Origin of the sequence: Bosea vestrisii, from assembly GCF_030144325.1 — a bacterium.
GTDB lineage: Bacteria > Pseudomonadota > Alphaproteobacteria > Rhizobiales > Beijerinckiaceae > Allobosea > Allobosea vestrisii_A.
The window spans coordinates 4,548,584-4,604,684 of sequence record NZ_CP126307.1 but is presented as its reverse complement, the minus strand read 5'-3'; the positions used below and the strand labels follow the sequence as shown (position 1 = coordinate 4,604,684).

Genomic DNA, 56,101 nt, shown 5'->3' with positions numbered 1-56,101 from the left:
CGCCATGGCGAGCGCCTTCTTGCCGGTCTTCTTGGCCATGATGATCTCGACCAGCAGCATCTTCTCGACCGGCGAGAAGAAGTGGATGCCGATGAAGTTCTTCGGACGCTCGCTGTGCTCGGCGAGGCCGGTGATCGGCAGCGTCGAGGTGTTGGAGCCGAAGATCGTCTTGGGGCCGACCACGGCCTCGACCTTGGCGATGACCTCGGCCTTGACCTTGGGGTCCTCGAACACAGCCTCGACGATCAGGTCGCAGCCCTTGAGATCGGCATAGTCGGCCGAGGCCTTGATGCGGCCGAGCAATGCGTCGCGATCGGCGGTCTTGGCGCGGCCCTTGGTGATCTGGTCGGTAATCAGCTTGTGCGAATAGGCCTTGCCCTTCTCGGCCGCCTCGAGATCGCGATCGACGAGGACGACCTCGATGCCGGCATTGGCGGTGACATAGGCGATGCCGGCGCCCATGAAGCCGGCGCCGATGACGCCGACCTTCTTCAGCTTCGAAACTGGAATATCGGCCGGGCGGCGGGCGCCCTTGTTCAACTCCTGCATCGAGACGAAGAGCGAGCGGATCATCGAGGCCGCCTCCTTCGTCCGCAGGATCTTGGCGAAGTAGCGGCTCTCGACCTTGAGGGCGAGATCGATCGGCAGCTGCAGGCCCTCATAAACCGCGCTCAGAATGGCGCGGGCGGCCGGGTAGTTGTCGTTGGTCTCGCGGCGATAGATCGCGCTGGCCGGCGGCCAGATCTGCATGCCGGCCGGCGAATGCACCTTGTTGGACGGCAGCTTGAACTTCGGATCGTCCCAGAGCGCTTTGGCCTGCGGATTGGCTTTCAGCCATTCCTTGGCGGCGGCGACGATCTGGTCACGCGGCACGACGGCGTGGACGAGGCCGGAATTGCGGGCCGGCAGCGCCTTGATCTGCTCGCCCTTAAACATCATCTGCAGTGCGTCGCCGGTCTGCATCAGGCGCGAGACGCGCTGGGTGCCGCCGGCGCCCGGGAACAGCCCGACCTTGATCTCGGGCAGGCCGACGCGGGTCGAGGCATCGTCCGAGACGACACGCAGCTGGCAGGAGAGCGCGAGCTCGAAGGCGCCGCCGAGGCAGACGCCATGGATCGCCGCCGCGAACGGCTTCCCGCAGGTTTCGAGCTTGCGATAGAGTTGGCTGAGCTTGCGGCTCTCGTCGAAGAAGCGCTGCATCGCGACCTGCTCGCCCTGCTCCTTGGCGAGCTTGACGTAGAGGTCGCGCAGGCCCTGCAGCATGGTGAGGTCGGCGCCGCCGGAGAACGCTTCCTTGCCGGAGACGATGACGCAGCCCTTGATGGCTTCGTCGCCCGCAACCTTGTCGACGACCTGGTCGAGTTCCGCCATCACCTGCGGGGTGATGACGTTCATCGAGCGCTCGGGCATGTCCCAGGTCAGGGTGGCGATGCCGTCGGCGTCGGTCTCGAAGCGGAAATTGACGAGGTTCATGGACGATCCCTCCGGGGAGCCTCCGTGCCGGAGGCGTTGTCAGGTAAGGCGCTTCCCCTCCCCCTTGTGGGGAGGGGAGAGGGGTGGGGGCGTCCCGCTTGGTGATCGCTCACCCGGTCGTTCGCCCCCATCCCCGGCCCTTCCCCACAAGGGGAAGGGAGGGAGGTTCAAACCCGCTCGATGATGGTGGCGACGCCCATGCCGACGGCGACGCAGAGGGTCACCAGCGCGACCTGCTTGTCGGTGCGCTCGAGCTCGTCGAGCACGGTGCCCAGGATCATCGCGCCGGTGGCGCCGAGCGGATGGCCCATGGCGATGGCGCCGCCATTGACGTTGAGCACGGCGTCGTCGATGTCGAAGGCCTGCTGGTAGCGCAGCACGACCGAGGAGAAGGCCTCGTTCAGCTCGAACAAATCGATGTCCTTGACGCTCATCCCGGCCTTTTTCAGCACCAGCTCGGTGACGTCGACCGGGCCGGTCAGCATCAGCGCGAGATCGGAGCCGGTGGTGGCGAAGGCGCGGATGCGGGCGCGGGGCTTCAGGCCCGCGGCCTTGCCGGCCTTCTTCGAGCCGACGAGCACAGCCGCAGCGCCGTCGACGATGCCGGAGGAATTGCCGGCATGGTGGACGTGGTTGACGAACTCGACATCGGGATGTGCCGCCGTCGCGACCGCATCGAAGCCGCCCATCTCGCCCATCTGGACGAAGGAGGCCTTGAGCGAGGCCAGCGCCTGCATGTCGGTGTTCGGGCGGATGGTCTCGTCGCGGTCGAGCAGGATCAAGCCGTTGACGTCGGTGACCGGGATCACCGAGTTCTTGAAGTGGCCGGCCTGCCAGGCGGCCGCGGCGCGCTTGTGCGAGCGCACGGCATAGGCGTCGACATCGTCGCGCGAGAAGCCGTATTTCGTCGCGATCAGGTCGGCCGAGACGCCCTGCGGCATGAAATAGGTGTCGATCGCGACTGACGGATCGACCGCGATGCCGAAGCCCGAGGCGCCCATGCCGATGCGGGACATGCTCTCGACGCCGCCGCCGATCGCCATCTCCTTCTGGCCGGACATGACCTGCGCTGCCGCGAGGTTGACCGCGTCGAGACCCGAAGCGCAGAAGCGGTTGATCTGCACGCCCGGCACTTCCTTGCCGTAGCCGGCCTTGAGCGCGACGGTGCGGGCGATGTCGGCACCAGCCTCGCCGACAGGATCGACGCAGCCGAAGACGACATCCTCGACCAGCTTGGTGTCGAGGCTGTTGCGCTCCTTGATGGCGCGCAGGGTCTGCGTGCCCAATTCGATCGCGGTGACTTCGTGGAGCGAACCGTCCGCCTTACCCTTGCCGCGCGGCGTCCGGACGTGATCGTAGATGAAGGCTTCAGCCATCAAGGCCTCCCGGGCTGGCCGCGATTGCGGCTCGTTTCGGTCCCCGCCGTCATGGTCGGGCTTGACCCGACCATTTCACGATGAGGCAATTCTGCAAGATGCCCGGGCCTGGGCCCGGGCATGACATTCACGTTCAGAACTGCTCGGCGTTCAGCGCCATGGTCGAATCCGCTCCCGTGGTGATCCGCGCCAGATGGGCGGCGGTCTCGGGCAGCGAACGCTCCATGAAGAAGCGGGCGGTGACGAGCTTGGCGTTCATGCGCTCGGCCTGGCCATTGGCGCCGGCCTTGAGCTTGTCCTGCGCGACCTTGGCCATCTTCGCCCACATGTAGCCGAGCGAGACCAGGCCGAGCAGGTGCATGTAGTCATGCGCGCCGGCGCCGGCATTGTCCGGTTTGGCGAGCGCGTTCTGCATGAACCACATCGTCGCCTGCTGGAGATGGCCGAGCGAGGCGGCGAGCGAAACCAGGAGCGGCTTCAGCGCCTCGTCGGCCTCGTTCTCCTTCACGAAGGCGCCGACCTCGTTGAAGAAGGCCATGATGGCGCGCCCGCCGTCGCGGCCGAGCTTGCGGCCGACCAGGTCCATGGCCTGCACGCCGTTGGCGCCCTCGTAGATCATGGCGATGCGGGCATCGCGGACGAACTGCTCCATGCCCCATTCGGCGATATAGCCATGGCCGCCATACATCTGCTGGGCTTTCACCGCGTTGTCGAAGCCGACATCGGTGAGGACGCCCTTGAGCACCGGCGTCATCAGGCCGAGCTGATCGTCGGCGGCCTGGCGCTCGGCGGCGTCGGTCGAGCGGTGGGCGACATCCGACTTGATCGCGTTCCAGAGCACGAAGGCACGCGCCGCCTCGTTGAAGGCCTTGATCGACATCAGCGTGCGGCGCACGTCAGGATGAACGATGATCGGGTCGGCGGCCTTGTCGGGGTTCTTGGCGCCGGTCAACGCGCGACCCTGCAGGCGGTCCTTGGCGTAGACGACGGCGTTCTGATAGGCGACCTCGGACTGGGCCAAGCCCTGGATCGCGACGCCGAGGCGGGCCTCGTTCATCATCACGAACATGGCGTTGAGGCCCTTGTTCTCGGTCCCGACCAGCCAGCCCCTGGCCCCGTCATAGTTCATGACGCAGGTCGAGTTGCCGTGGATGCCCATCTTGTGCTCGATCGAGCCGCAGGAGACATGGTTGTTCGCGCCGACCGAGCCGTCGGCGCCGACCTCGTTGCGCGGCACGACGAAGAGCGAGATGCCCTTGACGCCGGCAGGCGCGCCCTCGATGCGGGCGAGCACGAGGTGGACGATATTCTCGGTGATGTCCTGCTCGCCGGCCGAGATGAAGATCTTGGTGCCGGTGATCGCATAGGTGCCGTCGCCATTCGGGACGGCCTTGGTCTTGATCAGGCCGAGATCGGTGCCGCAATGCGGCTCGGTCAGGTTCATCGTGCCCGACCAGGTGCCTTCGGCCATCTTCGGCAGATAGGTGCGCTTCACCTCGTCCGAGCCGTGGACATAGAGCGCGGCCATCGCGCCCATGGTCAGGCCGGGATACATCGAGAAGGCCATGTTCGCCGACGAGGAGAACTCGTTCATGATGGCGCCGAGCGTATAAGGCAGGCCCTGGCCGCCATATTCGGGGTCCATGGCGAGCCCGACCCAGCCACCGGCAGCATAGGCCTCATAGGCCTGTTTGAAGCCCTTCGGCGTGGTTACAGAGCCGTCGTCGTTGCGCTTGCAGCCTTCCTTGTCGCCGGAATGGTTGAGCGGCTGCAGCACTTCCTCGCAGAGCTTGGCGCCCTCGCCGAGCACCGCCTCGACCAGATCGGGCGTCGCCTCGGCAAAGCCCGGCAGGTTGTTGTAGCGCTCGAACTGGAAGACGTCGTTGAGCAGGAACAGCGTGTCTTCGACGGGTGCCTTGTAAACCGGCATCGCATCCCTCCCTGGCGTTTTGACAACGATCTTGGACGAAGCTTGCCGGCTCGATATGACAGCGGCGCCTCGGAATAGTTCATATATAAACTATCCGGCCGCGACTTGCCAAGGGGCCGCGCTCATTTTTTCGTCCGGACAGCGCTGCCCAAGGAGATTGGCGCGCGCGGCGACAGGGGTGCAAACGAAAAATGCCCCGAACCGGCGAGGTTCAGGGCATCATGATCTCAGCGGGATGGGTCGGCGGGCGACCTGGCCGTGTCAGGCGTCGAGGCGCGCGAGAGTCGTCTCGAGCTCGGCGATGGCGGCCTCGATCTCGACGCGCTGGCTGCGCAGCAATTCGAGCTGCTCGGCGATCTGGCTGCGGCTGAGCTGCAGGCCACCGACCGAGGCGGACGGCTCCTTGCCCTTGATGTCCTTGCCTTCCTCATTGGCGAGCATGGCGCGGATCTCGACCAGGGTGAAGCCGAGCTGCTTGCCCTTCAGAATGAGCGTGAGGCGGGCGCGGTCGCGGCCGGAATAGATCCGGGTCAGGCCCGAGCGGGCCGGCGCGAGCAGGCCGCGCGATTCATAGAAGCGCAATGTGCGCAGGGTCACGCCGAACTCGCGGGCGAGGTCGCTAATGGTGAAACCACCGGCGTCGGTGTCGTTCGTCGTCTGAGAGGCGGAGCGGCCGTCGTGACTCGGTGTGGCCGCCAGAGCTGAGCCTTGGCGCGGCATTTCTGATCCTTGGAGGTTGTGAGGCGAAGCGGCCTGACCCATCGGAAGGCGCTCCTGCGTTGCCGGCAATGTAGGGGCAGCGGCTCCCTTACGTCACGTTATTCGTCTCCGGTTGGGGGTAAGTTACGGTTATGCCCCGTCTATATCCAGCCCCGGACGGGCTGTCCCGGCACATGTTTGGACAAAATTAACGTCCGTCCCCCCGATCTTAACGCTCTGTTTACCGTGAGTGCGAAAAGTCGGTGCCGCGATCTCCAGAGTTTTCCGCATCAACTTGATGTTCATGAATGCCGAGATCGCAGGGGCGCCGCCGTATGAGGGGGCAGCGCGCCTGCTTGTTAAAGACCGGCCCTCGAGGCGAAGGTGACATGGCGACCAGCCTGCCCTGGAGCGTCAAAGGCGTCGACCCGCGCACGCGCGATGCGGCGAAGGCTGCCGCGCGCCGGGCCGGGATGACGCTCGGCGAATGGCTCGACAACAAGATCCGCGAAGAGGCTGGTGAACCCGAATCCGTCGCAAACGAGACGGAAGATCAGGACATCGTCATGTTGTCGGAGCGCCTCGCACGCCTCTCCCAGGGCGGGATGCAGACGGCCGCCGCGCCGCAGGCAGTTGCGGCAAGGCCAGATATCGCGCGCGATCGCATGGACGCGTTCATTACCCAGGCCGCGATGGCGGAGCGTCTGACACGCGACAGCAATGCCAGGACGGCAAGCGCCCTCGACTCGATCGCCAAGTGGATGGAGCGCACCGAGAGCCGCTTGTCGCAAGGCGAGCGCGCCACGGTGGAGCGGCAGGAACGCACCACCTCCGTGATCGCCGATTCGATCAAGACGATGAGCGAGCGCCTCGTCGAGATGGAGCGCCGGGCCGAGGAGACGAGCCGCCGGCCGGTCGCGCAGCCCGTGCGTTCCGTACTGAGCCGCGACGGCCTGGCGGCCGCCGTTTCCGATATCCGTTCACGCCAGCGTTCCCTCGATGGCGAAGCGCGCGCTTCCGCCTTCGAGCGCCCTGCCCCAGCGCCATCGCTGGCAAGCCTGCGCGACGACCTGCGCCAGTTCAGTGATCGGATCGCCCCGGCAGCGCAGCCCGCGCCGCGCGCCGAGGAGCCTCGCAGCAGCTACCGGCCGCTGGAGCGCGCGATCGCCGAGCTCGGCGGCCGGCTCGATCGCTTCGACGGACGTGAACGGCTCGATCCGCTCCTCAAGCCTTTGGCGCGGATCGAATCCGAAATCGGCCGGCTGGCCGAGGCGCGCTCCAACGAGAGCTACAACCGCTTCGAGCTGGAGATCGCCCATCTCGCCGCCAAGGTCGATGCGCTCGCCACGCGCGGTAGCGACCACCAGACGGTGGCGCCGATCCTGCGCGAGATCGCCGAACTTCGCGACGTCGTCTCGGCGACCGACGGGCGGCGGCTCGACGATCTCTCGCTGCAGCTCAGCGCTCTGACCTCGGACGTCGGCCGCCTGCGCGACGACACCCGCGACCTGCACGGCCTGTCGCTGGCGATCGAGGATGTCCGCGAAACCTTGCACGCCGACCGCCTGCGCGAGCGGGCCGGCGACAGCGGGCCGCTACTGGCCTTGTCGCGCCAGGTCGAAGCGCTCGCCCAGAAGGTCGAATCCCTGCCGTCGATGCAGACCTCCGTCATCGATGGCCAGGTCGATCAGCTGATTGCCCGCCTCGGCGAGCTCGACGCCAGCGGACGCCCGGTCTCCAATAAACTGGCCGAGCGCATCGAAGCCCTGGTGATCAAGCTCGAACACCTCGCCGACAGGCCCCCGAGCCGGCTCGATGATCGGATCGAGGCACTGACCAGCCGCGTCGAGCAACTCGCGGCCTCGAGCACCCTCGCCCATATGGTCGACGATGGCGGAACCCCGCTGGCGCGGGTCGACATGCGGCCGGTCGAGGAGATGCTGCGCGGCCTTGCGACCAAGATCGACGAGGCTGGCCGGCCGGGCGCCGGTTCGGATTCCTTCGACGCGCTGGAACAGCAGATCGCGGGCCTGACGCGGCGGCTCGACGAGCAGGCGGCGACACGTACGGCCGAAAACGGCATCGAGCGGACGCTGCAGGATCTCGTCGTTCATCTGCAGAGCATGCGCGAGGACACAGCCGTCACCGCCGAGCGCGCTGCACGCGCCGCCATGGCCGATCTGGCGCCGTCACGCGGCGCGAGCCTGTCCGAGCTCAGCGACCTCATGACTGGCCTGCGCGAGACCAATGTCTCGGCCGGACGCGAGACGCAGGATGCCATCGGTGCCGTGCACCGGACGCTGGAAACCATTATCGGGCGCCTCGGCGACCTTGAAGCCGAGCTCGGCGTCGATCGCGGGCGGCGCGGCAGTGCGCCGGCACCGAGGGCTCAGGTCCCCACTGAGGCCGAAGACGCCAGGGCCCCCCGCCCTCACCGCTCCGATGATGGCCGAGCGCTTCGCCGCCGAGCCGCGGCTACCGCGCACGAGCGGGCTCGACCTGCCGCTGGAGCCGGGCTCCGGCCGGCCGCGCCCCGATGCGCCCGCACCGCAGGGCAATGATCCGCAGGCCGTGCGCCAGAGCCTGATCGCCGCGGCACGGCGCTCGGCCAAGGCCGCCAGCGAGGCGGCCTCCGCCAATCCGGCCGCCATGGCCGAGGCGACCAAGCCCGGCAAGCCTGCCTCCGGCGGGCGCCTCAAGGACATCATGGAGAAGCGCCGGCGGCCGCTGCTGCTCAGCTTCGCCGCGCTTATCCTGGCGGTCGGCGCCGCGGGAACCTACCTGTCCCAGCAGGGCGCCAAGAAGCAGGTGGCGAACGAGAGCATCCAGACTGCCCCGTCCAAGGTCGCGCCCGCCGAGACGCCGGCGATCCAGCCGACGCCGCAGTCCGCCCCGATCGAGCCGGCGGCTCCGCCGGTGAAGGACCAAAATTCCGCCCTGCCGCCGCTGCAGCTCGGCACGACACCGGCACAGGCAGCCGCGTTGGCGCCTGTCCCGACCTTGCCGGCAGCGAGCCCAGAGACGCCGGCGGCCACGGTGCCTTCCCTGGTCGCCGCACTGCCCCTGCAGAGCCCGTCCGAGGCGACCGAGACCGTCACCGGCATCGGCGATCTGCCGGCAGCGCTCGGCAGCGCCGGCCTGCGCAAGGCGGCGCTTGCGGGCGATGCGCGCGCCGTCTACCAGCTCGCCGCCCAGGCGGCAGACGCACCGGCCAATCGTGACCCGAAACTGGCGCTGCGCCTGTTCGAACGCGCCGCCGTCGCCGGCCTCACGCCCGCCCAGTTCCGGCTCGGCAACATGTTCGAGAAGGGCATAGGCACCAATCGCGACCCGGCTCTCGCCAAGGTCTGGTATGGCCGCGCCGCCGAACGCGGCAACGCCAAGGCGATGCACAATCTCGCAGTGCTCTACGCCGAGGGCGCCGGCGGCAAGCCGGACTACGCCACGGCGACCGAATGGTTCCGCCGCGCCGCCGAGCACGGCGTGCGCGACAGCCAGTACAACCTCGCCATCCTGCTCGGCCGCGGTCTCGGCGCGCCGGCCGATCTCGGCCAGTCCTATCGTTGGTTCGCGATCGCCGCCGCCCAGGGCGACGAAGACGCCGGACGCAAGCGCGACGAGGTGGCCGGTCGGCTCTCCGCGAGCGATCTTGCCGCGGCCAAGGCGGCGACAGAGAGCTGGAAGCCGAAGCCGCTGGAGGCGAACGCCAACGAGGTGACGCCACCGGCAAAGGGCTGGGACGAGCAGCCGGTCGCCGCCAAGAAGCCGGCGAAGCCCGGCCGCGGCTGAACCCGCGGGCGCAGACCACCCGGCCTGCGCCCGAGAGCCGCTCAGAACTGAACAAATTGAAAAGGTTTCGGCTGTAGCGTCACGATCTCGACGCTACAACGCGCTTTCGTTCGACCGGCACCGGCCGAACGACAGGAATTCGCGCCGGCTCAGTGAGCCGGGCACGTTCTCGTCGCAAAAGTGGTGTCCACTTCTGCGGACCATGCCTTGGCGCAGGAGCGTCGCTGGCGGACGGGGTTTGGAAGAGTGCAGATCTATCTCCCGATCGCGGAACTGCCGATCAGCGTTTTCCTCGTCCTTGGCCTGAGCGGCGCGGTCGGCTTCATCTCGGGTCTGTTCGGCGTCGGCGGCGGCTTCCTGTTGACGCCATTGCTGATCTTCCTCGACATCCCGCCAGCGGTCGCTGTCGCGACCGTGGCGGCACAGGTCGCCGGCTCATCGATGACCGGCGTCTTAACCTACTGGCGGCGCAATGCGCTCGACTTCAAGCTCGGCGGCATCCTGGTCGCGGGCGGCCTGTTCGGCACGATCATGGGCGTGCTGTTCTTCAACTCGATGCGGCGCCTCGGCCAGCTCGAGCTGGTCATCACTTTGTCCTATGTCACGCTCTTCACCCTGATCGGCGGGCTGATGCTGTTCGACGCGGTGCGCGCTGCGATGCGCGACCGGGCCGGCAAGCCTGCCCGTCTGCGGCGCGAGGCCGGCTCGCATCCGCCCTGGATGGGCCTGCCGCTGCGGATGCGTTTCCCGCGCTCGCAGCTCTACGCCAGCGCGATCCCGATCGCGGGCCTCGCCGTCATCATCGGTTTCATCGGCGCCGTGCTCGGCGTCGGCGGCGGCTTCATGCTGGTCCCGGCGCTGATCTACTTCTTCCGGATTCCGCCGGCGGTGGTGGTCGGCACCTCGCTGTTCCAGATCCTGGTCACCATGTCCGGCGCGACGGTGCTGCACGCGGTCACCAACCAGTCGGTCGACATCATCCTCGCCATGCTACTGCTGGTCGGCGGCGTCATCGGCGCGCAGTTCGGCGGCCGGGCAGCGCGCAACCTCAATGTCTCGTCGTTCCGCCTGCTGCTGGCGCTGCTGATCCTCTCGGTCGGCCTGCGCTTTGGGGTCGAGCTCTTCCTGCCGCCGAACGAGCCCTACTCCGTGGTCGTGCCGGAAGGAGCGCAGCGATGAGACGCGCGGCGCTCGCACTGGCCGCAACCTGCCTTGCGGCGCTCGCTACCGTTCCGGCGAAGGCCGAGACGCTGATCGCGGCACTGTCGACCCACCGGATCGCGATCGCCTCCAATTTCACTGGAGACCAGCTCGCGGTGTTCGGCCTGGTCGAGCGCGACGGGCGCTCGGTGGCACGCGCCGACCCCTTCGACATCGTCGTCACGGTACGCGGCCCGCAGCGCATGCTGATCGTGCGTGAGAAGGAGCGTGTCGGTCCAATCTGGATCAACCGCAACCAGCGGCGCTTCCCGGACCGCTCGATCTATCTCTCCGTCGCAACCAACCGGCCGATCAAAGAGATCCTGTCGGAGGACGCGGCACGGCGCGACCGGATCGGTCTCGCCAACGCGCAGCGCTCGCAAACCGGCTTCGATTTCGACTTCGATATCGGCCGCTATCGTGACGCGCTGATCCGAACGCTCGAAGGCAAGCGGCTTTACTTGCTCGATGAGCGCGGCGTCACCTTCCTGTCGCCGGCCCTGTTCAGCTCGCAGATCAAGATCCCTGCGACAGCGCCGACCGGTCCTTATGAGGTCGAGGTGCTGCTCTATGCCGGCGGTTCGGTGCTGGCGCGCCAGACCACCAATTTCGAAGTGGTGAAGACCGGCGCGGAACAGAGCATGGCCTCGGCCGCGCATGAGCGGCCGTTTCTCTATGGCCTGGCGACCGCTGTCCTCGCGCTGCTATTCGGCTGGCTTGCGACCGTGATCTTCCGGCGCGATTGACGCTTCAGCCGGTCAACATCTCATAGGCGAGGAAGGGCGCGATCGTACCCTCAGTAACGCCCGTCAACTCATCGGCGAGCTCGACCAGCCCGTCGGTTTCGGTCAGCGAGGTCAGCACGCCGGCCCCGTCCCGCGGGTGCTTCTGCGCCACCGCGATGCCGTCGGCGCCCGGCACAAGCATGACCCGGACATATTCACGCCGCCCCGCCTTCTTCTTGTAGGGAAAGCCAAGCCTGACCGGCAGGCCGTGCAGCCGCACTGGCGTCGTACCCGACAGGAGTGCGATCACAGTGCGGGCGACGAAGGCGAAGGTGACGAAAACCGCGACCGGATTGCCCGGCAGGCCGATGAAGGGGGTCCCGGCGACGAGCCCCATCGCCACGGGTCGGCCGGGCTTGATCGCGACCCGCCAGAAGGCGAGCTCGCCGGCACGCTCCACCGCCGCCTTGACGTGATCCTCCTCGCCGGTCGAGACGCCGCCCGAGGTCAGGATCAGGTCGCAGCTTTCCGCCGCCTGACACAGTCGCGCGGCGAGGCTCTCCGGCTCGTCCCTGAGAATGCCGAGGTCGACGACCTCCGCCCCGGCGCGAGACACCATTGCACGCAACAGGCTGCGATTGGCATCGTAGATGCCGGCTGGCGGCAGGGCCGTGCCCGGCTCGTTGAGCTCGTCGCCGGTCGAGAAGATCGCAACACGGACACGGCGACGCACCGCGACCTCGGTCAGGCCAAGCGCAGCGAGCAGCGCCAGGTCCTGCGGGCGCAAGCGCCGCCCGGCGGCGAGCGCAAGACTGCCGCACCCGATATCCTCGCCAGCGGGGCGCGCATTGGCACCGCGCTTCAGCCCGGCCGGGAGAACGACCGCACTGTCCTCCAGCGCGACATCCTCCTGCATGAAAACGGTTTCGGCGCCGGCGGGCAGCGGCGCGCCGGTGAAGACCCGCACCGCTGTCCCCGCCGTCACGACGCCGGCAGCATCTGCGCCAGCAGCAACGCGACCGGCCAGCGGCAGCCTCGTCTCGCCGCCTGCCGTCAGGTCGGCGAAGCGGACCGCATAGCCGTCGACCGCCGAGTTGGCGAAGGGCGGCAGATCGACAGGCGCAGTCACATCCTGCGCCAGCACGCGCCCGTCGGCCGCCGCGAGCGGGACTGTCTCGGTGCCGGCCACCGCAGTGATGTGCTCAGCAGCAAGCTCGGCCGCCTGCTCGATGGTCAGCATCGGCCCGAAGGCGTCGGCATCCGCGCTGAGCTGCGCCATCGTCAAAGACCCTCTTTTGCCCGCGCCAGCACAGCATCGAGCGGCTGCGCCTGCGCGAAGAGACAATCGGCGATGGCGGGGACGTCGTCGAGCCCGATCACCGGCCGGCCGGCATCCGGAAAAGCGGTGTCGCTGGCGATCGCGAGGATGCTGGGGTCGCCCGGGTGCAGCGGCGGCTTACCGTTGGCTGCACGATAAACCTCGAGCTTGGCGTGCGGATCGCGCTTGAAGCCCTCGACGATGACGAGATCGACCGGAGAGAGCCGCGCCAGCAGCTCCGGCAGCGCAAGCTCGGGCTCGTCGCGCAATTCGTGCAGCAGCGCCCAGCGTTTGGCCGACGAGATCAGCACCTCGGAGGCGCCGGCCTGCCGATGAGCCCAGGAATCCTTGCCGGGCATGTCGAGGTCGAAGGCATGATGGGCATGCTTGATCGTCGAGACCATGACGCCCCGGCGGTTGAATTCCGGGATCAGCCTGATGAGAAGGGTCGTCTTGCCGGCCCCGCTCCAGCCCGCCAGTCCGATCACACGCATCGACAAGGACATCCTCAAAAGACAAAGCCGGGCGCAAGAAGCACCCGGCTGTCATCGTGCAAATGGGTTCAGCCGGTCAAGCGCGGCGAAAGTTCACTCGGCCGGCTGCAGCTTGCCGGGGTGGACGTGGCCCTTGCGCATCTCGTCGGCAACCCAGAGCGAATGGTGCTCCTTGGCCCAGTTCAGATCGACCTCGCCGGAGCCCATCGCATCGAAGGCGCCCTCCATGCCGATCGTGCCGATATAGATGTGGGCAAGGATTGCCGCCATCATCAGCACGCCGACGATACCGTGAACCACGTTCCAGAATTGCAGGTTGAGCACACCGCCAGCAGTCGCCGGGAAGAGCAGGTAAACACCCGAGACCCCGAGCGCCGCGCCGCCGAGCACCACCGTCCAGAACACGATCTTCTGGCCGCCATTGAAGCGCTTCGCTGGCGGGTGGGCGTTGCCGACGATGCCGCCGCCGGCCGCGAACCAGCGGACATCGATCATCGAAGGGATATTGTCCTTGATCCAGATCAGGAACATCAGGGCGATGCCGAGCATGAACGGCCAGGCGAGATAGTTGTGCGCCCATTTCGCGACGATCGAGATGTTGGTGAAGGCCTCCGGCCCGATCAGCGGGAGCAACAACGACTTGCCGAAGGTGACGTTGAGCCCGGACAGCGCCAGCACGATGAAGCAGGCGGCGGTCAGCCAATGGACGAAGCGCTCGAAGCCGTTGAAGCGCGTCAGCGTCTGTCCGGATGGGCCGCCCTCGATCCGGATGCGGCCGCGGAAGAGATAGAAGGCGACGAGCAGGATCAGCATGCCGAGTACGGCGACCGCGCCGATCTTGGTCATGGTGTTCTGATGGAAGACGCGCCATTCGCGCCCGGCCGGACGCTCAAGCGTCGCCGCCTTGGTGTCCGGGATCGTAATACGACCTTGCAGCTCGGCTGAGGGATTGCCCTTCAGCGCGTCGAGGAACTGCTTCTCCTTGACCGAGTCGGCGGTCGGATTGACCTGCTGGGCTGCGCCGGGCTGGGCAAGGCCGACCGCGACGGCCAGCAGCAGCGCCGTGACGAGGAAGCGGAGATGAGCGCGGAGCGACATTGCGGCATCCTTTGCGAAGGCGGTATCGGACCCGGGAGAGAACGCACCCGACCCTTTTCAGGCCGTGATGCGCCCCCCTCCCCCAGCTCAGATCGTGATGGTTTCCCGGTAGGCCGTCTGCCAGCCCCAGGCACCCGAGCCGTAGCCGCGCTTGACCACACGCTCCTTGTAGATCTGTGCGATCACCTCGCCGTCGCCGGCGAGCAGCGACTTGGTCGAGCACATCTCGGCGCAGAGCGGCAGCTTGCCCTCGGCGAGGCGGTTCGAGCCATATTTCTGGAACTCGGCCGGCGAGAGGTCGACCTCCGGGCCGCCCGAGCAATAGGTGCACTTGTCCATTTTGCCGCGCGAGCCGAAGTTGCTGACCTTCGGATATTGCGGCGCGCCGAACGGGCAGGCGTAGAAGCAGTAGCCGCAGCCGATGCAGAGGTCCTTGTTGTGCAGCACCACGGCATCCGCCGTGGTGTAGAAGCAGTCGACGGGGCAGACCGCGGCGCAGGGCGCGTCGGTGCAGTGCATGCACGCCATCGAGACCGAGCGTTCGCCGGGCTTGCCGTCATTGATGGTGACGACACGCCGGCGGTTGATGCCCCAGGGCACGTCGTTCTCGTTCTTGCAGGCGGTGACGCAGGCGTTGCACTCGATGCAGCGGTCGGCGTCGCAGAGGAATTTCATCCGGGCCATGGTTCAGTTCCTCCTCACGCCGCCGCGATCTGGCAGAGCGTGGCCTTGCCTTCGTGCATGGCGGTCACGGGGTCGTAGCCATAGGTGGTGATGGTGTTGACGGACTCGCCGACCACGATCGGGTCCAAACCCTTCGGGTAATTGCCGCGCTGATCGACGCCCTGGAAGACGCCGCCGAAATGGAAGGGCATGAAGGCGGCGCCCTTGCCGACGCGGTCGGTGACCAGCGCCTTGACCCTGGCCTTGGAGTTGTTCTCAGGCCCGGTCACCCAGACGAGGGCGCCATCCCTGATGCCGCGCTCGGCCGCGTCCGCCGGGTTGATCTCGACGAACATGTCCTGCTGCAGTTCGGCCAGCCACTTGTTCGAACGGGTCTCCTCGCCGCCGCCCTCGTACTCGACGAGGCGGCCGGAGGTCAGCACGATCGGGAAGGACTTGGCGATGCCCTTCTCGACCGCCGCCTTCTGCACCGAGGTGTGCAGGTTCGGGATGCGCAGCGTCCGCTCGTCCGGCCTTGCCGGCCACTTCGCCACGAGGTCGACGCGCGGCGAGTAGATCGGCTCGCGATGGACCGGCACCGGATCGGGCAGGTTCCAGGCATTGGCCCTCGCCTTGCCGTTGCCATAGGGCACGCAGCCATGCTCCATCGCGACGCGCTGGATGCCGCCCGACAGGTCGGTCGACCAGGAGACGTTGTCGATCGTGTTGCCGCCGATCCAGGAGATCGTCGCGAGTTCCGCCGGCGTCAGGTCCTTGTCCCAGCCGAGCTTCTTCAGCACGCCCATGGTGAACTCGGGATAGCCGTCCTTGATATCCGAGTTGAGCGAGTAGGAGCCGCCCTCGGCGAGCAGCGTGTCCTCGACCTTGCTGCCATCGGGCAGCGTGCGCTCGCGGGTCAGGCCGAAGCGCGGGCGGAAGGTGCCGCCGCCATCCTTGGCGGCGAGCGAGGTGTTGTAGAGGATATGGGTGCCGGGATGCTTGTATTCGGGCGTGCCCCAGCACGGCCAGGGCAGGCCGTAGAAATCGTTCTCGACCGGGGAGCCCTTGGCGCCGCGCAGCGTCACGATGTCGAACTTGTCCTGGTTCGCCATGTGCAGCTTGAGACGCTCGGGCGACTGGCCGGTATAGCCGGTCGACCAGCCGCCGCGGTTGATCTCCCTGAGGATCGATTCAGCCGTCGGCTCCAGCCCGATCTTGCCCTGGACCATCTCGTAGGGTCGGAACATCTCGGTGGCGAAGCCGAGCTTCTGCGAGAGCTTGTAGATGACCGCGTAGTCGCTGGCGGATTCGAAGATCGGCTCGACAACCTTCTCGCCCCATTGCACCGAGCGGTTGGAACAGGTCCGTGAGCCCGAGGTCTCGAACTGGGTGCAGACCGGCAGGATATAGGTGCCGTTCTTGCGCCCGCCGAGCGAGACGAAATTGGTCGGGTGCGGATCGCAGACGACAAGCAGCTCGAGCTTCTCGAGACCCTTCACCGCATCGGGCATGCGCGGAATGGTGTTGCCGCCATGGCCCATGACGAACATGGCCTTGAGGTTGTCTTTCTGATCGACCTGCTCGGCCGGCAGGTTCGCAGCGTCGAACCAGCGGGTCGAGGTATGGCCCGAGGTCTCCATGTTCTGCTTGCGGTTCCGGGCGGCGCGACCGCCCTTGGCCGGAACCTCGTCGAAGCGCGAGACGAAATAGTCGTAGTCGACGCCCCAGACGCGGGCCCAATGGCGCCAGGCGCCTTCGACCAGGCCGTAATAGCAAGGCAGGTTCGAGATATCCAAACCGAAGTCGGTCGCGCCCTGGACGTTGCAGTGGCCGCGGAAGATGTTGGCGCCGGTGCCGCGCGCGCCGACATTGCCGGTCGCCAGCAGGAGCGTGCAGATGGCGCGGACATTGGCCGTGCCGACCGAGTGCTGCGTCACGCCCATGCACCAGACGAAGGTCGCCGGCTTCACCGTGGCGAAGGTCTCAGCGACGCGCTTCATCTGCTCGCCGGGAACCCCGGTGATGTCCTCGACCGTCTTGGGATCGTATTTCTCGACCTCCTTGCGGACGTCGTCCATGCCGTGGACGCGCGCGGCGATGAAGGCCTTGTCCTCCCAGCCGTTCTTGAAGATGTGCCACATCAGGCCCCAGATCACCGCGATGTCGGTGCCGGAGCGGAAGCGGACATAGTCGGTGGCGTGCGCCGCGGTGCGGGTCAGGCGCGGATCGAAGACGATGACGTTGGCGCGCTGCTGCTCCTTGCCGGTCAGGATGTGCTGCATCGAGACCGGATGCGCCTCAGCCGCGTTCGAGCCCATGAACAGCACGGTCTTCGAATTGCGGATGTCGTTATAGGAATTGGTCATGGCGCCGTAGCCCCAGACGTTCGCGACGCCCGCGACCGTGGTCGAGTGGCAGATGCGCGCCTGATGGTCGACATTGTTGGTGCCCCAGAAGGCCGCGAACTTGCGGAACAGATAGGAGCCTTCGTTGGAGAACTTGGCGGAGCCGAGCAGGTAGACGGAATCGGCGCCGGACTTGGCCCGGATCTCCATCATCTTGTCGCCGATCTCGTTGACCGCCTGGTCCCAGGACAGGCGCTGCCACTGCCCGTCGACCAGCTTCATCGGGTACTTGATGCGGCGGTCGCCATGGACGAGCTCGCGCACCGAGGCGCCCTTGGCGCAATGGCTGCCGCGGTTGATCGGGCTCTCCCAGGCTGGCTCCTGGCCCACCCAGACGCCGTTATTGACCTCGGCGCGGACGGTGCAGCCCACCGAGCAATGCGTGCAGATGTTCTTGACGATCTTGGTGCCGGTAGCCGGGCCGAAATCGGCGGCCTCGGCCTTGCGGACGGCGCCGATCTGCAGGGCGCCTGCGGCCGCGACGCCACCGGCGACCAGGCCGGAGCGGCGCAGGAAGGAGCGGCGATCCATCACGCCGGAGGCGAGACCCCCGAGGGCGCTCTGCAGGCGACCGCGCTGGACGTCGGCGGATTTGCGCTTGATCAGCATGACGCCGGCCTCCTCAGTAGCGGTTGACGCGGTAGAAGTCTTTGACGTGCTCGCTCTCGCGATAGCGCGCCTTGGTCTCGTCCTTGCCGGGATCGACGGCGGCGGCAGGCGTGACCACGACAGGGGCGACGGCTGCGGTCGCGCCGGCGCCGAGCGCCTTGAAGAAGTTGCGGCGGTCGAGCCCCGCATCCTTGTTCTTTTGCGACATCGTCGTCTCCTCCGTGCCGTAAGTCATGCGGGCAGGCTCGCGGCCTGCGTCTCGATCGAAAGATAGAGGCTGCCGACCCGGCCGACGGCGCGGTAGAAGCGCGCCGCCTCGGCGGTTTCGAGATCGGCGAAGAAGCGGTCGGCCCAGGGCCGGATATGCCGGGCGAAGAAGGAGGCCTCGTCGACCCCCTCGCCCATGACGTCGCCGCGGATCAGCCTGGCCTGGATGTCCATCAGCACGGCGATATGGTCCTCGGGCTCGCCGACGCGCTCGGCACGAGCGAGGCCGAGCTTGCCCATGTCCTCGCGCACCAGTGCGAGCGGACGCTCGTGCAGGAAGCCGGTGAGATAATAGGAGGCATAGGGCAGAAGCTCGCCGCGGCCGACGCCGATAAAGAGCTGGAAGTACTCGTCGCGTACCTGGTCGGGGCTCGCCTCGGCTGCGGCCTCCGCCAGCGCCAGATGGGCCATGCCGAGCGGCGAGGCGTCGCCGCGCAGGCCCTGCACCGCGGCCAGCGTCTCAGCCGTCGGCGCGCGCCAGAGCAGGGCACCGATCAACTCGAACTCGTCGGCGCGCGCCGCATCGATCTCGTCGATCGCAGGCGCCGTCGCCTCAACGACGATCGGCTCATGCGGGTAGAGATCGGGGCGAAGCTCGCTACGCGCGATACCGGTCAAAGCCTCGACGGAGAGCACGCGGTCGGCCGGGACGCGTTTCCAGCTCGAGATCGCCGGCTGCGAGACGCCGACCGCCCGCGCCAGCGCTCTTACGCCGCCGGCCGCTCCGATCGCCCGCTCCAGAGCCTGGTCCCGCATAAACGAAGGCGTCTCCAATCCCGCACCGGCACGTTCGGACGTGCTGGTACACGCGGTGATAATGAGACCTTATCGCGCTAGATTGCAATTGTTCTCAACTGAAACTCAGAGCGGTGTCGCACCGCCGCCGCGTCGCCTTGCCCGCTGTTGCGGCGGCTGAATTTCAGGTGTTTTTTGCGCTGCAGCAGAACCATCGCCCGGAGGAACACTCGATTCAGCAGCTTTTTCAGCGAATTTTCGAGAAACACCCTCGTCGCTCAGCCGCACTGGCTGGGCGGTATCAGCGGCTATTGCAGGAACCTGCTGCGCCGCAGCAGAATCAGACCCGCTCTCGTCATTAGACGAAGGTTGAACAACTGCGACGTCATTACGCACCGCCTCGTCCTGCTCGGTGGTGGGCTCAGGCGGTTTGCCGAAGATATTGGCCAGCATCTCCTCGACATTGTCCGACTCGCTGAGCGGGCCATAGCCCGGCGCGCCGCCCGGCGTGTTCCAGTCGAGCGCGTAGTCGCGCGCCGGGTCGAGATAGCCTGATATCGCCGGATCGGTCTCCCAGGCGCGGCGCAGCGCCTTGAGTTTCCATTCCTCCGGCACGTTCTGCTTCAGCCAATGAGCGAGGTCGAAATCCTTGTCGATCAGGTCGAGCGAGGGCGGCTCGACCATCTCGGGCTCGGCTTGGGCGGGGGAGCCACTGTGCGTAGCCCCTCCCCCTTGTGGGGAGGGGGTTGGGGGTGGGGGCGTGGGGCCGAGTTCGTCGATAGGGGGCTTGCCGTGGCCGCTCTGCCATTCCGGCAAACCGAGAGCCCTGCCCGCCGCCCCCCCACCCCTGCCCCTGCCCCTGCCCCTCCCCACGGGGGAGGGGTTGGCGCGTCACCGTCAAGCGATCGCTCAGGCTGCTGCGCCTCTTTCTTGCGGCGGGCCCAACGCCCGAGGAAGCCCTCCTCGCGATCTTCGTCGTCCGGGCGCGACATCAATCCTCTCCGCGATCGAGGCCCGGGCGCGGCCGCAAGCCGCCCTTGCGCGGATCGTGCTCCGTGCGCTTGCGCTTGATGAATTCGCGCTCGACATGATGCGCCTCGAAGAAGGCGAGCACGGCCTCGGCAATCGCAGCCGGCATCGGCACGGCCTCGACGATGTCGCCGACATTCTCCAGGAAGACCTCGCCCTCGGATGGATCGGCGGTGACGCCGACCAGCTCCAGCGCCGGCTCGATTCCGGTCGGACGGACAGCAACCCAGAGCCTGGCCTGGCCCGTCGCGAAATTCTCGCGGAAATGGGCGGTGTCGACCGAGTGCAACGTCAGCACGGTCGCGCCAAGATAGAACTGCTCACGCTTGTCATCGCCCGCAAGCCTGCTCCAGGGCGCGAGCGGCGGCGCCTCGGGGAGGACCGCGATCGGCGTCCAGGCGTGGTCGGCCCAAGGCGAGTCGAGCTTGCGCCGCTCGACCACGACACCAACCTCGTGATGCTGCTGCATGGCCTCGTCCTCAGTTCGCCATCTCGTGGACCGCGAGCGGCAGGCCGGTCACCAGGTTCTGCGGCTTCATCCGGACGATCCGGTCGCCGTCCATCGCCAGCATCAGATAGATAGGCGCTCCCTTGGCCGCCGGCAGCACCGGCACCTCCGGCGGCAGCGTCAGACGATAGAGCGCGATCAGGCGCGAGGCCTTGTCCTCGTCGAGGGTCTCGCCCTTCCAGAGCACATTGCCGATCGCCGTCGCCTGCGCATCGAGGCCGACGAACCAGCGCCAGTTGGCGTCACGGACGTTCTCGACGGCTTCGATCTCGACCGAAAAGCCATGGACCTGCGCGATCCAGTGCGCGATCGCCTTGCCGAGCGCGGCGCGGCCAGAGGGCTTGCCGCCGAGATCGAGCACCATGTCGAAGGCGTCGGAGCGCTGCCAGTAGCGGTCGGCCTCGGCCTGTTTGAGGATATCGAGCGAGGTCACGGCCGGGCCGCCCAGCATGGCGAGCAGGGGCGAGGCGTGCCGGTCGGTCTCGTGACCCTCGATCATCTCGGCGTCGGCGAGCAGGATCGTGTTCTCGTGCAGGGTGGCGCGCTGCGGCCGGAACAGGCATTCGGCGGCGCGCACCACGAAAGGGTCGCTCTCCGCGTCGAGCGCAGCGCGCAGGATGACGTGGACGAGTTGGTCGAGGAACACGGGCGGAATGCCGGAGACGCCGCCGCGAATGATCCCGGCATAGGCGGCCTGCAAGGTCGGCGCCGCCAGCAGCCGTTCGCGCCAGCCGAGCAGGAAGCGCCAGTTCTCGCGGGCATCGGCATCGGCGATGGCGGCGATCTCGCGATCGATGACCTCGGCCTGCGGCTCCGCCATCAACTTCGCATGCAACGCCCGCTCGGCCGCGCAGGCCTCTTCCGGCGGCAGCACTTCCGGCCGCGCCAGATAGGCTTTCAGGAAATCGTCGGTGACGACGAGGCCGCCGCCCTCCTCGCGGTCGAGCAGGAGATGGCCGGAGCTCGCCCAGAAATGGGTCATCGCGGCGCGTCCTTCATCAGCTGCATAAGGTCGACCTGCTCCTGCGGTTCGTCTTCGCCATCGGTCTCGACGAACTCGAAGGCGCGGAAGGCATCCTTCGGCGTGTCGCCACGCGGCATCAGGGTCCGGAAGCGTTCGCGGATCTCGCCATCCTCCAGCGTCCGGTGCAAGGCGAGCAGGGTCTGCGTGGGATGATCGCAGAGCGAGGCGGCAAACGCGATCTCTTCCTCGGCGGCAGCGCGCGCGGCAGCGAGATCGGGCGCCCCGAGTTTTTCGACGAGTTGTCCCGCAAGCTGCGCCACTGCTTGCTCACACTCCTCCGCCGTCACCTCGATGACGACGGCGAGCGTGCTCCAGCCGAAGCTGCCGATGCCGAGAAAGCCTGAGCGGAAGGCGACGCGCCCCTTGGTGTCGAGCCCGGCGACGCTCTCGGACGAGAACAGGAAGGAGCCGGTGACGAGCCATTCGCCCGGCTCCGCCGCCTTGCGGAAGACGAAACCGTCGGACGGATCGAGTCTGATGGCGCGCGGGAGCTTGAGGGTCGCGCTCACAGCTTGGGCGCTCCGCTGTCGCGGTCGAGCCAGTCGACCCTGGCCAGCGCCTCGCTGAGGCTCCTGCGCTCGACGCCGTGCTGCGAGGTCGCGACCAGATCGCCATTGGGCTCGATGCCGTGGCGGACGCCCACAATCTTCTCCAGCCGATCGAGCCAGCGCCGCGCCGCAGCCTTGGCGCCCTCTTCCTGCCAATGGCTGACGCCGAGCATGAGATGGCGGCAGAAGGCTTCGATCAGATCGACGGCATCGACCTCCTCGAAACCCTCCTCGGCCATGCCGACACCGGTCTGGCCGAGCTGGAAGGGCGACATCGTCGTCGCCCGGACCATCGCGCCGAAGACGAGCCAGTCCGGAACCTGCCCCTCCGGGCAACCAGCCGGCCAGCCGAGGCGCCCGCCGCCGATCAGGCCGAGATCATAGGTCAGCGCATCCGGCCAGCGGAACAGCACCGGCCGCTCCGGCGGCGAATGCACGGCAAGCGCATCGGCCAGAGCGTTCATGGCGAGGTAGTGCGCGAGCCGAGCCTCGGCGAGGATCGCGTCGGGCTCGAGTACCACCGCGAACTCGACGATGTCGAAACGTCGCACCCAGACCAAAGTCGCGGCGCCAGCCTCGGCCGCAACCGCCTGCGCATGGGCGAAGGCATCGCCGGATTCACGCAGCGTGACGAGCGAAAAGCCCGGCGGCAGCACCGGCTCGCGCCTGAGATCGTCCTGCCTGATCGGCCCTGCCGCCATCACCCGCCGCCTAACGTCTCATCCCAAGGAAGGCTTGCTTCTTTGGAGCCATTCCAATTCCATATAAGATGAGATTATCGCAAGCGCGACCTTGAGGATGCCTGCTCGATGACCGATGTCGCCCGCACGCTGATGGTCTGCTCGTGCGAAGACACAATGCCGCTCGACGGCAAAGCGATCCAGCGCGGCTGCGGCGGCGCCGAGATCAGCGAGCACCGCCATCTCTGCCGCAGCCAGGTCGAACGCTTCCGCGCCATGCTGGCTAAGAGCGATGCGATCACCGTCGCCTGCACGCAGGAGGCGCCGCTGTTCGAGGAGATCGCCGCCGACCTCGACTACGCAGGGGACCTTGCCTTCACCAATATCCGTGAGGCCGCCGGCTGGTCCAACGAGGCCAAGGCTGCCGGCCCCAAGATGGCCGCCCTGCTCGCCGCTGCGAGCGAGCCCATGCCGCCGGCCTCCTTCACCACGCTGACCAGCAAGGGCGTGGCGTTGATCTATGGCCGCGACGAGGTCGCGATCACACTGGCGCACCGGCTCGCCGAGCATCTCGACGTCACCGTGCTGCTGTCGCGCCCAAGCGAGATCGCGCCGCCGCGCAGCGACGAATTCCCGGTGCTGAAGGGCACGATCGCGCAGGCGAACGGCTGGCTCGGAGCCTTCGAACTCACCGTCAACGACTACGCCGCGCCGAGCCCGTCCTCGCGCGGCAAGCTCATCTTCGAGGCGCCGCGCAATGGCGCGGTCTCGCAATGCGATGTCGTGATCGACGTCTCCGGCGGCACGCCGCTCTTCCCGGCCGGCGACCTCCGCGCCGGCTATCTGCGCGCCGATCCACGCGACGCGGCCGCGGTCGAGCGGCTCGCCTTCCAGGCGAGCGGGCTCCTCGGCGAGTTCGACAAGCCGGCCTATGTCGCCCTGAACGAAGGCCTCTGCGCCCATGCGCGCTCGCAGAAGACAGGCTGCACGCGCTGCCTCGAACTCTGCCCGACCGGCGCGATCACCCCAGCGGGCGACCATGTCGCGATCTCCGCCGAGATCTGCGCCGGCTGCGGCGCCTGCGCCGCCGTCTGCCCGACCGGCGCGGTGACCTATACGCTGCCGCCGGCCGATGCACTGCTGCGCAAGCTCCGGACCCTGCTCGTCACCTATGCCGAGGCCGGCGGGCGCGAGCCGGTCGTGCTCCTGCATGACGGCGACCATGGCGAGCCCCTGATCGAGGCGCTGGCCCGCCATGGCGCCGGCCTGCCCGCGCGCGTTCTGCCCCTGCGCGTCAACGAAATCACCCAGCTCGGGCTGGAAACCTTCGCCGCCGCGCTCGCCTTCGGCGCCTCCGCCATCCGCGTGCTCGGCCGAGGCAAGCCGAAGCACGACCTCTCCGGCCTCACCCGCAATCTCGACTATGCCAACGCGCTGGCCGGTGCGCTCGGCTATGGCGAGGCCCGCGCCGCGCTGATCGAGACCGACGACCCCGATTTGCTGGCCGCCGCCCTCGCGAAAATCACGCCCGGCACGAGCGCCGCGCAGCCCGCGCGCTTCCGGCCGATGGGCGCTGGGCGCCCGCTGCTGCGCCAGACGATCGGCGAACTGCATGCCGTTGCGCCAGCGCCGGTCGCCAACGTCGCGATGCCGCCGCTCGCGCCCTTCGGCACGATCCATGTCGACGCGGATGGCTGCACGCTTTGCCTGGCCTGCGTCTCGGCCTGCCCGGTCAGCGCGCTCGGCGATAATCCCGAGCGCCCGACACTGACCTTCCAGGAAGACCTCTGCGTGCAGTGCGGGCTCTGCGCCGCGACCTGCCCGGAAAAGGTGATCACGCTGGAGCCGCGCATCGATTTCGACGCCTGGACCGGCGGCCGCCGGATCGTCAAGCAGGAGGAGCCGTTCCACTGCATCGCCTGCGCCAAGCCCTTCGGTGTCCGCAGCACGATCGAGAAGATCGCGGCAAAGCTCGAGAACAAGCACTGGATGTTCGCCGGCGAAGGGGCGAAGCGAGCCTCGATCCTGCGGATGTGCGAGGATTGCCGGGTCGAGGCCGTGGTCAATGAGAGCTTCGACCCGCACCTCTCGCCGCAGCGCCCACCGGTGCGCACCACCGACGATTATCTGCGCGAGCGGGCGGAGCGGGGCGAGGATCCGCTGGGGTAGATGACAACGCCGCAAATTCGTGTATCATAGTACACATACCTGAGCTTCGTCAGACGGCGGTCTTCTCGACATGGCTCGAGGACCTCCGCGACAACGCGGCCAAGGCACGCATCCTCGTTCGGCTACGCCGGCTCGAACTCGGCAATCCCGGCGACGTCAAGCCGGTCGGCGAAGGCATGAGCGAAATGCGGGTCGATTACGGGCCCGGCTACCGGGTCTACTTCGTCCAGCGCGGCAAAGAGCTGATCATTCTTCTCTGTGGCGGCGATAAGCGAACGCAGGCGAACGACATAGCCCGAGCCAAGCAGATGGCGGCGGAGTATTGAAATGGCAGACGAGACTCGCCCCTTCGACATCCAGAACCATCTCGCGACACAAGATGAGCAGGTCGCTTATCTGGAAGCCGCCCTTGAAGATGGCGACCCCGCTTTCATCGCGGTCGCGCTCGGCGACATCGCACGGGCACGCGGTGTCACCACATTTGCCGAAGAATCCGGTATCAGCCGCGAGACGATCTACAAGGCCTTCCGCGCCGGCGGTAATCCGACGCTGGAAACCTTGTCCAAGGCGACGCGCGCCCTCGGCATGAAGCTGACGCTGGTGCCGGCCTGAGGTTCGGCCTACTGCGTCACCTTCTCCAGCCAGTCGACCAGCGCCTGCCGGTCCTCAGCCGAGCCGATGGTCTGCTCCGGCATCTTGGTGCCGGGCGTGTAGGCGTTCGGGCCGATCTCGAACAATTTCGCCACGCTCTCCTTGCTCCAGACGATGTCCATGCCCTTGAGCGCGTCGGAATAGGCATAGTTTGGCGCGGTGGCGATGCGGCGGCCGAAGATGCCGTGCAGGGTCGGACCGGCCCGATTGCCATCCGCTGGCGTCAGGGTGTGGCAAGCCGCGCAGGCGCGGAAGACCTCGGCGCCGCGCTCGCCCCGGAAGGCGGCGAGCGCATCCTCGCCGGCGCGCGGCACCACCGCGCCGACATGCTCGCCAGTGACGGCGTTCCAGCGCCGGACCAAACGGTCGGCACCGCCGGAGAGCAATTGTCTGCCGTCCGGCAGGAAGGCGAGCGACCAGACCGGCAGGCCCGGCCCGACCAGCGTGGCGCGGATGGTGCGCGTCCTGCGATCGATCAGCGCGACCTGGCCGCGCAGGCCGCCGGCAGCGATGGTCGCGCCATCGGGTGAGATGGCGAGTGCAATCAATGGCGTCTCGCCGACTGCGATCTCGGCGCGCTGGGCTCCGTCCGGCCCGAACAGGCGAAGGCCGCCATCGGCGGCGGCTACCGCGATCTCGCCATCGGACGCAGTGACGACGCCGTTGAGCGGCACCGGCGTGGTGACGATCAGCGGCGCGCCGCCATCGGCGGGCCAGAGCCGCAAGCTCGCGTCATAACCTGACGAGACAACCATGCCGCCCGGCGCGAAGGCGACGCCGTTGACCGGCCCCTGATGGCCTTCGAGCACGCGCGCAGAATCGTCGGCGAGCGCTGTGACCCGGACCGTCCCGTCCCAGGAGGCGGAAGCGAGATGCTGCCCCTCCGGCGAGATCGCCAGCGCGGCGACCGGCCCCTTATGCCCCTCGATGACCTTGGCCGGCTCGGGCGCATCACCGCGCCAGAGCGCGATCCTGCCATCCTCGCCGCCGGTGGCGAAGCCGAGGCCGTTGACCGCGACGGCGGCGTTGACCGCCCCCTGATGGAAGCGCAGCACCTTGATGGCGCTGCCGCGCGCGAGATCCCAGAGGATCGCCGACTGGTCGAAGGAGCCGGTCAGGGCCACCGCGCCATCGGCCGAGACGGCAGCGGCGCGCACCGGACCGCCATGGCCGCGCAGTTCCTGGGCGGTGGCGATGCCGCCATAGGCGAGCGTCAGCAGCACAAAGGCGATCCTCATCATGCGCCGATCATGTCGCTTCAAATGGTCTTGGCAAGACGGCCCTCCCTTCTCCCCCTGCGGGAGAAGGTGGCTCGGCGAAGCCGAGACGGATGAGGGGTCGCGCAACGATTGCCGCGTTGGCAGTTGGCATGCGCAAAATCCGGACAAGGCAGCGCGACCCCTCATCCGGCGCTTCGCGCCACCTTCTCCCGCAGGGGGAGAAGGGATACTCGCCTGTTGCTCCCACGCGAAAAGCCATCATATGAAGCGCTGCCTCGTTCGATCGGCCTTCGCTCATGTCTGCCATTCCGCTCAACCTGCGCGGCCTGAAGTGCCCTCTTCCGGCCCTGCGCGTGCGCAAGGCGCTGAAAGGCGCAGCGCCGGGCGATCTGTTCCTTGTCGAATGCACCGATCCGATGGCGGCAATCGACATCCCGAATCTGATGCGCGAGACCGGCGACGCGATCGAACTCAGCAGCAGCGAGGGCGAGCTGCTGGTCTTCCACATCCGCAAGGCCGCGGCCTAGCGTCGCGCAACAATCGGAGCCCACCATCGTGGCCCTTTCGCAAAACGACATCCTGCGCGCGCTCGAACTGGTGAAGCTGCCGGCGAGCGGGCAATCGCTGGCGGCCTCCGGCCGCATCGGCGACATCCTCATCAACGACGGCAAGGTGATCTTCGCGATCGGCATCGACGCCACGGAAGCCGGCGCGATGGAGCCGGTACGCAAGGCGGCCGAAAGCGCGGTCGGCGGCATCCCGGGCGTGACGCAGGTGCTGGTCGGCCTCACCGCCGACAAGGCGCCGGGGCGTCCGGCGCCATCTCAGGCGGCGGAGGCGCGCCGGCAAGCGCATGGCCAGCCCGGCCCCGGCGGGCCGGTGCCGAAGGCGGCGGGCATCCCCGGCGTCAAGCAGATCATCGCGGTGGCGAGCGGCAAGGGCGGCGTCGGCAAGTCGACCACCACGGCCAACCTCGCCGTGGCCCTGGCGACGCTCGGTCTCAAGGTCGGCGTGCTCGACGCCGACATCTATGGCCCGTCCGTGCCGAAGATCTTCGGCATCACCGGCAAGCCGCGGCTGGTCTCGGGCCGCACGCTCGCACCGATGGAGGCCTACGGCCTGAAGATCATGTCGATCGGCTTCCTGATCGACGAGGAGACGCCGATGATCTGGCGCGGGCCGATGGTGATCTCGGCGATCACCCAGATGCTGCGCGAGGTCGCCTGGGGCGAGCTCGACGTGCTCGTCGTCGACATGCCACCCGGCACGGGCGATGCCCAGCTCACCATGGCGCAGCAGACGCCGCTCGCCGGCGCGGTGATCGTCTCGACGCCGCAGGACTTGGCCCTGCTCGATGCCCGCCGCGGCGTCGCCATGTTCAGGAAGGTCGAGGTGCCGATCCTCGGCATCGTCGAGAACATGAGCTACTTCATCTGCCCGGAATGCGGCCACCGCTCCGACATCTTCGCCCATGGCGGGGCGCGGCACGAGGCGGAGCGGCAGGGTGTGCCCTTCCTCGGCGAAATCCCGCTCGCCATGCCGATCCGCGAGACCTCCGATGGCGGCCGGCCGATCGTGGCGAGCGACCCCGACAGCCCCCATGCCAAGGCCTATGTCGCGCTGGCGCGACAGGTGAAGGCCGGCCTCGCCGGGCCGGCCAGGGCAGCGCCACGGATCGTGATCGAATAGGGTTCTAGTTCTGCAGGTTAAGGCTGCTCGGCCGATCAGCCTGCACTGCGAGCTGATCGGGGGCCACTCTCGTCGGCCCCTCCTGCCGCTCGATCAGCACCCAGATGTGCCCGAACGGGTCGAAAAGCGAGGCGACCCGTCGTCCCTCGACATCGGTCTGGACCCGGTCACGCAGCGCGGCCCCGGCGACGATCGCCTGTGCGAAGCAGGCCTCGATATCCGGCACCGTGAGCTGGACGATCGTGCTGACCGCGCCGGCCGCCTTGGGGAAGAACGGACCGCCATAGGACGGCTCCTCCTCGCGGCGCGGATTGGAGCCGGCGACGGAGATCCGCGTTCCCCCATCAGCATGTCGACCCCGGCGATCTCGCCGTCGACCCTGTATGTCTTGAGCTGCCGTGCTTCGAACGCCTCGCTGTAGAAGTCCGCGGCCTGCTGCTCGCGCCCATGCTGCACGAAAATCGTCAGGCCGACGCCGATACTCTGCTCCATCGCGAATCTCCTCATCCGTCGCCGCTGGCAAAAGGGCTGGCGAAGCCGGCGGAATCTTGATCGACCCGCGGCAGGCTCGGACACAGCCCATCACCGATACGCGATGACATCCGATTTTGTTCATGTTATGTTCTAAAGGCCAAAAGAGAGGAGAAGCGATGATGCCCGTCCTGCCAGCGCGTCATATCAGCATCGCGATCAACAGGCCGATCGAGGAGGTCTATGGCTTCCTCGCCGAGCCCATGAACTTCCCGAAATGGGCGGAGGGGCTCGGCGGCGAATTCCACCATGTCGAGGGCATGACCTATCGCGCGAAGACGCCGATGGGGCCGATGCGCGTGATGTTCAGCGAGCCCAACCCCTACGGCATCCTCGACCACGCCGTCGTTCCTGATGCGGGCGCAGCGATGCACAACCCGATGCGCGTACTCGGCAATGGCAGCGGCAGCGAAGTGGTGTTCACGCTGTTCCGGCGCCCGGAGATGACAGAGGATGCGTTCGCGCGCGACGCCGAATGGGTGGCCGCCGATCTCGCGCGCTTGAAAGCGCTACTGGAAGGCTAAGCCGGACGCGTCAGAGTCGAACGCTGCTGGTCGCGTAGGCGACGTCGACGGGGCGCTGATAGGTCGCCAGCACCAGGCTCGCGCCATAGGCGGCAATCGCAGCGAAGGCGACGGCGATGACAAAGGACTTCATGCGACTTCCCCCAGAGGCAGGCGAATAAGCTTCGCTTATCGGTTGAATCTAGGGGCGGTACCGTCCGCGATCAAGCGTCGCCGAGCGCGGCATGCAGCCGCTCGGCCTCGGCGAGATCATCGGGCCGGTTGGCGTTAAAGAACGGATCGACCGGCGTCACCGGCCATTCGACCGGAACGACACCGTGGCGCGCGGTCCAGCGGTCGATCTTGCGCTCGTCCTCGACAGTGAGCGCATGGCGCAGTTCCTCGCGCAGCGCGACCGGCCAGAGCCCGATCACCGGATGGGTCCAGCCGCCCGAGGCAGCGCAGGCGAGCGGGACATTCGCCTGCGTACGCGCCGCATGCAGCCGCGCCACCAGATCGCGCGGGATGAAGGGCGTGTCGGCGGCGACGCTGACCAGCCATTGCGCGCCCGGCCGGTTCGCCGCGAGCCAATCGAGCCCGGCTAGGATGCCGGCGAGCGGCCCGGCGAAATCCGGCACACTGTCGGCGACGACCGGCAGGCCGTAATCGGCGAAGCGGGCCGGGTCGCCATTGGCGTTGAGCAGGAGCCCGTCACATTGGGACCCAAGCCGCTCGATGACATGGGCGAGGATAGTGCGGCCGGCGATGGTGCGCAGCGGCTTGTCGCCACCGCCCATGCGGCGGGCGAGCCCGCCGGCGAGCAGGAGGCCGAGGGTTACCGGGCTGGTCTCAGTCATCACCAGATCCCTTGCGGCGATGCTTGCCGCCTTCCTCCTCGACGCTGTCCGGGTCCTGGTCGAAGACGATCCGATCTTCGCCGGCCAGCGCCAGGAAGCGCTTGCCGCGGGCCCGCCCGATCAGGGTCAGGCCGGCCTTGCGGGCGAGCTCGACGCCCCATTCGGTGAAGCCCGAGCGCGAGACCAGGATCGGGATGCCCATGCGCACCGTCTTGATCACCATTTCCGAGGTCAGGCGGCCGGTGGTGTAGAAGATCATCCTGCCGGGATCGACATCGTGGCGGAAGAGCCAGCCGGCGACCTTGTCGACGGCGTTGTGGCGGCCGACATCCTCCATGTAGACCAATGGCTTGTCGCGCTCGCAGAGCACGCAGCCATGGATCGCGCCGGCCTCCAGATAAAGCGAGGGCGTGGTGTTGATCTTGCGGGTCAGCGCATAGAGCCAGCTTGTGCGCAGCTCGGCCTTGGGCAGGACGATCTCGTCGATCGCCTCCATCAGGTCGCCGAAGGCGGTGCCCTGGGCACAGCCCGAGGTCAGCGTCTTCTTCTTCAGCTTCTGCTCGAAATCGGTGCGCTCGGGCGTGCGGACCACAACGACCTCGAGCTCCTCGTCATAGTCGACTGCCTCGACCGGGTCGCCACGCCTGAGCATGTTCTGGTTGAGGAGATAGCCAAGCGCGAGGTACTCGGGGTGGTCGCCGATCGTCATCATGGTGACGATCTCCTGGCTGTTCAGGTAGAGCGTCAGCGCCCGCTCGGTGACGACCCGGGTCTCGACGCGGGCGCCGCTATGGTCGATGCCGGCAACCGTCGCGCCGAGGCGAGCAGCCGCTGGATCGGGCCGGATCAGGTAGTCGTCGAGGAAGTCGCTGCCAACAGGCACGAGGTAGCTCCTTGCGAGCCGTCAGGCCGGCTGGCGCAGCGCTGCCATCGCCCAGTCCGTCACGGCGGCAGATTCGGGCGGCAGGCGCTGCCAGTCTTCGCCTGCGAACTCCGACCAGGCGGCGAGCATGTCGTCGCGCACGGCGGTCAGCAGCGGCAGTCCGGCGACGACGCCGGCGGCGATCTCGGCGCGCAGGCCCTGGCCGAGAACCTCCTGCTTGCCAAACTTGTTGACGATCACGAGGTCGACCGGACCGGAGAGCGCGCCAGAGACGGCGGCGCCTGCGGCGGCGAGCCCGGCTGCATCGAGCCGGCAACCGGCCGAGCCGGCGCCGCGATCCTCGCTGATCGGAAAGAGCTTGCCCGAGGCGAGATCCTCGAGCGCCATGCTGGCGCAACCGCTCGCGCAGTCACCATTGTTGTGCTGGACGACGCCGCCGAGCCGAACGGCCTCGCGCTTCAGGGTATCGGCCACCTCCGCCATCAACTCGTCGATGGGGAAGCCGGTGGAATAGACGATCGCGGCGAGCGGAGCAGTCATCGCCCTTTCATCCCACGGAACGGCTCGCGCGACCAGTGAACTTTAGGTGTTCCAAACTGCGCGAGATGCTTTGCCAGTGTTGCAGCGCACCTACAGTCGAAGCTCGAGGCAGGCGCTAGGGTGGCGTGGGCTGTTCCCGGCATCCTGGCCGGACGCGGCTCGCCGAGTACCCGCTTGCCCATGATCCGTCCGAACGCCCAGACGCCCCTCGATCCCGCGACCGATGCCGCGCTGCTCCTGCGCCGCATCGGCTTTGCGACGCTCGCGCTTGCCTTGCCGCTGGCCTCGCTGGTGTCACGCCGTGCCGCCGTCGTGCTGGTGCCGATCGGCGTCATCCTGCTGGCGATCGCCGCGTTGATCGAGGCGCCGCGCTGGTTCGCCGGCAATATCAGGGCGTCGCTCTTCAGCCGCGCCGGCGTGACGATCTGGGCGCTGGTCGGCTGGGCCGTGCTCTCGCTGGTCTGGAGCCCCTATACCGGCTCGGCCACCGAGAAGGCGGCCAATCTCTTCCTCGCCGTGGCGCTCGGCTTTGCCGGTGCCGCCGCTCTGCCCGAGCGCATGCGGGCCTCGAACCTCAACCTCGCGGCGCTCGGCGCCGGCGTCGCTGCGATCTTCGCGCTCGGCCTGCTCCTGACCGAGGCGCTGAGCCCGATCGACTCGCGAGCCGCCACCGCCGCCGGCAGCGTCGAGCGCGGCGTCAGCGTTGTCTTGATCATGGCCTGGCCGGCGCTCGCCTGGCTGCTCTCGCGTGAGCGCGGCCTGACCGCGTTGGGACTGGCGCTGGTGGTCGGCCTGCTCGCGCTCTCGCGGATCGAGGATGGCGAGGCGATGGCGATGCTGTGCGGCGCGATCGCCTTCGGCGCGGTCAGTGCCAACCGCGTCGTCGGCGCCAGGCTGATGGGCGGCATCATGGCCGGGCTGATGCTGCTCGCCCCGCTCCTGCCTTTCCTGCTGCTGCCGTTCTTCCGGCTCTCCCCCGCGGTGTTCAGTACGGTCGGCATCGGCCTCGACATCTGGGCCGACATCATCTCCAGCCGCCCGGTGCAGCTCATCACCGGGCATGGGCTCGATACGGTCCTGCGTGGACGCACCACCGGCGCACTGCCGCTCGAGGTGCCGACCACGATCCTGTTCGAGACCTGGTACGAGCTCGGCCTGGTTGGCGCGGCGACGAGCGCGCTCTGCCTCTATTTCGCGGTCAGCGCCGCAGGTCGCATGCCCGGCGCGCTCGCCGCCGGCGGCGTCGCGGCCTATGTCACAGCCTTCGCGCTGGCGGCCCTCGGCTTCGCCTCGTTCCAGACCTGGTGGCTGATGACGCTGACCGCGGTTGCCCTGCTGTTCACCGCGATCGCGCGCGGCCAATACCGCACCGAGCGGCCCGTAGCACCGCTCAGCCGGCGGCCGAAGGCGCCGAGCCCGCCCGCCGGGAAGTAGCGAGGCACCGCCGTCATGCTCGGGCTTGACCCGAGCATCTCAGGCAGGATGAGCCTCCGACCAGCGCCCTCTCGTCATAAGATTCTCGGGTCTGCGCTTCGCTTCGCCCGAGAATGACGCCTGTTTTCAAGCCGCCTCGCGGCCCGCATTCACCGCATGGCAGGCGACACCGTCGATCACCGGCGGGTTCTCGACGCGGCAGCGATCGAAGACCAGCGGGCAGCGCGGATGGAAGGTGCAGCCCGAGGGCGGATTGATCGGGTTCGGGATTTCGCCTTTCACGCCCTCGTGCCGCTTGCCGACCATGGCGAGGTCGGGCACCGCGTCGAGCAGCATCCTGGTATAGGGATGGCGCGGCGCGGCGAAGAGCTGCTTGCCGTCTGAGACCTCGACCAGGCGGCCGAGATACATCACGCCGATGCGCGTCGCCATGTGCCGGACGACCGCGAGGTTATGGCTGATGAAGAGATAGGTCAGCCCGAACTTCTGCTGCAGGTCGCGCATCAGGTTGAGGATCTGCGCCTGCACGGAGACGTCGAGCGCCGAGGTCGGCTCGTCGCAGACGATGAACTCGGCATTGGAGGCGAGCGCACGGGCGATCGCGATGCGCTGGCGTTGGCCGCCGGAGAATTCGTGCGGAAACTTCTTGCTGTCGTCAGGGTGCAGGCCGACCAGCGAGAGGAGTTCGCCGACGCGCTCTGCGATCGCCGCATCGCCCTGGATGATGCCGAAGGCGTGGATCGGCTCGGCGATGATCCGCCCGACACGCCAGCGCGGATTGAGCGAGGCGTAAGGGTCCTGGAAGATCATCTGGATGCGCTTGCGCAGGCGCTGGCGCTCCTGGCTCGCCTTCGCATCGGACATCGAGACGCCGTCGATCGAGACCGTGCCGCCGGACGGGTTCAGGAGGCCGACGACCATGCGCGCCACGGTCGACTTGCCCGAGCCGGACTCGCCGACCAGCGCGAAGGTCTCGCCCTTGCGGATGTCGAAGGAGACGCCATCGACGGCCTTGAGATACTGCTTCGGCGCGTTCTCCAGCACCCGGTTCAGCCAGGGCCTGGAGACGTCGAAGACGCGCTTGAGGTCGCGGACCTGGACGAAGGCTTTTTCGCTCACGCCGCGATCTCCGTCTTGCCGGCCGGCGCCTTGGCCTGATCGTAGAGATGGCAGGCGACCTGGTGGCCGCCGACATCGATGAGCTCCGGCCGGTCGATGCGGCAGCGCTCGAACACCTTGGAACAGCGCGGATTGAAGGCGCAGCCCCTCGGAATGCTGGAGAGCCTGGGCATCGAGCCCGGGATCTGCACAAGGCGCTCGGCATCGCCTGTGATCGAGGGGATCGCGCCCATCAGCCCCTGGGTATAGGGGTGGAGCGGTTCCTTGATGACGTCGCGGACCGGGCCGATCTCGGCGACGCGGCCGGCATACATCACTGCAACGCGGTCGGCCGTCTCGGCGATCACGCCCATGTCGTGGGTGACCAGCATCACCGAGGTGCCGCGTTCCTTGCAGAGCCGCTTGATGAGCGTGATGATCTGCGCCTGCACGGAGACGTCGAGCGCGGTGGTCGGCTCGTCGGCGATGATGAATTCCGGCTCGGCACAGAGCGCGAGCGCGATGACGACGCGCTGGCGCATGCCGCCGGAGAACTCGTGCGGATAGCCGTCGATGCGCCGCTCCGGCGCGGGTATGCCGACCTCGTCGAGCAACGCGATGGCGCGCTTGCGGGCATCCGCCGCGTTGAGGTCTGTATGGGTCTGGATCGTCTCGATCAGCTGCTCGCCGACCCGGTAGAGCGGGTTGAGGCTGGTCAGCGGGTCCTGGAAGATCATGCCGATGCGCTTGCCGCGGAGGCGCCGCATCTGTTCCAGCGGGAGATTGTCGACGCGCTCGCCGGAGAGGACGACCTTGCCACCGGCAATGCGGCCGGGCGGATCGATCAGGCCGATGATCGCCGAGCCGGTGACCGACTTGCCGGCGCCGGATTCGCCGACGACCCCGAGCACCTCGCCGCGGGCGATGTCGAAAGAGATCTTGTCGAGCGCGCGCAACGTGCCGCGGCGGGTGACAAACTCGACGGTGAGATCCTGGACGGAGAGAACGGTCTCGCTCATCGGCTCACCTCAACCGCGGGTTCAGGGCATCGCGCAGCCAATCGCCGAGCAGGTTCACCGCCAACACCAGGATCGCCAGCGTCACGCCCGGGAAGGTGACGATCCACCAGTCGCCAGAGAACAGATAGCGATTGCCGATCGAGATCAGCGTGCCGAGCGATGGCTGGGTCGCCGGCAGGCCGACGCCGAGGAAGGAGAGCGTCGCCTCGGTGATGACGGCGAGCGCGAGGTTGATGGTCAGGATGACCAGCACCGGGCCGATCACGTTCGGCAGGACATGGCGCAGCATGATCAGCGGCGCCGGCAGGCCGACGAGCCTGGCAGCCTGGACATAGTCCTTGTTGCGCTCGACCAGGGTCGAGCCGCGGATGGTGCGGGCGTACTGCACCCAGAAGGAGAGCCCGATCGAGATCACCAGCACATAGAGCGCCGTGTCCTCGCGGTTCGCGCCCTTGAAGATGCCGCGGACAACACCGTCGATCAGAAGCGCGATCAGGATCGCCGGGAAGGTCAATTGCACGTCGGCGATGCGCATGATCAGCGAATCGACCCGGCCACCGAGATAGCCGGCGAGCAGGCCAAGCGTGATGCCGATCGTTGCCGCCAGCGCGACGCCGAGCAGGCCGACAATCAGAGAGACGCGCAAGCCATAGAGGATCGCCGAATAGAGATCGCGGCCCTGGTCGTCGGTGCCAAGGATGAATTTCGGATCGCCGCCATCCTGCCAGGCCGGCGGGATGTTGGCGTCGGCGAGGAAGACGGTCGCCGGATCGAACGGGTTTGTCGGGGCGATCCAGGGCGAGAAGGCGGCGCCGATGAACATCACCAGCACGATGACGGCCGCGACCATCGTCACCTTCGAACGCAGGAAGCTCGCGAGGATGTCGCTGTCGAGGATGCGGGCCCAGAGCGAGGGCGGCTGTTTCGGGGAGGAAGCGGGTTGCACACTCATGACCGACCTCAATGCGCCCCGATCGTCGCGCGCAGGCGCGGATCGACCAGTGCGTAAAGCAGGTCGACGATCAGGTTGATGCTGACGAACAGGAAAGAGATCAACATGAGATAGGCCGCCATGATCGGGATATCGACCTGCTGCACCGCCTTGAGGAAGAGCAGGCCCATGCCCGGCCACTGGAACACCGTCTCGGTGATGATGGCGAAGGCGATGATCGAACCGAGCTGCAGGCCGGCGATGGTGATGACCGGCACCAGCGTGTTCTTCAGCGCATGGCCGAAATGGATGGCTCTCGTCTTGAGGCCGCGGGCGCGGGCGAACTTGATGTAGTCGGTGCGCAGCACCTCGAGCATCTCGGCCCGGACGAGGCGCATGATCAGCGTCATCTGGAACAGACCGAGCGTGATCGACGGCAGGATCAGCGCCTTCCAGCCCGAGGCGGTCAGAAGCCCTGTCGTCCACCAGTTGCCGATCTTGACGACCTCGCCGCGCCCGAAGGAGGGCAGCCAGCCGAGCGTCACCGAGAACAGGTAAATCAGGAGGATGCCGATCAGGAAGGTCGGCAGGCTGATGCCGACGAGCGAGACCGTCTGGAAAATCTTCGCCAGCCAGCTATCACGGCGCAGCGCCGTGTAGACACCCATGGGTATGCCGACCAGCAATGAGAACAGCGCCGACATGAAGGCGAGCTCGAGCGTCGCCGGCGCGCGCTCGCCGAGCAACGAGATCACCGGCAGGCGGAACTGGTAGGATACGCCGAATTCGAGCCGCGCGGCGTTGTAGATGTAGCGCGCGAACTGGACGACCACCGGCTCGTCGAGGCCGAGCGTCTGGCGCAGCTGCGCGACCTGCTCCTGCGGCGTGTCGACGCCCACCATCTGGTTCACCGGGTCGCCGACGAAGCGGAACATGGTGAAGGCGATGAGCGCGACCGCGAGCATCACCATCAGCGACTGGAACAGCCGGCGCAGAACAAATGCGAGCATGTTCGCCCTTACAAGGAATCCGAGGCCGCCCCTCGCGGGACGACGTCTGTGCTGCAGATAGAGAAAGGGCGCGTGGGCTCTTCGCCCGCGCGCCCTTCAGGCCCTCACTGCTCCTTGGTGGCGTAGTAGAGCAGCACCGAATTGTCGGCGCGCTGGGCGAGCTTCACCTTCTTCGAGACACCCCAGGCCAAAGCCTGCTGGTGAAGCGGGATGTAGGAGAACTCGTCGACGGTCATCTTGTAGGCCTCGCCAATCATCGCATTGCGCTTGGCGGTGTCCGACTCGACCAGGATCTTGTCGGTCAGCTCGTCGACCTTCTTGTTGCAGTAGTTGCCGAGGTTCGACTCGCCGCGCGAGGAGCCGGCGACATCGCGGCAGCCGAGGATGTCATAGAGGACATTGTGGCTGTCGAAGGTGCCAGGGGTCCAGCCGAGCAGGTAGAACGAGGTCTTGTAGCCACCCGGCTTCAGCACCTTGGCGAAGTACTGCGCCTTGGGCTGGGCGTTGAGGCTGACCTTGACGCCGATGCGGGCGAGCATGCCGACCACGGCCTGGCAGATCTGGCCGTCATTGACGTAGCGGTCGTTCGGGCAGTCCATGCCAAGCTCGAAGCCGTTGGGGTAACCGGCCTCGGCGAGCAGCTTCTTGGAGGCTTCGGCGTCGAACTTGGCGCGGGTGAAACCGGCGGTCGAGAACAGCTCCGGCGCGATCATCAGCGGCGACGGGGTCGAAAGCCCACGCATGACGCGGCTCTTGATCGTCTCGATGTCGATCGCCTGGTAGAAGGCCTGACGGACCTTCACATCCTTGAACGGGTTCTTGCCCTTGACGCTCGATTCCAGCAGCTCGTCGCGGGTCTGGTCGAAGCCGAGGAAGATGGTGCGCAATTCCGGCCCGGTCAGCACCTGGGCGTTGCCCGAGGCGTTGACGCGCTGGATGTCCTGGATCGGAACCGGCTCGATCACGTCGACCTCGCCGGAGAGCAGCGCGGCGACGCGGGTGGCGTCCGAGGAGATCGGCGTGAAGATGATCTCCTTGATGTTGCCGTCGATCTTCTTCCAGTAGTTCTCATTGAACTTGAAGACGGTCTTCACGCCCGGCTGATGGCTCTCGATCTTGTAGGGGCCCGTGCCGTTGGCGTTGAGCGAGGCATGGCTCGGGGTGGTCGCGGCCGCCGGGGTCGGGGCGACGGCGTTGTTCGCCTCCGCCCACTTCTTCGACATGATGTACCAGGTGTCCCACTGCGCGTTCAGGATCGGATTCGGCGCGGTCAGGACGACGTCGACCGTGTGGTCGTCGACCTTGACGAACTTGGCACTGGTCGGGATGCGGGTGGTGAAGTTCGAGCCCGTGGCGCGGACGCGTTCGGCCGAGAAGAGCACATCATCGGCGGTGAAGTCCGAGCCGTCATGGAACTTGACGCCCTTGCGCAGGAAGAAGCGCCATTTCAGGCCGTCGTCGGAGACTTCCCACTTCTCGGCGAGGGCCGGCTCGATCTTGAGATCCTTGCCGCGCGCCGTCAGGCCTTCATAGGGATGGCCGAGATGGGCGTTCGTGGTGGTTTCGTTGACGGTGTAGGGGTCGAGCGACTTCAGCTCGCCCTGGTTGGCGTATCGCAAGGTCTGGGCTTGCACAGCCCCGCACATCAAGGCCAGGGCCGCCACGGCTGCCAGGCAATTGGTCTTGAACGACATGTGAGACTGCTCCCGATTGGTTGAAACCACTCCTCCCCAGGAGCGGTGCCGGCTGCCTGCTTATTTTGGCGGCACGCCGACGAAGGCGGCAGATTAATGACGGTTCGAAGCCCGCGTCCAGTGCGTCCGATCGACTTCGTTCCAGATCGAACTTTGTTGCGAATCTTACTAATGCAACGCACGAAGCTGCGAAGGGCGCGCCAAAGGCTCGCAATGAAGCGCCCCGCCTTGCACCGTCAGCGGGCCAGCTCCGCAATCAGCGCGCGGACGAAAGCCGTCCCGGCGTCGAGCTGGGCTACTGTGAGGAACTCGTCAGGCTGGTGCGCCTGGGCGATATCGCCGGGTCCGCAGACCACGGTCGACCAGCCGGCCGCCTGGAACAGGCCGCCCTCGGTGCCGTAGGCGACGACATGGCTGGCATTGTCGCCGGTGATGCGGCGGGACAGCGTCTCGGCAGCGCCCTCCTTCTCCGGCGCCAGCGGCGGCGTCTGGGAGGTGATCTCCATTGTGATGCCGGTCTCAGGCGCGATCGCCTTCATCGGTGCCTCCAGCTCGGTGATCTTCGCCCGGTAGCGCGCGACATAGTCGGTATCGTCGCCCGGCATGACCCGGACCTCGTGGCTGAAGCTGGCATGCTCGGCAGTGATGTTGACCGCCGTGCCGCCGGCGACGACGCCGACATGCAGCGTCGAATAGGGCGGCTCGAACGCGATGCCGGCTTTAGCCTTCGCCTTGTTCTCCTGCATGACGTCATCGTGCCAGGCGATCAGCTTGCCGGCGACCATCACGGCGGGGACACCGATATCGACGCGGCTCGAATGCACGGCGTGGCCGCGCACCGTCGTCTTCATCCGGGTGCCGCCCTTGTGACCGGTGACGACCTGCATCATCGAGGGCTCGCCGACGATCACCGCGGAGGGCTTCAACCCGGCCGCTGCCATGGCATCGATCATGATCGCGGCGCCGATGCAGCCGACCTCCTCGTCATAGGAGAGCGCGATATGGAAGGGTCGCTTCAGCCCGGCCTCGAGCATCTCCGGCACCAGGGCCAGCGCGATCGCGTCGAAGCCCTTCATGTCGCAGCTGCCGCGGCCATAGAGCTTGCCGTCGCGCTCGGTCAGCGTCCACGGATCGGAGCTCCAGTCCTGCCCTTCGACCGGCACCACGTCGGTATGGCCGGAGAGGACGATGCCGCCGGCGGCCTGCGGCCCGACGGTCGCGTAGAGATTGGCCTTCTCGCCATCGGGGCTCGGCACGATCGTGCTCTCGACGCCATGGGCGGCGAGGTAGTCGCGGCAGAAATGGATCAGCTCGAGATTGCTGCGCCAGGACTCGGTGTTGAACGACACCAGCTTGGCCAGCATCTCCTTGGGGGAATAACGCACGGGTAAAAATCTCCGATGAACTGGCCGACAGGCATGAACCGTGCCGCAGGCTACGCTGGCATTGCCTGTCGTCAATCGGTTCTCCGCGCTTGACCGGGCTGCGCCCGGCGCGCTCATGTGCCGGCCAAGCAAGCATCCCTGTGAGTCCGCCATGTCCTTCGACGTCACCCTCGCCGATATCCAGGCCGCCGCCACCCGCATCGCCGGCAAGGTCAGGCGCACGCCGACCTTCCTGAGCGCCGGCCTTACGGCCAGGCTCGGCGTCGAGACCGTGGTCAAGGTCGAGAGCCTGCAGCTCGCCGGCTCGTTCAAGGTGCGCGGCTGCTACAACAAGCTGCTCGGCCTCTCCGAAGCCGAGAAAGCGCGCGGCGTCGTTACCGTCTCCGGCGGCAACCACGCCATCGCCGTCTCGCTGGTCGCCAGCATGCTCGGCATCAAGGCGCTGGTGCTGATGCCGAAGAACGTCGCACCACTCAATATCCGCCTGACGGAGGAAGCCGGCGGCGAGGTCGAGCTCTGCGAGGATGCGCTCGCCGCCTTCTCCAAGGCGGAGGAGTACGAGGGCAAGGGCATGACCCATGTCCACTCCTATGACGATCCGGCGATCATCGCCGGCCACGGCACGGTCGGCTTAGAACTTGCGGCCGATGCCGGCGGGCGGATCGACCATGTCTTCATCTCGATCGGCGGCGGCGGCTTCTCGGCCGGCGTCGGCGCGGCACTGAAGGGGCTCGACCCGGCGGTGCGCATCCATGGCGTCGAGACCGAGGGCGCGACGACGATGACGCAGGCGCTCGAAGCCGGAAAGCCGGTGCCGATCCGCCCGACCTCGATCGCCCGCACGCTCGGAGCGCCCTTCGCGACCGAACGGACGATGGCGGCCGCGCGCCAGTTCCTCGAGGAGATCGTCGTCGTGCCCGACGCCGAAGCGGTGCGCGAGCTGGTCTGGGTGCTGCAGAACGGGCGCGTCCTGCTCGAGCCAGCCGCATCCTGCACCGTCGCCGCCGCCATGGCGCGCAAGGATCAGTTCAAGCCGGGCGAGCGCGTCGCGCTGGTGCTGTGCGGCTCAAACGTCGCGCTCGACGACATCGAGCACTGGCGCCAGGAATTCGGGGTCTGAGCCGACCTGCGCGGGAGCGCCGACCGAGGCGCCCCCTCCCGGCTTCACGCTTCCGCTACGGGATCACGCTCCCGCGAGCCCGTCCACCCGCGACGCGGCAGGAACAGCCGGCGCCGAGATCGGCCGGGTTGATCAGCTGGCAGGTGCGAACAGGCGTCTGGCAGTAGTTGCCGATGCCTGAAGAGACCGGACCCCGATAGGTCTCGGCATAGTATCGCCGGGGGTAATAGGGGGCGGCTCTTCATAATAGGGCGTGCCGTAATAGTAGGGATAAGCCGCAGCGCCCCCGAGAATCGCGCCGGCCGCCAGGCCTCCGGCACCCCATCCCCAGCCACCGCCATAATAGCCGCGCCGCCCATAATAGCCGCCGCCATACCAGCGATTGGGCCGGTAGCCCCAGCCCGCGCCGCCGCGATTGAGGCCGCCGCGATAGCCATAGCCTCTACCGAGGCCAACACGGGAGCTGCCAAAACCTCCTCCAAGCCCGACGCGATTGCCGCCGCGGAAGCCTCCACCGGACAGCGCCCCGCCTCCACTGAGGGCGCCGCCCGCACGGACTCCCCCCGCCCCGGAAGGCACTGCCGCTGGTCTGCGCCGAGGCGTCATTGGCGGCGAACGCCAGCAGGGGGACGAGAGAAGCGGCGAGAACGATCAGGCGGCGCATGGCGGCCTCCCTTCAACACAGCGATGGTCAGCGCTCAACGCGCGAGCGTTGCGGCTGTTCCGTCTGCCATTGGCTGTGTCTGGTTGGCGCGCCTCGCCTCAGAAATAGCGCGCCAGGTTCCGCCTGATCCGCTCCAGCGGCGCCACATCAGCCGCCGGCGGCACGAAGGTCTGGCCGGTGATCGTCTCGAAGGCCCGGATATAGACCTGCGAGGTCTGCTCGATCAGCTCGTCCGGGATCTCCGGGATCGGCTCGTTATAGGGGTCGCAGCGGGCCGCGACCCAGTTGCGCACGAAATCCTTGTCGAAGCTCTCCGGCTTCTCACCCTTTGCGAAGCGCTCGGGATAGCTCCCGGCGAACCAGTAGCGGCTCGAATCGGGAGTGTGGATCTCGTCGGCGAGGATGATCTTGCCCTCGCCATCCGTGCCGAACTCGTACTTCGTATCGGCGAGGATCAGCCCGCGCTCGGCCGCGAGCTTCTGGCCACGGGCGAACAGCGCCAGCGCATAACCCGAGAGGGTCTCCCACTGCGCCTTGGTCAACAGACCCTGCTCCAGGATCTCGGCGGGCGAGAGCGGCTCGTCATGGCCGCCGTCGAAGGCCTTGCTGGTCGGGGTGATGATCGCCTGCGGCAGTGCCTCGTTGTCGCGCAAACCCTCGGGGAAGCGGGCGCCGTACATCTCGCGCCGGCCCTGCTTGTACATGGTCAGGATCGAGGTGCCGGTGGTGCCGGCGAGATAGCCGCGCACCACGATCTCGACCGGCAGGATGTCGAGCCGTTGCCCGACCACGACATTGGGATCGGGATAATCGAGCACGTGGTTGGGGCAGATGTCCGCCGTCTGCTCGAAGCAGAAGCGCGCCGTCTGCGTCAGCACCTGGCCTTTGAACGGAATACAGGCGATGGCGCGGTCGAAGGCGCTGAGCCGGTCGGTGGCGATGATGATCCGGCGCCCGTCCGGCAGGTCGTAATTCTCGCGGACCTTGCCGCGATAATGGTTCGGCAGCTCCGGGATCGTGACTTCGCGGATGGTGTTGGCCTCGGACATCGCAGCACTCGTCAGGTCGGGATCGTCCGGAGCGACACTCTCCGGGCCGGCAGCTCTTAACCCTTTCGCAGCGATGTGGACAGGAGGGCGCGACGCATTCGCCAGTCTCCGCCCCCTCATGCCGCAATCGGCTTGGACAGGACGCCCGGCTCCGCGCTAGCTTGCGCGGCTGGCAACCCGTTTTCTGCCAACCTTTTTTTGCAAAGCCGCGACCTGTCGAGGACACAATGCCCAAATCCGATCTCATCGCCGCGATCGAACCCGAGATCAGCGCGATCCGCCGCGACTTCCACCGCCATCCCGAGCTGCTCTTCGACGTGCAGCGCACCGCCGGCATCGTCGCCGACAAGCTCAGGGAATGGGGCATCGACGAGGTCGTCACCGGCATCGGGCGTACCGGCGTCGTCGGCGTGATCAAGGGCAAGGGCCAGAATTCCGGCAAGGTCATCGGCCTGCGCGCCGACATGGATGCGCTACCGATCCACGAGGAGACCAATCTCGAGCACCGCTCGACCGTGGCGGGCAAGATGCACGCCTGCGGCCATGACGGCCACACCGCCATGCTGCTCGGCGCCGCCAAGTACCTGGCCGACACCCGCGACTTCGACGGCACCGCGATCGTCATCTTCCAGCCGGCTGAAGAAGGCGGCGGCGGCGGCAAGGAGATGTGCAAGGATGGGCTGATGGAGCGCTTCGGCGTGCAGGAGGTCTATGGCCTGCACAACATGCCGGGCCTGCCGATCGGCCAGTTCGCCATCCGCAAGGGGCCGATGATGGCGGCAGCCGACAAGTTCCTGCTCAAGCTCGAGGGCCGCGGCGGCCACGCCGCCAAGCCCAACGAGACGATCGACCCGCTGGTTGCCGCCTGCCAGCTCGTCACCTCGCTGCAGACCATCGCCTCGCGCAATGCCGACCCGCTCGATTCCGTCGTCGTCTCGGTGACGGCGCTGCAGGCAGGCACGGCCTTCAACGTCATCCCGCAGCATGTCGAGATCAAGGGCACGGTGCGTACGCTCTCGACCGAGATGCGCGACCTCGCCGAGAAGCGTCTGCGCGAGATCGTCGCCGGCACGACCCAGGCTTTCGGCCTGACCTATACGCTCGAATACGATCGCGGCTATCCGGTCACCTTCAACCATGCCGGCCAGACCGACTTCGTCACCAGCGCGACGAAGAGCACCTTCGGCAAGGAAGCGATCGACACAACGGTGCCGCCGACCATGGGCTCGGAGGATTTCTCCTTCATGCTGGAAGAGCGCCCTGGCGCCTACATCTTCATGGGCAATGGCGAGTCCGCCGGGCTGCACCACCCCGCCTATGAGTTCAACGACAAGGCGATCCCGGTCGGCATGACCTACTGGGCGAGCCTGGTCGAGATGGCGATGCCGCAGCGCGCCGCGTGAGTCATCCTGCAATGGCTCGTGCCAGAAGCGCGACGCGCGCTCTCCCCCTTGTGGGGGAGAGTTGGAGAGGCGGGTAGTCAGCCGTGAGGCTGAAATCGAAAGCTCCCTCGCAAACGCTCACCCAGTCACCCCCCTCCCCATCCCTCCCCCGCAAGGGGGAGGGTGTGAGCGCGGCCGATATCGACTGCCTCGTCATCGGGGCCGGCGTCGTCGGCCTCGCGACGGCGCGCGCGCTTGCGCTCGCCGGCCGCGAGGTCGTGATCGCCGAGGCCGCTGACGGCATCGGCACCCAGACCTCGGCCCGCAACAGCGAGGTCATCCATGCCGGCATCTACTATCCGCCGGGCTCGCTGAAAGCGCGGGTCTGCGTCGAGGGCCGCAAGCTGCTCTACGCCTACCTCCACGAGCGTGGTCTGCCCCACAAGGCCTGCGGCAAGCTGATCGTCGGCACGCATGCCGGCCAGCGCCCGGCGCTGGAGACGATCGCGGCACGTGCCGAGGCCTCGGGCGTAACCTCGCTGCGCTGGCTTGACGGCGCGCAGGCGAAGGCGCTGGAGCTGGAGGTGACCTGCGAGATCGCCCTGCTCTCGCCCGAGACCGGCGTGGTCGACAGCCATGCGCTGATGCTGTCGCTGCTCGGCGAATGCGAGGCGGCCGGCGGCTCGCTCGCCCTCAATACGCCGATCCTGGCCTGGCGGCGCGAGGCCGATGGATTCAGCGTCGATTTCGGCGGCGCGGACCCTGCGACCTGCACCGCGAATACCGTGATCAACTCCGCCGGCCATGGCGCGCCGCGCCTGCTTGGCAAGCTCGACGGTTTCCCGGCCGAGCACGTCCCGAAGCAGTCCTTCGCCAAGGGCAACTACTTCTCGCTGCTCGGCAAGCAGCCCTTCAGCCATCTGGTCTATCCGGTACCGGAAGCCGCGGGCCTCGGCATCCACGCCACCATCGACATGGCCGGCCGGGTCAAGTTCGGCCCCGATGTCGAATGGGTCGAGCACGACCAGGACCTGATCGTCGATCCCGCCCGCGCCGAAAAATTCTATGCGGCGATCCGGACCTACTGGCCCGGCCTGCCGGACGACGCGCTCGTCGCCGACTATGCCGGCATCCGGCCGAAGCTGCATGGGCCGAGCGAACCAATGCCGGATTTCCGTATCGACGGGCCGGCGGTGCATGGCGTGCCGGGCCTGGTCAACCTGCTCGGCATCGAGAGCCCGGGGCTGACGAGCTCGTTGGCGATCGCGGATTTGGTGGTGGAGCGGTTGGCCGAAACCCGGCCCTGACGAGAAAACGCGGGATCCCCTCTCCTGGAAGGAGAGGGGTAGGGGTGAGGTGTTCGGAGCGGAAACGTTGGCCGGAACCTGGCCGCGCGGTGAGCGCTCGCGGAACTGGTCAAGGGGCCTACACCTCACCCTGCCCTCTTAACAGGAGAGGGTTCCCCGCAGTTTGCCTCACACCGCCTCCGCCCCAAGCTCCGCGCACCAATGCGCCAGCCGCACCTTCATGACGCGCTCGCGGCCGGCCTCAAGCGCCTTCTCGTCGAGCCGCTCCAGCTCCTCGAAGGCGAAAGCATCCTCGCCATGCGCGTTCCAGGCTGCCTGCAGCTTTCGCCCGCGGTGGCTGCCATGGCGCAGCATGAACCAGACGCGGTTCTGGATGGTCGAGAGATCCGGCGCCTGCCCGGCCCAGAGCTCGCCGGTGGCGAGGCAGCGCACCAGATAGATGCCGGCCACGACCTTGCGTTCCTTATAGGCCGCGACGACGGCCCTCCTGTCCTCATGACGCATCGCGTCCTCCTTGTGTGAGGCGCGGCAAATATCACCCGGACAATATTGACTCAAGTATTTTTATCCGGGTATTTTACTACCTCACTCAGGAAACGATGATGCCCGACGCCGACCACCTCTCGACCGCCTTCGACGGCAACACCATCCTCGCCCGTGGCCGACTGGCCGACGTGGCGGTCGCCGTGCAGCAGCGCCTGGCCGAGCGTCCAGAAGCGGCTGTCCTGACCTTCGACGACGCGACCGGGCGGGTGGTCGACCTCGACCTGCGCGGCACGCCAGCCGAGATCGTGGCGCGCCTCGGCGGCGAAGCCCGCGGGCGCGGTCGGCCGAAGCTCGGCGTCGTCGCGCGCGAGGTGACGTTGCTGCCGCGGCATTGGGAGTGGCTGTCGGCGCAGCCCGGCGGTGCCTCGCAGGCCCTGCGGCGCCTGATAGACGAGGCGCGGCGCGGCGACCGCGGCGAAACGCAAGGACGCATCGCCCGCGAGACAGCCTATCGCTTCATGAGCGCGCTCGCCGGCAACGTAGCGGGCTTCGAGGAAGCGACCCGCGCGCTCTTCGCCAATGACGAGATCGGCTTCTTCCGGCAGGCGGCGGGCTGGCCGGCCGACATCCGCACCTATGCGCAGGAGCTGGCGTGGAGCGCGGCGCGCAGCGAGGACTAGCCGCGCAGCTCGGCGACCTTCTCGCGCGCTTCTCGTGAGAGCTTCGTCACCTGCGCCCAGTCGCGATTCTTCACCGCATCGGCCGGGACGAGCCAGGAGCCGCCGACACAGATCACCTGCGGCAGACCGAGGTAATTGCCGAGATTGGCGAGCGAGACGCCGCCGGTCGGGCAGAACTGCATCTGCGGGAACGGGCCGGAGAGCGCCTTCAAGCCGGCGACGCCGCCCGCCTGCTCTGCCGGGAAGAACTTGCAGGTGAGACGGCCGGCCGAGACGGCGCGCATGCAGTCTGAGGCGGTGGCGACGCCTGGCAGCCAGGGCAGACCGGTCTTGCGCATGGCCTCGTCGACGCTCTCAGTGAAGCCCGGGCTGACCACGGCAAGCGCGCCGGCATTATGGACCTCGGCCGCCTGGGCCGGCGTCACCACGGTGCCGGCGACAGGCAGGATACCGGGTACCTTCTTCGCCACGATTTCGAGCGCCGCCATCGCGGCCGGACGGCGCAGCGTGATCTCGATCACGTCGATGCCGCCGGCGAGCAGGGCTTCCGCCAGCGGCACGGCGATTTCGGCCTCGTCGATGACGACGACGGGGACGACGCCGCAGGCCTTGAGGCGGGCAATCTCAGCGGGCACGGACATGGACATCTCTCCTGATTTCGTCCTCAGCCCTCATCCTGAGGAGCTCGCGTCTCGAAGGATGCTCCAGGAGGTTCCGGAGACAACTGGACCATCCTTCGAGACGCCGCTACGCGGCTCCTCAGGATGAGGGCTGAGGATGTCGCTTACGCCTTGGCCCAGTAGACGTCGAGCCCTTGCGGGCGGGCGAGTAGCAGGCCGACCGGAAACGCCGCCGGCATCTCGACCGCCGAAGCCAGCACGCGCTCCTTCTCCTGCCCGGAGATCAGCAAGGCGACATGGCCCGCGCCCTGCAACCGAGCAGGCGAGAGCGAGAGCCGCGGCGGCAGGTCAGGTGGGCTCGCGGCGACGGCATGCACGGAAGCCGGCGCAGCGAGCGCCGCCGTCTCGCCGGGGAAGAGCGAGGCGACATGCCCGTCCGCGCCCATGCCGCTGACGACGATGTCGAGCGCAGGCAGGCCCTTCAACACGCGATCGAGGCTGGCCGCGGCCATGGCGAGATCGTCGCCGGCATTGTGGAAGGAGACGAACGGGCTCCGCCCGTCGCGCAAGGGGCTAAAGGCTGCCCGGATCATGCGCTCGTTCGAGGCCTGGTCGCCGGGCGCGACGAAGCGCTCATCGGTCGGCATCAGCGTGATGCTCTCCCAGGGCAGGTCATGCGCGCCGAGCGCCGCGAGGAAACGCGCCGGCGTGGTGCCACCCGGCACGGCGATAAGCGCCCTGCCCTGCTGCGCGACGAGCGCCCGCAGCCTGACCGCGACAGCCTCGGCGAGGGCCTCGGAGGCGTCGGCCAGCGTCTCGAAGCGATGGCGGACCAGCGAGCCGGCCGCGCTCATTCCGTGAACTCCGGATCGGCCCAGGAGCGACTCTCGCGCTCGATCAGCCCGATCGCCTGCGACGGCCCCCAGGAGCCGGCGGCATAGCGATGCGGCTGCGGGTAGTACTCCTGCCAGCCGGCAAGGATCGGGTCGATCCAGCTCCAGGCCTGCTCGACCTCGTCGCGGCGCATGAACAGGGTCTGGTCGCCGCGGATCACGTCGGTCAGCAACCGCTCATAGGCATCGGGCGTGCGCACGTCGAAGGCGGTCTCGTAGCGCAGGTCGAGCTGGCGCGGCACGACCTTGAGCTTGCCGGAGCCCGGCACCTTCATCATCAGCTGCAATTGCACGCCGTCATTGGGCTGGAGCCGGATGACGAGGCGATTGGCGTAGAGCTCCTCGCAGCCCGGCGCGCGCCCGAAGATCGAGTGCGGCACCGGCTTGAAGGTGACGGCGATCTCGGAATAGCGCTGCGCCATGCGCTTGCCGGTGCGCAGATAGATCGGCACTCCGGCCCAGCGCCAGGTGTCGAGCTCGCAGCGGATCGCGACGAAGGTCTCGGTGCCGCTGAGATGGCCGAGCTCCTCGGAATAGCCTTTGACGCGCTGGCCGTCGATGACGCCCGGGCCATACTGGCCGCGCACGGTCATGCGCTGCACGTCCGGGCCGACGATCGGCCGCAGCGCCTTCAGCACCCTGACCTTCTCGTCGCGGACGGCGTCGGCCTCAAGCTGGTTCGGCGGCTCGATCGCGAACAGGCAGAGCAGCTGCAGCACATGGTTCTGCACCATGTCGCGCAGATGGCCGGCCTTGTCGTAATAGCCGGCGCGGGATTCGAGCCCGACAGTCTCGGCCACCGTGATCTGGACATTGTCGATGTCGCGGCTCGACCAGGAGCGCTCGAACAGCGTGTTGGCGAAGCGCAGCACCAGCAGGTTCTGCACCGTCTCCTTGCCGAGATAATGGTCGATCCGGTAGGTGCGGCTTTCCGGCAGGATGCGGGCGACGGCGTCGTTGATCTCGCGGGCCGAGGCCAGGTCGCGGCCGAGCGGCTTCTCGAGGATGACGCGCGAGGTCGGCGTCAGGATGCCGGAGTTCGCCAGGTTCTCGCAGATCGGGATGAACAAGTCGGGCGGCGTCGAGAGATAGAAGGAGCGCACGCGCTGGGAGTCGCCGAGCGCCTGCTTCAGCGCGCCATAGGTCTCGGGCTTGACCGCATCGAGCAGCACCATGGTCAGGCGGCGGCGGAAGGCGGCGATGCGATCCTGCGACAGGCCGGCGGCGGCGAGCTTGGCGGCAATCTCGTTGGGGATGCCCTCGACATCCTCCTGCTTGCGGACGATGCCGAGGATGCGGCTTTCCTCGGGCAGCACGCCCTCCTCATTGCGCTGGGCCAGCGCCGGGAAGAGCTTGCGCAGCGCAAGGTCGCCGCCGGCGCCGAAGATCACCAGATCGAAAGGCGGGACCGGCGTGCGCTCCGGCGCAGCCTCCGGCTTCAGCAGGCGTTCAGCGATAGCGTCCATGGTGGCATACTCCTGATCGGCCCAGTCGAACCGAATCCTGCGACGACAATGCGACCAAGCATGGCGCTTGCCAAACGCTTTGGGTGCAGAGTTGCCGTGACCTATCCCCTCTCCCCTTGCGGGAGAGGGTTAGGGTGAGGGGTCGCGCGACGCCGATCATGGCAGCGTTCCGCCATAGGCAAATGCGCCAGGGCAGCGCGACCCCTCATCCGGCCCTTCGGGCCACTTTCTCCCGCATGGGGAGAAGGGAAGCGCACACTATCCCGCCCGTCGAAACCCCTCGCTCGCCGTCAACAATTGCTGGGCATAGGCGGTCTGCGGGGCGCGCGCGGCGAGCGTTGCGGCGGTCATTTCCTCGACGCCGCGGCCGAACTGCATGACCAGCAGCCGCTCGCACATATGGCCGACCACGGCGAGGTCGTGGCTGACCAGGATATAGGTCAGCTTGCGCTCGTGCCGCAGCGCCTGCAGCAGGTTCAGCACCTCGGCCTGAATCGAGACGTCGAGCGCCGAGGTCGGCTCGTCGAGCAACAGGATGGTCGGTTCCAGCACCAAAGCGCGGGCGATGGCGACGCGCTGGCGCTGGCCGCCGGAGAGCTGGTGTGGATAGCGGAAGCGGAAGGAGGTCGGCAGGCCGACATCCTGCATGGCGCGGCTGATCTTCGCCTCGGCATCGCGGACGCCATGGATGGCGAGCGGCTCGGCCAGCGTGTCGTCGACGGTCTTCTTTGGATGCAGCGAGCCGTAGGGGTCCTGGAAGACCATCTGGGCGGCGCGGTAGAAGGCCTTGTCGCGGAGCTTCGGCTGGCGCTTGCCGAGGATGTCGACCTCGCCGCTCCAGTCGCGGTTGAGGCCGGCGAGCACGCGCAGCACGGTCGACTTGCCCGAGCCGGATTCGCCGACGATGCCGTAGCTCTCGCCCGGCGCGACCGCGAAGGAGAGGTCCTTCACGACATGCGAGTCGCCGAAGGAGACGTTGAGCTTATCGACGTTGATCGCGGGGTTCGTGCTCATGCCAGCCATGCCGGGTCGCGGGTGAGGGTGGCGAGCTTCTCGCGCGGATAGTCGAGATCGGGCAGGCAGCCGAGCAGGCCGCGTGTATAGGGATGCTGCGCCTTGTCGAGTTCGCCCGCGGGCAGCGTCTCCAGTGCCTTGCCGCCATACATGACGATGACGCGGTCGCAGAACGACCTCACCAGATGCAGATCGTGGCTGATGAAGATCAGCCCCATGCCGCGGCTGGTGACGAGGTCGTCGAGGATCTTGAGCACCTGCAATTGCACAGTGACGTCGAGCGCCGAGGTCGGCTCGTCGGCGATCAGGATCTCCGGCTCGGCGATCAGCATCATCGCGATCATCACGCGCTGGCCCATGCCACCGGAGACCTCGTGCGGATAGAGATCGTAGACACGCTGGGGCTCGCGGATCTGCACGGCCTCCAGCATGGTGAGGCTGCGCTCCTTGGCCTCGCGCGCGCTCGCCTTGTGGTGGACGCGATAGGCCTCGGCGATCTGGTCGCCGACGGCCTGGACCGGGTTCAGCGAGAACTTCGGATCCTGCATCACCATCGAGATGTGGCGCCCGCGCAATTTGCGGCGGCTCGCCTTGTCCATCGCCGTCAGGTCCCTGCCGCGGAATTCCATCCGCTTCGCCGTGACCACGCCGGGATGCGGGATCAGGTCGAGGATGGCGCGGCCGGTCATCGACTTGCCGGAGCCGGATTCGCCGACGATGCCGAGCCGTTCGCGGCCGAGCGTGAAGGAGAGGCCGCGCACCGCGTTGACGATGCCGGTCGGGGTATGGAAGTCGACGCGAAGATCGTCGAGCGTGAGCAGAGGTGCTTCAGAGGTTGCAGTCATCTTGGCGCTCACCTCGCATCCAGCACGTCGCGCAGGCCATCGCCGAGCAGATTGAAGCCGAGCGCGACGACGCAGATGGCGACGCCCGGGAAGGTCGCGACCCACCACTGGTCGAAGATCTGCTCGCGGCCGGTCGAGATCATCGCGCCCCATTCCGGGATCGGCGGCTGGGCGCCGAGGCCGAGGAAGCCGAGGCCGGCGGCGATGATGATGATGCCGGCCATGTCGTAGGTGGTGCGCACGATCAGCGAGGGCACGCACATCGGCACGATATGCTTGAGCACGATCCGCATCTGGCTCGCGCCCTGCAGGCGCATCGCCGAGATGTAGTCGGCGTTGCGGATGATCATCGTCTCGGCACGGGCGACGCGGGCATAGGGCGGCCAGGCCGTGAAGGCGATGGCGATGACGGCGTTCTCCAGCCCGGGGCCCAATGCCGCGACGAAGGCGAGTGCCAGCACCAGGCGCGGGAAGGCGAGGAAGACATCGGTGATGCGCATCAGCACGGTGTCGATCCAGCCACCGAAATAGCCGGCGGCGCAGCCGATGAGCAGGCCGAGCGGCCCGACCGTGATGACCACGAGCATGACGATCACCAGCGTGACGCGGGTGCCGTAGACGATGCGGCTGAAGATATCGCGGCCGAGCGCGTCGGTACCGAACCAGTGCTTGGCCGAGGGCGCCAGCAGGCGCTGGTCGAGCGCCTGGGCAAGCGGATCGTACTGGGCGATCAGCGGCGCGAAGGCCGCCATCAGCAGCAGGGCCAGCACGATCACGAGGCCGACCACGGCAGCCGGGTTCTTCTTGAAGGCGAGCCATTGCCGGTAGAGCTGGCCGAGCTTGGCCTGCCGGCGCGATTCCGGCGAGGTCGTGGTCAGCCAGGAATGCCAGCTGACGGGAGAGGTGGCGTGATCGCTCATGGCCATCCTCCTCAGCGTGCCCGCGGATCGGCCAGCCGGCCGAGGATGTCGGAGAACAGGTTGACCGCGATGAAGACGGCGCCGACGACGAGCGTGGCGCCGAGCACGGCGTTCATGTCGGCGTTGAGCAGCGCATTGGTGAGATAGCGGCCGAGGCCCGGCCAGGCGAAGATCGTCTCGGTCAGCACCGAGCCTTCGAGCAGGTGCATGTAGGAGAGCGCGATCACGGTGACGAGCGGCACGAGGGCGTTGCCCAGCGCATGGCCGCAGACCACGCGCCATTCCGACAGCCCCTTCACCCGCGCCGCCACGACATATTGCTGCTGCAGCTCGGTGATCATGAAGCTGCGGGTCATGCGGCTGATATAGGCGACGGAGAGCAGGCCGAGCACGGAGGCCGGCAGGATCAGGTGCCAGAAGGCGTCCCGGACGGCCTCCCATTCACCCTGCATGGCGGCGTCGAGCATGACGATGCCGGTGATCGGCGTGACGAAATCCTCGAAGGCGATCGAGAGCCGCCCGGGCCCGGCGACCCAGCCGAGCTTGGCGTAGAACAGCAGGAGTCCCATCAGGCCGAGCCAGAATACCGGGATCGAATAGCCGATCAGGCCGATCACGCGGGCGATCTGGTCGATCCAGCGGCCCTGGTTGACGGCGGCGAGGATGCCGAGCGGCACGCCGAGCGCGACGCCGATCAGGGTGCCGAGCGTCGCCAGCTCCAGCGTCGCCGGGAACACGGTCTTGATGTCGTCGGTGACCTTCTGCGCAGTCAGCACCGAGGTGCCGAGATCACCGGTGAAGACCTTGCCGATATAGACGGCGAATTGCTGCCAGTACGGCTTGTCGAGACCGAGCGCGAGCCGCGCCTTGTCGTAGACGTCGGCAGGCGCGCGGTCGCCGACCACGGCGAGCACCGGGTCGATCGGCATGACACGCGCGATCAGGAAGGTGACCAGCAGCAGGCCGAAGATCGTGATCGCGACCGTGGTCAACTCGCGGCCGAGGATCTTCGCCCAGCGCGCGACACTGCTCTTGGCGCGTGGCGGCGGCGCGGGCGGGGTCGGTGCAGTGATGGAAACCATCGTCGGCTCCGTTCTTCTTGTTCTTGGAGGGCGTCGGCCAAGCCAGGCCGGGGCCAATGGCAAGAACCCGCCGCAGCCTTGGGCTACGGCGGGTCCTGCTCGGCAAACGCCTCAGTTCTTGGTGATCGGAGCGTAGAAATTGGTGTCGGAGGTCGGTCCGATCACCCAGCCGGAAATGCCCTTGCGGTCGGCCGAAACCTCGACCTGCTGGAACATGATGACGAAGGGCGAGACCTTCTGGTGGTCGCGCTGCAGCTCACCATAGACGTTGGCGCGTTTGGTCGCGTCGCTCTCCAGCACGTTGGCCTGGGTCAGCTTGGTCATGTCCGGGATGTCCCAGGCATTGCGCCAGGCCAGCGTCTTCGACTTGGCCTCCTCGCCATTGTCTTCGTTGATGGCGAAGGTCTCGGCATTGGTGTGCGGGTCGAGATAGTCCGGGCCCCACTGGCCGATATAGATGTCGTGGGTGCGGGCGCGGTACTTGGTCAGCGTCTGCTTGCCGTCGCCCGGAAGAATCTCGAGCTTGATCCCGGCCTGGGCCCAGGTCGACTGGACCGCCTGGGCGATGTCGGTGATCGGGTTGACCGAGCGGGTGTCCATGGTGACGGTGAAGCCGTTCGGCAGGCCGGCCTTGGCGAGCAGTTCCTTGGCCTTGGCGACATCGAGCTTGTAGGGCCTGTCGGTGATCGCGCCGAGGAAGCCCTTGGGCAGGAAGCTCTCATGGCCCTTATAGGTGCCCTCGACGATGTTGCGCTCGATCGAATCGTAATCGACCAGCCACTTCAGCGCCTCGCGGACTTCGGGCTTGGCGAGGTTCGGGTTCTTCTGGTTCAGGCCGAGATAGAGGATGTAGCCCTTGTCGCCCTGGACGATCTCGACATTGGCGTTGCTCTTGACCGCGGCGAGCTGATCCTTGGAGAGGTTGCGGGCGATGTCGATGTCGCCCTTCTCCAGCAGCAGGCGCTGCGAGGCCGGCTCGGCGACATGGCGGACGATGACGCGCTTGGTCTTCGGCGCGCCCTTGTACCAGCCCTCATTGGCATCGAGCGCGTATTGCTCGTTCGGCCGATAGACGCGGACCTTGTAGGCGCCGGAGCCGGCCGAGTTGAGCTTGAGCCAGCCATTGCCCCAGTCGCCGTCCTTCTCATTGGCCTTGACCAACTTGGAGTCGACCACCGCAGCGACGCCCGAGGTCAGGCAGTTCAGGAAGAAGGTCGGCGCGAACGGCTTGGAGACGGTGACGGTGACGGTCAGGTCGTCGGTCGCCTTGACCTTCTCCAGCACGGTGTCTTTGGTCAGGCCGAACTGGGTGAGGATGAAGCCCGGCGACTTGTTCAGCGTCACCGCACGCTGGAAGGAATAGACCACGTCGGCGGCGGTGAGCGGATTGCCGGAGTGGAACTTGACGCCCGGCCTAAGCTTGAAGGTGTAGGTCAGGTTGTCCGGGCTGACCGTCCAGCTCTGGGCGAGCTCGCCGATCAGGGCGTTGTTGTTCTTGAGATCGACGCCGATCAGCTTGTCATAGAGATTGGCGCCGACCTCGACACCGGAGAACTCGAAGGCCTCGGCCGGATCGAGCGTGATGATGTCGTCGATCTGCTTGGCCATGACGATGGTGTCTTTGGGCGTCTGGGCCTGGGCGGTCGTCGCCAGCAGAGCGGCGAAGGCGGAAGCCGCCATCAATTTCGCAACATGACGCATGGAAAATCCCCATTGTGCTGTCTGCGAGCGCTCCCGGGCGCCCGTTGGCGCGCACTCTGTGGCCAGATCGTGGCGGATGTCCAGCAGGGCCAAAGCAGAGTTCGAACGATACCACGCAGCATGCACGCTTCTTGCGCAACAGCCTGAATTGCCGGCGCATTCCTGCGCACGAACCTGCTTGCTCCCGCGTCTCCTGCCGCTATCGTGACAGGGTCCGGCCGCTCCGGCCGGCTTCGAAGCAAAGCAGGCGCTCGCTCTTGGCCATCATCGCTGCACTGCATCACGTTACCCATTATCGCTACGACCGGCCGGTCACGCTCGGGCCGCAGATCATCCGGCTGCGACCGGCGCCGCATTGCCGCTCGGCGGTGAAGAGCTATTCGCTCAAGGTCACGCCGGCGCAGCATTTCGTGAACTGGCAGCAGGACCCCAACGGCAACTGGCTGGCACGCTACGTCTTTCCCGAACCGGTGACCGAGTTCCGCATCGAGGTCGATCTCGTCACCGAGCTTTCGATCATCAACCCGTTCGATTTCTTCGTCGCGGCCGAGGCCGAGGAGTTCCCCTTCGCCTACCCCGAGGAACTGCGCGACGAGCTCGCGCCCTATCTGGTCAAGGAACCGGTCGGACCGCTGCTGAGCGAGTTCATGGCGACGGTCCCGCGCGAGAAGACCAACACCGTCAACTT

At 67.3% G+C, this 56,101-nt stretch carries 53 protein-coding genes and 1 pseudogene (2 of these 54 cut by a window edge); 16 read left to right on the top strand and 38 right to left on the bottom strand.

Annotation, left to right across the window (positions count from 1 at the left end; genetic code table 11):
• From QO058_RS22610 to QO058_RS22595, 4 genes are all read right to left on the bottom strand, one after another.
• On the bottom strand, positions 1–1,473 hold the 5' portion of the coding sequence (locus QO058_RS22610; protein WP_284168471.1) for an FAD-dependent oxidoreductase. The gene continues 732 nt to the left of window position 1, outside the view; the window shows 1,473 of its 2,205 coding nt (coding positions 1–1,473); its start codon is at positions 1,471–1,473; the stop codon falls past the left edge of the window.
• A 167-nt stretch (positions 1,474–1,640) separates the two neighbouring features.
• The gene (locus tag QO058_RS22605; RefSeq protein WP_284168470.1) at positions 1,641–2,849 is read right to left on the bottom strand and encodes an acetyl-CoA C-acetyltransferase; all 1,209 of its coding nucleotides are present in this window, start codon (positions 2,847–2,849) and stop codon (positions 1,641–1,643) included.
• A gap of 133 nt (positions 2,850–2,982) precedes the next feature.
• A complete protein-coding gene (locus QO058_RS22600; RefSeq protein WP_284168469.1) occupies positions 2,983–4,779 on the bottom strand; it encodes an acyl-CoA dehydrogenase C-terminal domain-containing protein in 1,797 nt (598 codons plus the stop codon).
• 261 nt (positions 4,780–5,040) lie between these two features.
• A complete protein-coding gene (locus QO058_RS22595) occupies positions 5,041–5,499 on the bottom strand; it encodes a MerR family transcriptional regulator (RefSeq protein WP_284168468.1) in 459 nt (152 codons plus the stop codon).
• 368 nt (positions 5,500–5,867) lie between these two features.
• Between QO058_RS22595 and QO058_RS22590 the strand changes: the two genes are divergently transcribed.
• The 4 genes from QO058_RS22590 to QO058_RS22575 all read left to right on the top strand — a co-directional run bounded on the left by QO058_RS22590 (position 5,868) and on the right by QO058_RS22575 (position 11,213).
• Entirely contained in the window at positions 5,868–8,039 is a 2,172-nt protein-coding gene (locus QO058_RS22590; protein WP_284168467.1) for a coiled-coil domain-containing protein, read from the top strand.
• A complete protein-coding gene (locus QO058_RS22585; RefSeq protein ID WP_284168466.1) occupies positions 7,924–9,267 on the top strand; it encodes a hypothetical protein in 1,344 nt (447 codons plus the stop codon). Before QO058_RS22590 ends, QO058_RS22585 begins: the two co-directional genes overlap by 116 nt.
• Before the next feature lie 246 nt (positions 9,268–9,513).
• Complete coding sequence (locus QO058_RS22580) at positions 9,514–10,446, top strand: sulfite exporter TauE/SafE family protein (RefSeq protein ID WP_284168465.1); 933 nt, start codon at positions 9,514–9,516, stop codon at positions 10,444–10,446.
• Complete coding sequence (locus QO058_RS22575; protein ID WP_284168464.1) at positions 10,443–11,213, top strand: TIGR02186 family protein; 771 nt, start codon at positions 10,443–10,445, stop codon at positions 11,211–11,213. The genes QO058_RS22580 and QO058_RS22575 overlap by 4 nt, the downstream gene beginning before the upstream one ends.
• A gap of 4 nt (positions 11,214–11,217) precedes the next feature.
• Here QO058_RS22575 and QO058_RS22570 read toward each other — a convergent pair whose 3' ends face one another.
• From QO058_RS22570 to QO058_RS22515, 12 genes are all read right to left on the bottom strand, one after another.
• Positions 11,218–12,471, bottom strand: coding sequence for a molybdopterin molybdotransferase MoeA (locus QO058_RS22570; RefSeq protein WP_284168463.1), 1,254 nt, complete (start codon positions 12,469–12,471; stop codon positions 11,218–11,220).
• Between the two features lie 2 nt (positions 12,472–12,473).
• Positions 12,474–13,004, bottom strand: coding sequence for a molybdopterin-guanine dinucleotide biosynthesis protein B (gene mobB / locus QO058_RS22565; RefSeq protein ID WP_284168462.1), 531 nt, complete (start codon positions 13,002–13,004; stop codon positions 12,474–12,476).
• A 93-nt stretch (positions 13,005–13,097) separates the two neighbouring features.
• On the bottom strand, positions 13,098–14,102 hold the full coding sequence (locus QO058_RS22560; protein WP_284168461.1) for a formate dehydrogenase subunit gamma: 1,005 nt from the start codon (positions 14,100–14,102) through the stop codon (positions 13,098–13,100).
• 87 nt (positions 14,103–14,189) lie between these two features.
• On the bottom strand, positions 14,190–14,786 hold the full coding sequence (fdh3B, locus tag QO058_RS22555) for a formate dehydrogenase FDH3 subunit beta (RefSeq protein ID WP_126113572.1): 597 nt from the start codon (positions 14,784–14,786) through the stop codon (positions 14,190–14,192).
• Positions 14,787–14,800: 14 nt separating this feature from the next.
• Complete coding sequence (locus QO058_RS22550) at positions 14,801–17,779, bottom strand: formate dehydrogenase subunit alpha (RefSeq protein WP_284168460.1); 2,979 nt, start codon at positions 17,777–17,779, stop codon at positions 14,801–14,803.
• A gap of 13 nt (positions 17,780–17,792) precedes the next feature.
• Positions 17,793–17,987, bottom strand: coding sequence for a formate dehydrogenase (locus QO058_RS22545; RefSeq protein ID WP_284168459.1), 195 nt, complete (start codon positions 17,985–17,987; stop codon positions 17,793–17,795).
• Between the two features lie 23 nt (positions 17,988–18,010).
• The gene (locus QO058_RS22540; RefSeq protein WP_284168458.1) at positions 18,011–18,802 is read right to left on the bottom strand and encodes a Cro/CI family transcriptional regulator; all 792 of its coding nucleotides are present in this window, start codon (positions 18,800–18,802) and stop codon (positions 18,011–18,013) included.
• 105 nt (positions 18,803–18,907) lie between these two features.
• Positions 18,908–19,654: a DUF3306 domain-containing protein gene (locus QO058_RS22535; RefSeq protein WP_284168457.1), complete on the bottom strand. Its 747-nt coding sequence runs from the start codon at positions 19,652–19,654 to the stop codon at positions 18,908–18,910.
• A gap of 118 nt (positions 19,655–19,772) precedes the next feature.
• A complete protein-coding gene (locus tag QO058_RS22530; RefSeq protein ID WP_284168456.1) occupies positions 19,773–20,279 on the bottom strand; it encodes a DUF3305 domain-containing protein in 507 nt (168 codons plus the stop codon).
• Between the two features lie 10 nt (positions 20,280–20,289).
• Positions 20,290–21,300, bottom strand: coding sequence for a DUF6352 family protein (locus QO058_RS22525; RefSeq protein WP_284168455.1), 1,011 nt, complete (start codon positions 21,298–21,300; stop codon positions 20,290–20,292).
• Positions 21,297–21,851, bottom strand: coding sequence for a DUF6505 family protein (locus tag QO058_RS22520; protein WP_284168454.1), 555 nt, complete (start codon positions 21,849–21,851; stop codon positions 21,297–21,299). Before QO058_RS22520 ends, QO058_RS22525 begins: the two co-directional genes overlap by 4 nt.
• On the bottom strand, positions 21,848–22,591 hold the full coding sequence (locus QO058_RS22515) for a biotin/lipoate--protein ligase family protein (RefSeq protein ID WP_284168453.1): 744 nt from the start codon (positions 22,589–22,591) through the stop codon (positions 21,848–21,850). Before QO058_RS22515 ends, QO058_RS22520 begins: the two co-directional genes overlap by 4 nt.
• A 108-nt stretch (positions 22,592–22,699) precedes the next feature.
• On the opposite strand from QO058_RS22515, the gene QO058_RS22510 reads away from it, so the two are divergent.
• The 3 genes from QO058_RS22510 to QO058_RS22500 are packed head-to-tail and all read left to right on the top strand — an operon-like array spanning position 22,700 to position 25,351.
• Positions 22,700–24,739: a 4Fe-4S binding protein gene (locus tag QO058_RS22510; RefSeq protein ID WP_284168452.1), complete on the top strand. Its 2,040-nt coding sequence runs from the start codon at positions 22,700–22,702 to the stop codon at positions 24,737–24,739.
• A 23-nt stretch (positions 24,740–24,762) separates the two neighbouring features.
• Positions 24,763–25,065 (top strand): type II toxin-antitoxin system RelE/ParE family toxin, encoded by a 303-nt coding sequence (locus tag QO058_RS22505; RefSeq protein WP_347976609.1) that lies wholly within the window; start codon positions 24,763–24,765, stop codon positions 25,063–25,065.
• A gap of 1 nt (position 25,066) precedes the next feature.
• Complete coding sequence (locus tag QO058_RS22500) at positions 25,067–25,351, top strand: addiction module antidote protein (RefSeq protein WP_284168451.1); 285 nt, start codon at positions 25,067–25,069, stop codon at positions 25,349–25,351.
• Between the two features lie 8 nt (positions 25,352–25,359).
• On the opposite strand, the gene QO058_RS22495 is transcribed toward QO058_RS22500, so the two are convergent.
• Positions 25,360–26,631: a c-type cytochrome gene (locus QO058_RS22495; protein ID WP_284168450.1), complete on the bottom strand. Its 1,272-nt coding sequence runs from the start codon at positions 26,629–26,631 to the stop codon at positions 25,360–25,362.
• A 275-nt stretch (positions 26,632–26,906) separates the two neighbouring features.
• Between QO058_RS22495 and QO058_RS22490 the strand changes: the two genes are divergently transcribed.
• On the top strand, positions 26,907–27,137 hold the full coding sequence (locus QO058_RS22490) for a sulfurtransferase TusA family protein (RefSeq protein ID WP_284168449.1): 231 nt from the start codon (positions 26,907–26,909) through the stop codon (positions 27,135–27,137).
• A 28-nt stretch (positions 27,138–27,165) separates the two neighbouring features.
• Positions 27,166–28,299: an Mrp/NBP35 family ATP-binding protein gene (locus tag QO058_RS22485; protein WP_284168448.1), complete on the top strand. Its 1,134-nt coding sequence runs from the start codon at positions 27,166–27,168 to the stop codon at positions 28,297–28,299.
• Positions 28,300–28,303: 4 nt separating this feature from the next.
• Here the strand turns inward: QO058_RS22485 and QO058_RS22480 are convergent, their stop codons facing one another.
• On the bottom strand, positions 28,304–28,525 hold the full coding sequence (locus QO058_RS22480; RefSeq protein WP_284168447.1) for a VOC family protein: 222 nt from the start codon (positions 28,523–28,525) through the stop codon (positions 28,304–28,306).
• Between the two features lie 427 nt (positions 28,526–28,952).
• Between QO058_RS22480 and QO058_RS22475 the strand changes: the two genes are divergently transcribed.
• The gene (locus tag QO058_RS22475) at positions 28,953–29,354 is read left to right on the top strand and encodes an SRPBCC family protein (RefSeq protein ID WP_284168446.1); all 402 of its coding nucleotides are present in this window, start codon (positions 28,953–28,955) and stop codon (positions 29,352–29,354) included.
• A gap of 10 nt (positions 29,355–29,364) precedes the next feature.
• On the opposite strand, the gene QO058_RS22470 is transcribed toward QO058_RS22475, so the two are convergent.
• The 4 genes from QO058_RS22470 to QO058_RS22455 form a co-directional block, all read right to left on the bottom strand.
• Positions 29,365–29,487, bottom strand: a complete 123-nt coding sequence (locus tag QO058_RS22470) for a hypothetical protein (RefSeq protein WP_284168445.1) — start codon at positions 29,485–29,487, stop codon at positions 29,365–29,367.
• A 70-nt stretch (positions 29,488–29,557) separates the two neighbouring features.
• Positions 29,558–30,190, bottom strand: coding sequence for a molybdenum cofactor guanylyltransferase MobA (mobA, locus tag QO058_RS22465; protein WP_284168444.1), 633 nt, complete (start codon positions 30,188–30,190; stop codon positions 29,558–29,560).
• Positions 30,183–31,073: a formate dehydrogenase accessory sulfurtransferase FdhD gene (locus QO058_RS22460; protein WP_284168443.1), complete on the bottom strand. Its 891-nt coding sequence runs from the start codon at positions 31,071–31,073 to the stop codon at positions 30,183–30,185. Before QO058_RS22460 ends, mobA begins: the two co-directional genes overlap by 8 nt.
• 21 nt (positions 31,074–31,094) lie before the next feature.
• The gene (locus QO058_RS22455) at positions 31,095–31,613 is read right to left on the bottom strand and encodes a DUF2478 domain-containing protein (protein ID WP_284168442.1); all 519 of its coding nucleotides are present in this window, start codon (positions 31,611–31,613) and stop codon (positions 31,095–31,097) included.
• Between the two features lie 174 nt (positions 31,614–31,787).
• Between QO058_RS22455 and QO058_RS22450 the strand changes: the two genes are divergently transcribed.
• A complete protein-coding gene (locus tag QO058_RS22450; RefSeq protein WP_284168441.1) occupies positions 31,788–33,047 on the top strand; it encodes a peptide ABC transporter permease in 1,260 nt (419 codons plus the stop codon).
• A 126-nt stretch (positions 33,048–33,173) separates the two neighbouring features.
• Here QO058_RS22450 and QO058_RS22445 read toward each other — a convergent pair whose 3' ends face one another.
• The 6 genes from QO058_RS22445 to argE all read right to left on the bottom strand — a co-directional run bounded on the left by QO058_RS22445 (position 33,174) and on the right by argE (position 40,184).
• Positions 33,174–34,166, bottom strand: a complete 993-nt coding sequence (locus tag QO058_RS22445; RefSeq protein ID WP_284168440.1) for an ABC transporter ATP-binding protein — start codon at positions 34,164–34,166, stop codon at positions 33,174–33,176.
• Positions 34,163–35,164 (bottom strand): ABC transporter ATP-binding protein, encoded by a 1,002-nt coding sequence (locus QO058_RS22440; RefSeq protein WP_284168439.1) that lies wholly within the window; start codon positions 35,162–35,164, stop codon positions 34,163–34,165. The genes QO058_RS22445 and QO058_RS22440 overlap by 4 nt, the downstream gene beginning before the upstream one ends.
• A gap of 4 nt (positions 35,165–35,168) precedes the next feature.
• Entirely contained in the window at positions 35,169–36,116 is a 948-nt protein-coding gene (locus QO058_RS22435) for an ABC transporter permease (protein ID WP_284168438.1), read from the bottom strand.
• An 8-nt stretch (positions 36,117–36,124) separates the two neighbouring features.
• Positions 36,125–37,105: an ABC transporter permease gene (locus QO058_RS22430; protein WP_284168437.1), complete on the bottom strand. Its 981-nt coding sequence runs from the start codon at positions 37,103–37,105 to the stop codon at positions 36,125–36,127.
• A gap of 104 nt (positions 37,106–37,209) precedes the next feature.
• A complete protein-coding gene (locus QO058_RS22425) occupies positions 37,210–38,799 on the bottom strand; it encodes an ABC transporter substrate-binding protein (RefSeq protein WP_432211969.1) in 1,590 nt (529 codons plus the stop codon).
• A gap of 236 nt (positions 38,800–39,035) precedes the next feature.
• Complete coding sequence (argE, locus tag QO058_RS22420) at positions 39,036–40,184, bottom strand: acetylornithine deacetylase (protein WP_284168436.1); 1,149 nt, start codon at positions 40,182–40,184, stop codon at positions 39,036–39,038.
• A 151-nt stretch (positions 40,185–40,335) separates the two neighbouring features.
• Here argE and QO058_RS22415 point away from each other — a divergent pair, with 151 nt between their 5' ends.
• The gene (locus QO058_RS22415) at positions 40,336–41,304 is read left to right on the top strand and encodes a threonine ammonia-lyase (RefSeq protein ID WP_284168435.1); all 969 of its coding nucleotides are present in this window, start codon (positions 40,336–40,338) and stop codon (positions 41,302–41,304) included.
• Positions 41,305–42,066: 762 nt separating this feature from the next.
• Here QO058_RS22415 and QO058_RS22410 read toward each other — a convergent pair.
• Positions 42,067–43,017, bottom strand: a complete 951-nt coding sequence (locus QO058_RS22410) for a phosphoribosylaminoimidazolesuccinocarboxamide synthase (protein WP_284168434.1) — start codon at positions 43,015–43,017, stop codon at positions 42,067–42,069.
• A gap of 227 nt (positions 43,018–43,244) precedes the next feature.
• Between QO058_RS22410 and QO058_RS22405 the strand changes: the two genes are divergently transcribed.
• Together QO058_RS22405 and QO058_RS22400 are read left to right on the top strand one after the other, a co-directional pair.
• Positions 43,245–44,420 carry a M20 aminoacylase family protein gene (locus QO058_RS22405; RefSeq protein ID WP_284168433.1) on the top strand — a complete coding sequence of 392 codons (1,176 nt, stop codon included), beginning with the start codon at positions 43,245–43,247 and terminating at the stop codon, positions 44,418–44,420.
• Between the two features lie 164 nt (positions 44,421–44,584).
• Entirely contained in the window at positions 44,585–45,706 is a 1,122-nt protein-coding gene (locus tag QO058_RS22400) for an NAD(P)/FAD-dependent oxidoreductase (RefSeq protein ID WP_284168432.1), read from the top strand.
• Between the two features lie 168 nt (positions 45,707–45,874).
• Here QO058_RS22400 and QO058_RS22395 read toward each other — a convergent pair whose 3' ends face one another.
• Complete coding sequence (locus QO058_RS22395; protein WP_284168431.1) at positions 45,875–46,210, bottom strand: GIY-YIG nuclease family protein; 336 nt, start codon at positions 46,208–46,210, stop codon at positions 45,875–45,877.
• Positions 46,211–46,305: 95 nt separating this feature from the next.
• On the opposite strand from QO058_RS22395, the gene QO058_RS22390 reads away from it, so the two are divergent.
• A complete protein-coding gene (locus tag QO058_RS22390; protein ID WP_432211968.1) occupies positions 46,306–46,872 on the top strand; it encodes a DUF2239 family protein in 567 nt (188 codons plus the stop codon).
• Here the strand turns inward: QO058_RS22390 and eda are convergent.
• The 8 genes from eda to QO058_RS22350 all read right to left on the bottom strand — a co-directional run bounded on the left by eda (position 46,869) and on the right by QO058_RS22350 (position 55,413).
• Complete coding sequence (gene eda, locus QO058_RS22385) at positions 46,869–47,519, bottom strand: bifunctional 4-hydroxy-2-oxoglutarate aldolase/2-dehydro-3-deoxy-phosphogluconate aldolase (protein ID WP_432211967.1); 651 nt, start codon at positions 47,517–47,519, stop codon at positions 46,869–46,871. The genes QO058_RS22390 and eda overlap by 4 nt on opposite strands.
• 137 nt (positions 47,520–47,656) lie before the next feature.
• Positions 47,657–48,346 (bottom strand): 6-phosphogluconolactonase, encoded by a 690-nt coding sequence (gene pgl / locus QO058_RS22380; RefSeq protein ID WP_284168428.1) that lies wholly within the window; start codon positions 48,344–48,346, stop codon positions 47,657–47,659.
• Positions 48,343–49,851, bottom strand: coding sequence for a glucose-6-phosphate dehydrogenase (gene zwf / locus QO058_RS22375; protein WP_284168427.1), 1,509 nt, complete (start codon positions 49,849–49,851; stop codon positions 48,343–48,345). The genes pgl and zwf overlap by 4 nt, the downstream gene beginning before the upstream one ends.
• 258 nt (positions 49,852–50,109) lie before the next feature.
• Positions 50,110–50,865 carry an ABC transporter ATP-binding protein gene (locus QO058_RS22370; protein ID WP_284168426.1) on the bottom strand — a complete coding sequence of 252 codons (756 nt, stop codon included), beginning with the start codon at positions 50,863–50,865 and terminating at the stop codon, positions 50,110–50,112.
• Positions 50,862–51,710, bottom strand: a complete 849-nt coding sequence (locus tag QO058_RS22365; RefSeq protein ID WP_284168425.1) for an ABC transporter ATP-binding protein — start codon at positions 51,708–51,710, stop codon at positions 50,862–50,864. Before QO058_RS22365 ends, QO058_RS22370 begins: the two co-directional genes overlap by 4 nt.
• 8 nt (positions 51,711–51,718) lie before the next feature.
• Entirely contained in the window at positions 51,719–52,636 is a 918-nt protein-coding gene (nikC, locus tag QO058_RS22360) for a nickel transporter permease (protein WP_432211966.1), read from the bottom strand.
• A 5-nt stretch (positions 52,637–52,641) separates the two neighbouring features.
• Positions 52,642–53,712, bottom strand: coding sequence for an ABC transporter permease (locus tag QO058_RS22355; protein ID WP_284168423.1), 1,071 nt, complete (start codon positions 53,710–53,712; stop codon positions 52,642–52,644).
• Positions 53,713–53,823: 111 nt separating this feature from the next.
• Positions 53,824–55,413, bottom strand: a complete 1,590-nt coding sequence (locus QO058_RS22350; protein ID WP_284168422.1) for an ABC transporter substrate-binding protein — start codon at positions 55,411–55,413, stop codon at positions 53,824–53,826.
• A 257-nt stretch (positions 55,414–55,670) separates the two neighbouring features.
• Between QO058_RS22350 and QO058_RS22345 the strand changes: the two are divergent.
• Positions 55,671–56,101 (top strand): annotated as a pseudogene (locus tag QO058_RS22345) (transglutaminase family protein) (it continues 2,952 nt past the right edge of the window).

Bases quoted from the DNA above. Each gene is read 5' to 3' on its own strand.
- QO058_RS22605 (WP_284168470.1), bottom strand. From the start codon at position 2,849: ATGGCTGAAGCCTTCATCTACGATCACGTCCGGACGCCGCGCGGCAAG.
- QO058_RS22600 (WP_284168469.1), bottom strand. From the start codon at position 4,779: ATGCCGGTTTACAAGGCACCCGTCGAAGACACGCTGTTCCTGCTCAAC.
- QO058_RS22595 (WP_284168468.1), bottom strand. From the start codon at position 5,499: ATGCCGCGCCAAGGCTCAGCTCTGGCGGCCACACCGAGTCACGACGGC.
- QO058_RS22590 (WP_284168467.1), top strand. From the start codon at position 5,868: ATGGCGACCAGCCTGCCCTGGAGCGTCAAAGGCGTCGACCCGCGCACG.
- QO058_RS22585 (WP_284168466.1), top strand. From the start codon at position 7,924: ATGGCCGAGCGCTTCGCCGCCGAGCCGCGGCTACCGCGCACGAGCGGG.
- QO058_RS22575 (WP_284168464.1), top strand. From the start codon at position 10,443: ATGAGACGCGCGGCGCTCGCACTGGCCGCAACCTGCCTTGCGGCGCTC.
- QO058_RS22570 (WP_284168463.1), bottom strand. From the start codon at position 12,471: ATGGCGCAGCTCAGCGCGGATGCCGACGCCTTCGGGCCGATGCTGACC.
- mobB (WP_284168462.1), bottom strand. From the start codon at position 13,004: ATGCGTGTGATCGGACTGGCGGGCTGGAGCGGGGCCGGCAAGACGACC.
- QO058_RS22560 (WP_284168461.1), bottom strand. From the start codon at position 14,102: ATGTCGCTCCGCGCTCATCTCCGCTTCCTCGTCACGGCGCTGCTGCTG.
- fdh3B (WP_126113572.1), bottom strand. From the start codon at position 14,786: ATGGCCCGGATGAAATTCCTCTGCGACGCCGACCGCTGCATCGAGTGC.
- QO058_RS22550 (WP_284168460.1), bottom strand. From the start codon at position 17,779: ATGCTGATCAAGCGCAAATCCGCCGACGTCCAGCGCGGTCGCCTGCAG.
- QO058_RS22545 (WP_284168459.1), bottom strand. From the start codon at position 17,987: ATGTCGCAAAAGAACAAGGATGCGGGGCTCGACCGCCGCAACTTCTTC.
- QO058_RS22540 (WP_284168458.1), bottom strand. From the start codon at position 18,802: ATGCGGGACCAGGCTCTGGAGCGGGCGATCGGAGCGGCCGGCGGCGTA.
- QO058_RS22530 (WP_284168456.1), bottom strand. From the start codon at position 20,279: ATGCAGCAGCATCACGAGGTTGGTGTCGTGGTCGAGCGGCGCAAGCTC.
- QO058_RS22525 (WP_284168455.1), bottom strand. From the start codon at position 21,300: ATGACCCATTTCTGGGCGAGCTCCGGCCATCTCCTGCTCGACCGCGAG.
- QO058_RS22515 (WP_284168453.1), bottom strand. From the start codon at position 22,591: ATGGCGGCAGGGCCGATCAGGCAGGACGATCTCAGGCGCGAGCCGGTG.
- QO058_RS22510 (WP_284168452.1), top strand. From the start codon at position 22,700: ATGACCGATGTCGCCCGCACGCTGATGGTCTGCTCGTGCGAAGACACA.
- QO058_RS22500 (WP_284168451.1), top strand. From the start codon at position 25,067: ATGGCAGACGAGACTCGCCCCTTCGACATCCAGAACCATCTCGCGACA.
- QO058_RS22495 (WP_284168450.1), bottom strand. From the start codon at position 26,631: ATGATGAGGATCGCCTTTGTGCTGCTGACGCTCGCCTATGGCGGCATC.
- QO058_RS22490 (WP_284168449.1), top strand. From the start codon at position 26,907: ATGTCTGCCATTCCGCTCAACCTGCGCGGCCTGAAGTGCCCTCTTCCG.
- QO058_RS22475 (WP_284168446.1), top strand. From the start codon at position 28,953: ATGCCCGTCCTGCCAGCGCGTCATATCAGCATCGCGATCAACAGGCCG.
- QO058_RS22470 (WP_284168445.1), bottom strand. From the start codon at position 29,487: ATGAAGTCCTTTGTCATCGCCGTCGCCTTCGCTGCGATTGCCGCCTAT.
- mobA (WP_284168444.1), bottom strand. From the start codon at position 30,190: ATGACTGAGACCAGCCCGGTAACCCTCGGCCTCCTGCTCGCCGGCGGG.
- QO058_RS22455 (WP_284168442.1), bottom strand. From the start codon at position 31,613: ATGACTGCTCCGCTCGCCGCGATCGTCTATTCCACCGGCTTCCCCATC.
- QO058_RS22440 (WP_284168439.1), bottom strand. From the start codon at position 35,164: ATGAGCGAGACCGTTCTCTCCGTCCAGGATCTCACCGTCGAGTTTGTC.
- QO058_RS22435 (WP_284168438.1), bottom strand. From the start codon at position 36,116: ATGAGTGTGCAACCCGCTTCCTCCCCGAAACAGCCGCCCTCGCTCTGG.
- QO058_RS22430 (WP_284168437.1), bottom strand. From the start codon at position 37,105: ATGCTCGCATTTGTTCTGCGCCGGCTGTTCCAGTCGCTGATGGTGATG.
- QO058_RS22425 (WP_432211969.1), bottom strand. From the start codon at position 38,799: ATGTCGTTCAAGACCAATTGCCTGGCAGCCGTGGCGGCCCTGGCCTTG.
- QO058_RS22415 (WP_284168435.1), top strand. From the start codon at position 40,336: ATGTCCTTCGACGTCACCCTCGCCGATATCCAGGCCGCCGCCACCCGC.
- QO058_RS22410 (WP_284168434.1), bottom strand. From the start codon at position 43,017: ATGTCCGAGGCCAACACCATCCGCGAAGTCACGATCCCGGAGCTGCCG.
- QO058_RS22405 (WP_284168433.1), top strand. From the start codon at position 43,245: ATGCCCAAATCCGATCTCATCGCCGCGATCGAACCCGAGATCAGCGCG.
- QO058_RS22395 (WP_284168431.1), bottom strand. From the start codon at position 46,210: ATGCGTCATGAGGACAGGAGGGCCGTCGTCGCGGCCTATAAGGAACGC.
- QO058_RS22390 (WP_432211968.1), top strand. From the start codon at position 46,306: ATGATGCCCGACGCCGACCACCTCTCGACCGCCTTCGACGGCAACACC.
- eda (WP_432211967.1), bottom strand. From the start codon at position 47,519: ATGTCCATGTCCGTGCCCGCTGAGATTGCCCGCCTCAAGGCCTGCGGC.
- pgl (WP_284168428.1), bottom strand. From the start codon at position 48,346: ATGAGCGCGGCCGGCTCGCTGGTCCGCCATCGCTTCGAGACGCTGGCC.
- zwf (WP_284168427.1), bottom strand. From the start codon at position 49,851: ATGGACGCTATCGCTGAACGCCTGCTGAAGCCGGAGGCTGCGCCGGAG.
- QO058_RS22370 (WP_284168426.1), bottom strand. From the start codon at position 50,865: ATGAGCACGAACCCCGCGATCAACGTCGATAAGCTCAACGTCTCCTTC.
- QO058_RS22365 (WP_284168425.1), bottom strand. From the start codon at position 51,710: ATGACTGCAACCTCTGAAGCACCTCTGCTCACGCTCGACGATCTTCGC.
- nikC (WP_432211966.1), bottom strand. From the start codon at position 52,636: ATGGCCATGAGCGATCACGCCACCTCTCCCGTCAGCTGGCATTCCTGG.
- QO058_RS22355 (WP_284168423.1), bottom strand. From the start codon at position 53,712: ATGGTTTCCATCACTGCACCGACCCCGCCCGCGCCGCCGCCACGCGCC.
- QO058_RS22350 (WP_284168422.1), bottom strand. From the start codon at position 55,413: ATGCGTCATGTTGCGAAATTGATGGCGGCTTCCGCCTTCGCCGCTCTG.